This window comes from Leptolyngbya sp. AN10 (assembly GCF_050565645.1).
Taxonomy (GTDB): Bacteria; Cyanobacteriota; Cyanobacteriia; order Leptolyngbyales; family Leptolyngbyaceae; genus Leptolyngbya.
This window is the reverse complement of the sequence record NZ_JBNXVP010000013.1, coordinates 57,672-114,306: the sequence shown is the minus strand read 5'-3', so window position 1 is coordinate 114,306 and position 56,635 is coordinate 57,672. Positions and strand designations below refer to the sequence as shown.

Sequence of the window (56,635 nt, the reverse complement as noted above, 5' to 3'; positions counted from 1 at the left end):
TTGGAAAAGAGATGCTGAAAATTTAAGTTCATTGTCTTTTTTGAAGCACCCTATTTGGTCAACCTTAAAAGCGGTTCAAAACAATCGAATCTATGCAGTGCAATGGGCAGGCATCGGAGGAACGATCGGCGCTGATCGTGTTCTTAGTGATCTCTATAAATATCTTGTGAAAGACTTCTAAAGTTGATAGCTCTTGCAGGTGCAATCGATCGCGCTCTGATTGTCGATCACATTAGAATGAGCAGCGATCTCACAATCGTTCATCCTTGCTAATCCTGTTCTACGATCGCTCTTTCTTCCAACCAAGCCTCTAAATCTGCCAACGTGGTGAAATCGAGTAAGTCTTCGCTGAGGTCTTCTAGGACAGGTAAAGGTAGGGATGAAAGGCGCGGTCGAGGAGTGGGATCGCCAAACCTGAAAGTACGATCGCATAAACCAAGTGCGATCGCATAGAACCTAAGTCGCTTAGAAGCAATTGTTCAACGATTCAATCTTCTCAAGCCAATTGCTTTCTTTATTCTTCCTGCTCGATGATTGCTTTAATCTCATCTGCATCAATATCAGCCTGCTCGGACTTTGGATAAATCGTCAGGAGAATGATCCCAGTTGTGGTTTGCAAATAGTAAATGAGGCGATATCCACCGCTTTTGCCTTTCTGAATATCCGTGTTGCGAATTCTGACCTTAAAGACCGCATACCGATATTCGCAATCTGATCACCAACGACATTGCCGTTCTGGAGTTCTTCAATAATCGGTTGAACATCTTGGTAGATACTGCGATACTTTTTCGCCAGAGTGCGTAAATCACGAGTAAAGGTTTTAGCCGCTTCCACCTGTACGATCGACGGCTCAGTCATGCTCAATCCCTTCCCAAATTTGAGACACAGGAGCGGTTTGTCCAGTCATCGCTTCGTGCCAAGCCTGGCGAAAATTAGTCAAAATTTCCGCTTTCGACACCCCAAAATCAGGTTCAGCGTCCTCAATCAAAACAATGACCTCGACTCGACCATTCACATCTGCAAGGGGCTGATCTAGATGAATCTGTCCCTGCTCGTCAACGTGACCTGTAACTTTAACTGCTCTCATCGCGCTTAACTGTATTTGGGTTAGTACTAAATTATAGCGATTATTGCTCTACCAATCGATTTTGCAGGTGAGCTTTGCTAATGCGCTTCCAATCAAGCCTCTAACTCTGCCAGCGTGGTGAAATCAAGTCAGGCTTCGTTGAGGTCTTCTAGGACAGGTAAAGGTAGGGATGAAAGGCGCGATCGCCAAACCTGAAAGTGCGATCGCGGTTTAGAACCAGAGAGCGATCGTGCCTATTCGTGATCGTTTTCACTCATCGGGTGTCCCTCTAGCCAAGCTTCTAAATCAGCCAAACTCGTAAGGTCTAGCAAAGCTTCGCTGAGATCTTCTAACAGGGGTAAGGGTAAAACGGAGAGACGCGATCGCATTTCCTCGGAAAGGTCTTGTTTGAGTCGTCGGGTTAACAGGCGCGTGACGAGGGCGAGTGCTTCTTGTCCGCGTACTTCTTCTCTACCCTCTTCTCTACCCTCTTCTCTACCCTCTTCCTTCGCTTCTCGGATTGCCCGTGGTTCCTGTGTCAAATCTAGTCCTAGCATCCCTTTGATCTCCGTTCGACTTAAATTCGTCAGTTTATAAACCAGAATCGAGGTCACAATATCTATTATGTCTTGTTTCTGTTCAGGTGTTAACGGCTCCTGTTCCGTTCGTGCAATTAGCCTTCTCGCGGCTTCTGGGGCTTCCGCTTCATTCATAATAGTCAGTACAATTGCCCCAACCGTGACCGGAAGAGAACTTACGTCCCCAAATTCGTCCAAATACACCCGATGCACCTGCTCCCCATTCAAAAACGTTCGATGCGGGTGCAGATCGCTTTGCTCGACACTACGCGGTGGATAGATAATCACAGTTTGCCAATCACTAAAGCGATCGCGACTCCGATAGAAATACAACGTAGATTCAGCCAGAAGTCGTTCGTAGAGCCGTTCATCCTTCTGCATCTGAAGCTCACAGAAGTAGATTGTCCCGATCACAGTGTCAGGCGGTAGAAACACCCCATCAATTTCAAACTTCGGTTCCTTCACCGCGACTGAATCAAACCGATAATCAGCCGCATTGTCTGGTCTAGTTCCAATCAGATCAAACAAGAGTGTGGGGGATTGTTGAAAGAGCTTATAAAACAGTGGATCACGGCGCATAAAACGTAGAGAGAACAACACGATCAAGTGTACTCTAAGGCTCCCATCAATGCAGGCGGCGCGAGTTCCATTAATGTATTGACGATCGAGCAACTTGCTGCCATTCAAATCTGCGATCGATAGCGTTTCCCATAGTCCAACAGTCGAGATAGGGAGGTAGAGCGATTTGAGCTTGGCATCATCCGATCATAAAAGTGTTCCCTCGCTAGATTACCGAGTCTCGGCACTCTACAGAAGCCCATTTTGGCAGTTAGCGGAACTTTTTTTGAATGCTAGACGGACTTTTTTGGAATCATTGGAATTTTAGCAATCGCAACTTCCCGCAACTGCTCTGAAAACTGGTTGTGAGTAATATTGCTTGTCTTGCTCTGAGCATAGCGATCGCTAAATTCTAGTCAAGCATCAGCGCAAAAAGTGTGGACTGAGTCATAGTTTACAGTCCATTAAGGAGATAGTTCTCTAGATCATCTAGGACTGCATTAATTGCAAAAACATCGGAGTTATGCCAATGTGCGCCGACAAGATACACTTTATCGTTTTGAACTACTTCTAGTTTTGACCATAGAGGACTTTGCTTCAGCTTGTCTAATGTTTTTCGATCGTCGGCTCTTTCCCAAGAGACAAAAAAGAGAACGTCTCCATCAATACTTAAGAGCGTTTCTTTGGATAGGTTTTCGATGTAAAAGAAATCGCCCTTCTGTGATTGAGGACGCTGTAACCCAACGTCCTTGAGAACTGAGCCAGAAAAGTGCTTTTCTCCATAAGACCAAATCCCATACTCTGAAGATGTATTGGAAACCGAAATCTTCATCGTCGTTCGTCGATCGCCCAAAGCTTGCTTGAGCTTTTCAACTCTTTGCCCATACTTGTTGATCAATTGCTGACCCACCTCTTCTTTACCCAATGCCTGAGCAACTTCCTCAAATTGCTTCTTCCAGGAAGGAGGAGGAAAAGGAATATCTAACAATACTGTGGGTGCAATGTAAGATAGCTGCTTGTAAACTCCTTTCAATCCAGATCCAGCTAAAATTAAGTCTGGCTTAAGTCGTAAGATCTTTTCGATATCAGGATCATTTGCTCCTCCAACCGCCTCTATTTGATCGACCTGATCTTGAAGATATTTTGGCAGGGGATATCCCGTAATATATGCTGATGCGATCGGGCGGACACCTAACGCCAAGCTATTGGCTAAAGTATCCAATCTAAGAGTTACAACTCGTTGAGGGTTTTGAGGAATGCAAGTGCTACCCATTATATGCTGCACCATTCGGCACCCCTCAAGAGGCTGCTTATGGGTCGCGATACTAGCATCATCAGTTGTACTGCAAGCCGCAATCAGTATTATTGCCAAAAAACTGAAAAGCACGAGATAGTAAAAGCGGCGCAAAGAAATTCTCATGAACTTCTACCCATTCTTAAAATCGCCATGAAAGTGTTCCTTGCACAGCAAAAGGCTCACCGACAAAGACTCTATTTCTAGAAACTGCACTTGCAAAATAGTCTACATTGAAAAGATTACGAAAATTAATTGCGGCACGAAACCGCTCCCGTTCGTAGAAGATGGCGGCATCTGTGCGAAAGTAGCTCGGTAGCTCAAAGCTATTATCCAGATCTCCTGCTCTTTCTCCAACATAGTAGAAGCCTAGACCAATTCCTAGCCCCTGCAAATCACCTGTTTGGATTCTGTAAGTTGTCCATAGGTTGAATGTGTGTTCTGGTGCAGAATACAAACGATTGCCGACAGGAATATCATTATCTGCTGTAACTCTGGCATCGTTATAGGCATAGCCCCCGATGACATTCCATCCAGGTAGAATTTCGCCGCTGACATCTAGCTCAATCCCTCGGCTTCTCTGTTTTCCAGTTTGAATCGAAAAACCAACGTTATCTGGATCACTTGTCGTTACATTGGAACGAGTCAAGTCATAGAAGGCAAGGGTGGCGGAAAGGGTGCTGCTGATATCAGCCTTCACCCCAATTTCGTACTGAGTTCCACGCTCTGGTTTGAAAACTTCTCCGGTCGCAGCGGTGCCGATCGTAGGGGCAAAAGAGCGGGCGAAACTCGCATAGAGAGAAATCGGCGGGATGGGTTGATAAACAATCCCTACCCTTGGACTAAATGCTGTATCCGATTGGCTGGTTTCTGTATTCGTCAGTCTATTAGTTGTACGCTCACCAAATATATCGATCCTTCCACCCAACAGAAGTTTTAGGTTCTCCGCTAGCGTAATTTGGTCTTGGAGGTAAATGCCAAGTGTATCTCTGGTTGTGAATTGGTCAAAGTTGCTACGACCAGTAGGAGATACTCTCTGATCAAAGACTGGGTTAAAAATATCTACCGGAGCGGCAGGAATACCGAATTCAAAGTCAGAGTCATTTGTATTTCGATTTAGACTGAAACCGAGCAGAAGTTGATGGTCAATTGAGCCAGTGCGAAACTTGCCAAGTAAATCGGTATTCAGGTAGTAGCTATCACCATAGAAGCTACCGATAATAGCACTTCGACCCAGTGTACGATTATCGGAGGCTAGACGACCGATATTAAAGTAAGGCGCACCATCTCGATCGTCGTCATCGTAGAATGTGTACAAGAACGCATTACGCAGCTTCCAGTTTTCATTAAATCGATGCTCTAGTCGATATCCAACTCTGCCAACCACGGTTAAATTATCTGTTTGTGGTCCTGTTGCATTGAAATTACGGCTTATCTTCCCATTTGGGTTAGGTAAAACACTTCCGGCTGCTGGTGCTCCAAGCGGTTGTCGCCCATTCCGCTCCGCGATATTAACATCACCTTCAACAACAAGGTCAGTATTCTTGCCCAAGCTAAAGCTCAAACTGGGAGCAATGGATAATTGTCTAGCTTCGTTAAAGTCGAGGAAAGTGTCACTACTCCAATAAGCTGCATTAAACCGATAGAGAACTGTTTTAGCATCATTCAACGGACCAGAAAAATCAATTGCTCCTCGATAGGTGTTGAGGCTTCCAGCAGTTGCACTGACTTCATAGAATGGTTCGCGTAACGGTTGCTTAGTCACAAAGTTGATAGTGCCACCAAGCGCACTAAATCCAGTTTCGCCATACAAAACAGAAGCAGGACCTTTTAATACCTCTAACCGTTCCACGTTAGCGAAGCCACTATCACTTGTAATTTGTGGATCAGGAATTCCATTTACAAGCGCATTTGTATAGTTCTCAAAGCCTCGAATAACAAAGAAATCTCTACCCCCAGCAGTACTCCAAATTGAGGTAACACCGCTGACATTTTCTAATGCTTCCGTGATGCTCCTTGCTTGGCGATCTTGCAGCACTTGTTGCGGCACCACTTGAATCGATTGGGGAATATCCCGTAATGGTGTATCAGTTCTTGTTCCCACGGAGGTATTGGGGACGCGATAGCCGTCTTGTGCCCCTGTTACTGTAATCTCCTCTTCCTCACCTGTTTCTGGTGTTACGGCTAAAATTAAACCTTGTCCAGAAACAACTTTCGCTGTCGGTAGATCATTCAGTCCAGTAATGCTGATCCGAATGGTAGTCGCATCTGCTTGAGTGACAGAAACGCGATCGATACCCTCTACAGGCTTCTCAAACGATCGTCCATCACTCAGCACTGCATTCGGCACCGTCAGAATCAGCGTATTTCCATCGGATTGTTGAGTTGCCTGTAGCGGTTGCCCATTCTCCGTCTCCAGCGTAATTTCTAACCCTTGCGAAGTGGGATTTACCTTTACTCCCGTCACCCGCACCAGTTGCGCCTGCTGTGTTTCTGTTTGCGCTATCCATTCTTTCACCGTTGTTGCCGCTTTCGGCTGATCCTGAATTCGAGAAATGGTTGGTTCTGCTGCCGTTGCAGACACCGCCCCAAGCAGCACAAACACACCAGCCAGCGACGCTCTCATCATCTTCACACCATTAGTTAGGAACGATTATCAATAGACAATACGGGTATGATGGATGCGATCGCTAGTCCTTTTTGGCGGTTAGACGGACTTTTTTTGACCAGTAGACGGACTTTTTTCGGAAAGAACTACAATCCTCTAAACTAAGAACGACTTCCCAGAGCGATCGCGCATGAGCTTTGATACCACCTGTCGGCGGCTGGCTGAACAATTTCCCGAAGACTTTGCAAGCTAGCTGCTCGGCTACCGAGTTCCACTCACCGAACTGAGTCCGACGGAATTATCGATCGAACCAATTCGCGCCGATAGCGTCATTCTGCTGCAAGGACAAAACGAAATTGTTCACATCGAGTTCCAAACCAAGCCCAAAGACGATGTCCCAATGCGATTGGCGGATTATCGCCTTCGCCTGCATCGGAAGTTCCCAGAGAAAACGATCCACCAAGTCGTGATCTACCTCCGAGAAACCAACTCTGAGCGGGTGTATCAGAACTATTTCGAGATTGCCGGAATGTATGCGGAGTTCAGTGTTATCCGAATTTGGGAAGTGGCTGCCGAAGAATTATTGGCGTTTCCTGGATTGCTGCCGTTTGCTGGGTTAAGCCGAACCAATGACCCAATCCGCACCCTCCGACAAGCCGTTCGGGAGATCCTAAACATCGAAAATGAGTCACAGCAACATGAAGCAATGGCAGCCACCTACATCCTCGCTGGGCTAAAATTTGAAACATCAGTGATTGCACAGGTCATACGGAGGGATGTGATGCGCGAATCTGTCACCTACCAAGCAATTTTGCAGGAAGGAGTCGAACAGGGGATTGAACAGGGGATTGAACAGGGGATTGAACAGGGGATTGAACAGGGTCGAGAAGAGGAGCGGCGGGAAATTGCCCTGAAGCTCTTGCGTGAAGGAATTACGATCGACCTGGTTAGCCGCACGACTGGACTTTCGATCCAGGCAGTTGAGCAACTTCGGCAACAGATCGAACCATCAGACTAGCGAGATTGCCGCTGCTGTCGAACGCAGTCGCCTGGATTCACGCCAAACTTTTTCCGAAACGCCTCCGCAAAATAACTTCGATTGGAGAAACCAACCTGCTGCGAAACCTCCTCAACCCTCAAATCACCTGTTGCTAGTAGCTGTCGCGCCTGATCTAGCAGATAGTGATGCCGATAATTAAACGTCGTCGTACCAAAACAAGCCCAAAATCCTTGCTTTAATGCGCGATCGTTGAGCCCCACCCTTCGCGCCAACTCCATTGAAGAAGGCGGATTATCTAGGCGTTGCAGCAGAATTTTTCTGGCGGCATGGATGCGATCGACTTCTTCGGGTTTGAGCTTTTTGCAGGGCTGAGGTTTGGATTCTGTTAACAGCGGTTCAACCCCTAAAAGCAGCATGGTCATTGAACGAAACAGCAATATCGTCATGCTGTTGATAAGACTCGATCGATAGCCCTAATCCTTCTCGTAGTTTAATTCTTTGGATCTGTCCGTGTCCCAGTTCGCTGGGATAAGGCGCAACACTATCAGCGACATTCTCCGGGTTAAGACATCGAGACTGTTCCAGCGTCGCATCAAACAGCGCATCGTAATCCTCGCCAGAAATTGTAAGCGCCATAACACTCTGTAACTTGGTTAATCTGCGTTAACAAATTATCTTGACACAATTGATACTAATTTTCAATAACTATCATTGCGAATCTAAAATTCTGTATATTAATTTTGCTGTGCTGATGGAAGCCAATTTGTTAATCATCCAGGATTTAGGGCGGCAAGTTCAGGGAAAGTGGGTTTGGAAGCATCTTAACTTTGAGTTGCTTCCGGGTAACCGATGGGCGATCGCAGGTGAAGCCGGAACCGGAAAAACATTGCTGTTAAGAGCGATCGCAGCACTCGATCCAGTTCAATCTGGAAGCATCGCCTTTCAAGGCAAAAAGGTAACGGACTGGTTTGTTCCCCAGTACCGATCTCAAGTCTTATACCTGCACCAGCGTCCTGCCCTGCTCGAAGGAACGGTTGAGCAGAATCTACAAGCTATCTACAAAATGGCGGTTCATCGCGATCTTGCGCCTTACAGTGTTCAAAAATCGCGTATTTTGCAGTATCTATCCGTTTTAGAGCGATCGCCTGACTTTCTCGATCGTCCCATTCATGCTCTTTCTGGTGGAGAAGCACAAATCGCCGCATTCTTACGCGCCTTGCTCTGTTCTCCCACGGTATTGCTGTTCGATGAGCCGACTGCATCTCTCGATGCCAACACGGAGCAAAAATTTGAGTCTCTGGTGCATTTCTGGCAACAAGAAGACGCAGCGCGATCGTATTTCTGGACAAGCCACGATCCAGAACAATTAGCACGAATGACCGATCATCGTCTAATCCTCAAACGCCCATGACGAACTATGTTCTGATTAGTAATGGACAGCTTGCACTAGCAGCAATGCTGATTTTGATCAATCTTATCCTCTCGATCGTGCTACAGCTTCGCTTAGAAAAACAGTTGTGGATCGCCTCAGTTCGGATGACTGTTCAGCTTTTGCTAGTTGGCTATATTCTGAAGTGGATTTTTACGCTCCAGTCCCCGATGCTTGTTCTAGCAGTCACTTTAGTGATGGCACTTCTAGCAGGACAATCTGCGATCGCTCGAACAAAACGCGGCTATCGAGGAATGTTTTGGAATAGCTTTGTTTCGATTTTTGCTTCCTCTGCACTGATGATTGGAGCGATCGTTACAGGAATCATTCGAGTTGAGCCGTGGTACAACCCGCAATACATTATCCCGATGTTAGGCATGATTTTAGGAAATGCTTTAACGGGAACTTCTTTAGCACTCGATCGCTTTACTGAGGATTTAACAGTTCGACGAGATCAGATCGAATCTTTGTTGGCGATCGGTGCGACTCGTTGGGAAGCTGCTCAACAGACAATTCAGGAAGCGGTAAGAACGGGAATGATTCCGACGATTAATCAAATGATGGTTATGGGAACGGTCAGCTTGCCTGGAATGATGACGGGACAGATCATTGCAGGAGCCAATCCAACCGATGCAGTGCGCTATCAGATTGTGCTGATTTTCGCGATCGCGGCAGGAACCGGACTTGCCACGATCGGAATTGTGTTACTAGGATTCCGATCTCTGTTCAACACTCAACATCAATTAAGGCTCGATCGATTGCAACCGAAAGAAAAATCTTGACTGTTCAAGGCTTGAGCAATCCTGAGAGATTTCTATTACGGATTGTTGTTTGGTAGCAGTGGTAGAACTGCATGAATTTTTTGCTTGATCGTCTCTGGACGCTCTTTGTATGGAACTTTTCCATCTGTACAACTTGCATGTTGACGACCAAATTGCAGCAAATCTGAAACCGATTCTGTTGGAGATAAGTTACTCAGCACGAACGTTAGCTTGTTAGGAGCGGCAAAGGCAGCAACACAGGCAGACTGGCAGGCTCCCATACAGCGCACAGACTGTAAATTTATCGCATCAGAATGTTCGATCGCTTTACGAAGTTCGTCGAACAGAGTTTGACCAGGCTGCGGAACAGCTTTCGATTCGGATGCCGAGAAACGGCAGAGAACACAGACAAATAGAGTGGTTTGAGTCATTTTACTAAGCAGAATTCACGGCATCCAATTTCGCCAAAAAACAAGTGAAGCTTTAAGTTTTAATGTGAGTTGCAAGTCCTAGCTTTCCTAGTCCTCGGATCGTGATCCAAACGGGATCAATTTCCCACCAATGCCAGCCAAATCGTGCTGAAGCTTGACTGGCGTGGTGATTGTTATGCCAGCCTTCTCCGAACGTGAGCAACGCTACCCACCAACAGTTAGTAGAGCGATCGCTTGTTTCCACATTTCGGTAGCCGAAGGCATGACACGCACTATTCACAAAGCAAGTACTATGAAATCCTAGGAACAGTCGCGCAAAGATGCCCCACACGACAAAAGACATTCCGCCTAAACTATAAAGCAAAAGCGCAAGCACAAATTGCAGTGCAATATAGTGCTGATGACAAAACTGGTAGAACCGATCTTCAGCAATATCTTTTGTAAAGCGGCGCAATTCAGTTTTCATCGGAACTGTGTGCATTAGCCAACTAATATGACTCCACCAAAGTCCTTGAGTCGAATCATGCGGGTCGCCTGTACGATCGACATAGCGATGGTGCATTCGATGATAGCCAACCCATCCAATCACGGCTCCTTGACCTGCGAGAGTCCCACATAAAATCAGACAATACTCTATCCATTTGGGAGTCCGAAAGCTCCGATGAGATGCTAATCGATGAAAGCCGAGCGAGATGCCTAGCCCAATGGTCAACCCATGCAGCAATAGTGCAACACCAACCGCAGACCAGCTAAAATAGCTAGGAAGCAAGGCGGACAATGCACCGAGATGTAGGACTAGGGTGAATATGATTACGTTCAAACGCGGACGCGGACTGGAGCGGACATCAATCATGTAATTTTTCCTAAGTTAAACTCGGCTGAAACTCCGCCCACCGTCGCTGCACCTGCTGGTAACAGTGAGGCGGAGAAATCGCTAGATTCTGAAGTAGATTGATTTCTACTTCTTGGTTCCTGCGAATTAGCAGTACGATCGCTTCTGTTGGATTGTAAGTGACGATCGCGCTTGTCACTACATCAATTGCGCTTTGCTCTAGCTCCAGTTCTTGCAGATACTTTGCAACTCGCGCCTGAGCAACGAAGAACGGATTGAACGCAACTGAATTAAATTGCCAGTCGATCGAATAAAGAATTGGATTGATCACATCGCACGTTAACAATCCTCGTTGATGCCGAAGATATCCATTCCAAGCAAGATAGCCAAGCGTCAAACTATTGTGATGAATGAATCGGGACTGCCAGTGAGTACAGTTTTCCTGCCAGCGGTCATTGTGCATTTTCAACTCTCTTTTGGAGAACTGAAATGCCTCTATCAAATTGATTAATTCGGGTCATGCTTATAGCGTCCTAATGTTGAAACTGAGAAGCTGAATCCGCGCTGTTTTCAGTTCAAAGCAGCGGTATATCAGTTACACCCTGAGATTCTCATTAAAACGCTATAGTCTCAGCGCCAGAGAATGAGCGCAGACAAATCGCAAAAAAGCTAAATCAACCATCATCCGTACCTCGCAGATGAAAACAACAAGTGAGCGACATCGGTGGGCATCCTGACTTAGAGAAGTTTAGCTCTCAATACAGTTGCGGGACAGCGCTGGATTTTCACCAAACTTTCCCCCTTGCGTCTGATGGCTGATCCCCATCAGAACCGATAGCATCCCGTAGAATAACACAATTAAGCAGCGATCGCGAAGCAATTTCCAGGTTTGATAATGGCTCACTTCTGAACTGAGAAAATCAACGATGTCGGCAGAATATACCTTTACTTACAGACGATCGGCTTCAGGATGTGTTCCCGTTTCTCAAGCAGAACCGCGATCGACACTCATCCTCACTCCCTAGAAAATTGAGGCATTGCCAAAAGTAAAAGAGTGTGTGAAAGCGGAAATTACTGAGCAATCATCTTAGAAGAAGCAGGTTCTAAGCATTGGTCTAACTGTTGTCTCAGTTGCTCAATATTTAAATCTCGACCAATTAGGACAAGCTGATTTGAAGGGGGTTTTTGCCACTCCTCGGTTTGAATATCGTAGCGTTTGCCACTTAGCTGGAAGATATGCTTCAAATAGCTTTCTTTGAACCAAAGCAATCCCTTTGCGCGAAAAATCTCGATCGGCAATTCATCCAGAAAATGCTGAAACTTCTGAACCGAAAAAGGTCGATCGCTCTGGTACGACATCGACACAAAACCATCATTTGCTAGGTGATCAGAATGATGGTGATGATCATGTTCGTCGTGATGGTGATGATCATGATCGGCGTGATGGTGATGATCATGATCGTGAGGTTCTGCTTGAGTCTCGGTATAAGCTGCTGGCTCGAAATATTCAACATCTAGAATGAGCGGAAGTGGAACTTTACCATACTGACTTTGAATGATTCTTGCTCCAGTTTTGGTACTACGAATCCACTCTTCAAGTGCTATCACCTGATGATGTCCTGCCAAATCTGTTTTATTCAGTAAAATGATGTCCCCATACGTAATCTGGCTCATTGCCGCTTGGCTCTCAAAATGCCCAGGTGTAAAAGTTTCGGCATCTACCACGGTTAAAATAGAATCGATGTGCGTCAAGTCCCGCAGTTCAGAACCAACAAAGGTAAGCACGATCTGTAACGGATCAGCGATACCAGTTGTCTCAATCACCAAGTAATCAATCTTGTCCTCTCGCTCCAGAATTCGATAGATAGCATTCACAAGATCGTCATTAATCGTACAGCAGATACAGCCGTTACTCAGTTCCATCATGTCTTCATCAAGTGAAACAAGTAGCTGTGAGTCGATGTTGATGTCTCCAAACTCATTCACCAGCACTGCAACTTTCAGATCTTCGCGATTCTTCAAAATCTGGTTCAGAAGCGTTGTTTTACCGCTGCCTAAAAAACCTGTGATGATCGTGACAGGCATTCCGCGCTTCGGAATTTGGAGATCAGTTGCAGCGTCAGAAGTGGAGTTCATAATACATTAATCCTCAAATATGGAAGGTTCTTGAGAACGGTTATCATTCTATATTAGATTTCAAGAGATTTTAGCTACAGACGGATTTTTTTCAGTAAAACATCAGTTTTCATTCGGTGAGTCTTGGCACTGCCAGCATAGTCCAAATAGCTCTAACGTGTGATAGTACAACTGGAAGGTCTTTGCCTGTTGCCATTGTTTTTCTAACTCTTGGAATGGGCAGGTTTCTAGCGGCGTAGAAGTGCCACAGCGCAAACAGGTTAAAAAGTGCTGGTGATGATCTACATAGCTATAGAGCGCTTCGCCTTGTGGAGTCGATCGACTTTGAACTAAGCCTTCTCGCCTCAGTGCTTCTAATGCTCGATACACTGTTGCTAATCCTAAAGACTGCCCTGAGGAGCGAAGTTCAGTAAATAGAGCTTGAGCCGAAATCGGTTGCTTCGTTTGTTTTAGCAACTCTAGTACTCTCGCTTGTCCGCGTGTTGGTCGAGATTGCGTCACCATAAGCTTAAGCACTCTTAGCTAAAATTCTAGGTTTAACCAACGCTGGCACAATACGATCGCTTGCCATTCTCGCACCGGATAGATTTCGAGCCGTTGGACCCACTTGAAGTGCTGCTAATCCACCCATCACAAATAGCTCAGACTTTGACCACCGTAAACAAGGATTTAGCACAGGCAAGCCGTTTACAACCTCAATCGGATACGCCTTGAGCATCTCCGAAAATAAGGGGTCTTTAGTCACATCAAATCGGGTTCCAGTTGCTAACCAAATGCGATCGTAGTTCCGCACTGCACCATTATCACAAGTCACCTGCCAGCCTTGTTCTTGCCATTTTGCTTCGATGACCTGACATTCTGGGTGAAACATAAGACAATCGCTATGTTTCGCACGTCTAAGCTGAGTCATCATTGCCGGAGTCAGAGAACCCCCATTCCGAGCTTGTTGAATCATTCGCGATCGCGCAAACCAATCCGGTTCTGCATAAAAGCCTTTGAGATATTTCGGACCTAACCAACCTGGATCAGCATCAAATAATTTTTCACTTAGCGATCGACGAGACATCAGACTAACGTGCGCTCCTCGATTAATTGCCCCGATCGCTAAATGCCCGCTTGTTAATCCACCGCCAACAATCAGAATCCGTTCTCCAGCGAGTTTCAGCAATCGCAAATCAATCGATCGAGAATGAACCAGTCGATCATCAGGATACGGCTCTGAAATACTGCTCACCCAGTCGGGAATTTGCGTGATTGCGCTTCCTGTTGCAACGATGACTCTTCGCGCCGAGATAGTCTGTCCACCTTGTAACTTCAACTGGAATGAACAATGCAAAGGTTCTATTTGGCTTACAGTTGCCGCAAGAACATGATCTTGAAGTTGCCAACGCTGTATGACATCCCGACAGAACGACTCATACAATGCTGTTCCTGGTAGATCGTAGGGCGGAAACAGTTGATTGGGTTTCGATTCTGCAAATCGTCTCAGAGCAAAAGAATTGGGTTCAGGATGATGGACAACGGGCGATCGCAGATGTGGAATTTCCTGCGCTGCAAATTGGTGCTGCCATTGCTGTATCCATTTCCCACTTGGATCAACAGCAATAACGCGATCGCGCAGTTTTTCGCGCTTCTGAAGGAGATGTGTTACTAAAGTCAGAGCTTGCATTCCAGCACCGACGATCGCAATATCAATCCGCTGAGAGATAGAAGACATATCAATATTGTGAGAACGAGTGTGAGAACGGTTATCATTATGGCTCAATTTACATCATAATGATAACCGTTCTCACAATATTGATTCCTAAGTCCAGCAAGCTCTCTCGCTTTGTTGCTGATCCGCCCTGAACTGGAAGTTCGGGCTAACGGTGCGAAGTAGGTTGAAACCTACTGAAGAGTCTATCCTAACTGGCTCTTAGTCCCTTTCAGGGACTTCGCACTGTTAGCCCCGATTTCAATCCGGGGCGAGATAGAACGGAGCGAGTGATCCTTAAATTAATTCAGCCCGTCTACTTAGTCCAGATTAGTCCAGATTAGTCATGTATTCCAGATTGCTCATCCTGTTCAGATTTCTCGGATGCCGAAATATCAAAAGTCTCTTAACTTGAGAACTGTTATCTTTCTCAGGAGTGAACAACATGGCTCAACGTTCGATTCCGGTTACGATCTTGACGGGCTATCTGGGGGCTGGAAAAACGACACTGCTCAATTATCTTCTGACTCAAGATCATGGCAAGAAAATTGCTGTCATTGTTAATGAATTTGGGCAAGTTGGAATTGACAATCAACTCGTTGCTCAAGCAGACGAAGAAATTATTGCAATGAATAATGGCTCAATCTGCTGCACTGTTCGCAAAGACTTGATTCGCATCATCCAAGAGCTTCTGCACCACCCACATCAGATTGAACACATTCTGATCGAAACAACTGGACTTGCTGACCCTGCACCCGTTGTTCAAACCTTTTTTGTTGAGGATGGAGTGAAAACAAACACTCATTTAGAAGCAGTTGTGACCGTGATCGATGCAAAACATATTCAAGCGCATTGGGATGCAAAAGAAGTTCAGGAACAAGTCTTATTTGCAAATGTGATTTTGCTCAACAAAACAGATTTAGTGACTTCAGATCAGCTTGATCCGCTGGAATCTAAACTACGATCGATGAATCCACTCGCCAAGCTCTATCGCACTCAGCACTCGCAAATCGGGGTAGAGGCAGTTCTGGGATTGAATGCGTTTGATGTTGATCATGCTTTAGCGATCGACGAAAATTTTCTGAGTAAGCACGTACACGAACACGATAAATCCGTCTCTTCAGTGTCACTCACGGAATCTGGAACAATTGATCTAGAAGCATTAACTTCGTGGCTCCATCAGCGATTGAACCATCACGCTGCTGATACTTTTCGAGTCAAAGGAATTTTCAACGTCGCTGATCAGAAGCAGCGGTATGTGATGCAGGGCGTTCATAGTCTAGTCAGTGGACATTACGATCGCGATTGGCAGCCCCAAGAATCTCATCTAAATGAACTCGTATTCATTGGACGCAATCTCGAAGCAGAGCAACTGAGAGAAGAATTTCAAGCCTGTTTCGTTGAGATTCAATAACGCGACTTGCGCGATCTAAATCTCTCCCTATAATAGGATGATAACGATTATCGTTCTATATGAGGAGCGGTTGTGATGGTTGCTGAAGTAAAAGATGCTGTTCCTGTTACCGTTCTGACAGGCTATCTGGGTGCAGGTAAGACGACATTACTCAACCGAATTCTGACCCATGAACATGGGAAAAAGGTAGCGGTGATCGTCAATGAATTTGGTGAAGTCGGAATCGACAATCAGCTAGTCGTCGATACCGATGAAGAAATTTTCGAGATGAACAATGGGTGCATCTGCTGTACAGTTCGGGGTGATTTGATTCGGATGATCAATAACTTGATGAAACGGCGCGATCGCTTTGATCATATCGTGATTGAAACGACTGGGCTTGCTGATCCCGCGCCCGTGATTCAAACCTTTTTCATGGACGAAGATGTACAGACTTTGACGAGTCTTGATGCTGTTGTTACCGTAGTCGATGCCAAGCACATTGCTCAACATTGGGATGCAGATGAAGCACAAGAACAAATTGCCTTTGCGGATGTAATCTTGCTCAATAAGATTGATCTGATTGCTTCAACCGAGCTAGATGAGCTTGAGAAAAAGATCAAATCGATGAACACGATCGCGAAAATTTATCGTACTCAGGATGCTCAAGTTGAAATGGATGCTTTACTCGGTGTCGGAGCATTTGATCTCGATCGTGCTTTAGAAATCGACCCCAATTTTCTCGGTGAAGATGCTCACGAACATGATGAAACTGTCACTTCAGTTGCGATCGTCGAATCTGGTTCAGTCGATGGCACTCGATTGAATACCTGGATGAGTGAACTACTGCGCTTTCAGGGGCAAGACATCTTTCGGATGAAAGGCATTTTGAACATTGCAGGCGAGGATAATCGCTTTGTCTTTCAAGGGGTGCACATGTTGTTCGATGGTAAGCCCGATCGACGTTGGAAACCTAATGAAACGCGCAAAAATGAATTAGTATTCATTGGTCGAAACTTAGATGAAGCAGCATTGAGAGAGGATTTTCGCTCGTGTTTAGTGTAAAAGCAAAAATGCGCTCTCTGCTTGAACTGCGATGGCAAAGTGTTTTATCGGACTATGTTACAGCGATCGCATGGTCGCCTGATGGAAAAATGCTGGCGGTTTGTTCTGCTGCGGGAGAAGTTGTCCTCTATGCAACGAGGACATTTGATTCGATCGTATTGCAGACAGCGACAGGATCTTCGATCGACTGTCTTGCTTTCTCTCACGATGGACAGTTTCTTGCAGCAAGCGGACAAGCGGGAACTGTTCAAATTTGGCAGTTAACCAGAACAGGATTCGAGCTGATTAAAACTCTAACGAATGCTTCAGCATGGATTGATCAGCTTCAGTGGAGTCCGATCAAGAATCAGATTGCCTTTAGCTTAGGCAAAACGGTGCAAATTTGGGATGCTGAAACTCAGCAAAGTGTGACGACGCTGGATTTTAACGAATCGTCGATCGGTGATATTGCATGGCATCCAAGCGGTGAGAGCATTAGTCTTGGCGGCTATCAAGGCATCAAAATCTGGATGACAGCGAAATGGGAAGAAGATCCCTATCAATTCATTATTCCGTCTGCGAGTACGACGATCGCTTGGTCAGCAAGTGGGCGATATCTAGCATCGGGAAATCTCGATCGAACCCTTTCTGTTTTAGAGTGGGGCAATCCTGCACCGTGGATGATGAGCGGTTTTCCCGGCAAGGTTCGTCAAATTGCTTGGTCTGATCGACCTGTTCGCAATGATGCCCCACTGCTTGCCTCAGCTAGTGCAGAAGGCATTGTCGTTTGGGAAAAGCACGAAGATGAACAGTTTGGATGGGAAAGTCGCGTCTTGGGTCAGCACGATGGCTATGTTCAAGCTGTTCGCTTCCAGCCCAATACGACTTTGCTGGCTTCTGCCTCGGAAGATGGCTCGATCGTTTTGTGGTGGCAAGCAGCTTCGATGACTCAAATCTTAGAAGGCGCACCTGATGGGTTTTCTTACCTCGCGTGGCATCCCCAGGGAAGTCACCTTGCCGCAGGAGGGCAGCAAGGTGAACTGTTAGTCTGGTCACAACCTTCGCGAGGTCAAGGATTCAAACGGCGTTAGTTTTATTGCAGTTGAACGGCTGCACGTTGAATCGGCAGGACTTCTTCTAAAGTCAAAGGTCGATCGGTTGTGAGATGACTGGAGCAACAAATTGTATGGAAGAAAATCGGCTCACCCACAACTTTCGAGAAATGTTGCTCTAATAGCAAACGAGAGGTAATGTCTCCTAAAAGTTCAGCAATGTCCTGGGTGAGTTGTTCAGTATCATCGCGATGCGTAATCCGAAACTGAAACGAAGTTTTATCGACTAGCTTTTTAAGCTGTGAATCAAACTCGTCTGATTGATGCTGTACGAATGCAAAAGCCTGCTTTTCCAAAAATTCCCAAGCTTCGGGGAAGAGGCGACGAATGTTGTCGATCGCGTCTCCAGCTTTGTAGACGAGCGTTGCTGTTTTACAATCCATTAATCATTTCCTTCAAATGTTGATGCGCCCAGTATGAGCATCCATGATATTGAATCAATTCAACGCTGAGATCAAGCGTGTTTTGCATAAATTTGTAGTTCAATAAGAACGTCGAAGCAAATTAGAACGAGTTAGAATGCCTTGAGATGGACTGAACAGTAGTGATAGCAGAAAGAGCGTAGACGAAACTAATACGATCGCAGGTCCAGACGGAAGATTGTGATAGTAACTGATGTAAATTCCAGTCACACAAGAAAACATTCCGATTAATGCTCCGAGCAGCATCATCTGATTTAGCTCTTTGACCAAAAGATAAGCACTGAGAGCCGGACCGACTAACATAGAAATCACCAAAATTACGCCCACTGCTTTCATGCTCACAATGATCGTGAGCGTAATCGCTGACATAAACGCAAAATAAATTAGATTAATCGGCAGCCCGATCGCTTGAGCGCCCGTTTTGTCAAAGGTATAGAACAGCATTTCTTTGTAAAACAATCGCACAATGCAGAGAATGTTCAACGAAATTACTAAAGTCCGTTGAACATCTGCGATCGTGACTCCTAAGATATCCCCAAACAAAAAGCTATCCAAATCAAGCTTATTTCTAAGAACCGTAATTAGCGTGACACCGAGAGCAAAGAAAGTCGAGAAGATTAGCGCCATTGCTGCATCAGCTTTCACTCGACTTTGCGATCGTATCCAAGCGATTAAAGATGCACCTAAAATTCCTGCTCCAAATGCTCCAATCAAAATATCAATCCCCAGAAAAAACGAAATCGAGAGTCCCGGCAGGACACAATGAGCGACCACATCGCCAAAAAGCGCCATTCTCTGAACTATCAAATAGCTGCCGACAACCGGACAAAGCAATCCGACCAGTAACCCGATCGCGATCGCATTTCGCATAAATTCAAATCCAAGCGGCTCTGTAATGAATGGAATCATAGTTAGCAAATGAGTGTAGAGTCAAAATCTTGCTGAAAAGGTGCTTGCAAGTACGTGCCATAAGCTTGACGCAGATTTTCAGCCGTCATCACCTCTTTCGGAGTACCCTCAGCAATCAAGCGTTGATTGAGCAGTAATAAGCGATCGAGTTGTGATAGCGATTGTCCCCACTCATGTGTACTCAGGAGTAGAATTTTGCCTTGCGATCGCAGTTCTGCAAACACTTCGAGCATAATGCCCTCCGTTTTTTTATCTACTCCTGTAAATGGCTCATCAAAGAAGAATAAATCTGCCTGTTGTGCCAATGCACGAGCGAGAAAGACTCGTTGCTGCTGACCACCCGATAGCTCTCCAATCCGGCGAGATTTCAGGTCGAGCATTTCGACTCGCTCCAAAGCAGTTCTGACTAATTCTTTCGCGGGACGACCGGGACTGCGAAACCAGCCTAGAGAGCGAGTTCTTGCCATCAAGACCACATTCCAAACTGTAATCGGATAATCCCAGTCAATCTGCGATCGCTGTGGAATATAAGCAACCTTATCAAGTTGGCGATGTAGAGGACAGGTACAGTACTCGACTTTGCCGCTCTCAGTCGGAATCAAGCCTAACATCGCTTTCAGCATGGTACTTTTCCCGGCTCCATTGGGTCCGATTACGCCGACTAGCTCACCCGCTCGAATCGAGAAGCTAATGGCATCAAGTCCGAGAACTCCTCGATAACTAACGGCTAACTGCTGAACCTTTAACATTCATTTACATTTGCATTGCTTGAGAACGATTATCATTATATGAGTAACGCATCGATTCTAGATCTTAAAAAAGTACCACCTCTAAATAATCGGTTGATTTAGACGATCGCGGCATGAGGAAACCAATGTTCTTGCCACTTGCCATTGAGTTCAAGAATTTTCAGCAGACCGAGTGCATGACTGCCTTGCGGTCTCCAACTTCTACCCTTGCGTTTCTGGCGATAGCCAATCACTTGGTTAACTGCCCATAGGCTGACTCCGACTGATTTAAGGTTGACTTGTCGTGATTTTAACGATTTTTCATGTCATCAACCGATTATTTAGAGGTGGTACTTTTTTGTTTCGCGATCGCGCTTCTCTACATCAGCACAAGCAAATTCCGCAGCCAGCTAAATTAACGCCAAATACTTCGCTGGCACGTGATCCACCAACCAAACGCCATTGTCTGAACAATAGAAGATAAATCCTGCTTGGTGCATCGCTCTACTATCCACGGTAAAAATTGCAGGTCGCCCATGTCGCATTCCCACCTTACGAGCAGTTTCCGTCTCTCTTGATAAATGCACATGGTGGCGTGACATTTTCAACAGTCCAGATTCCAAAATTGCTGGCACAGATAGTTCTCCAGTTCCGTGATACAGCACATCTGGCGGCGTTTGCGGTTCAAGTTGTAGATCGACTTCGACACTATGACCTTGATTCGCCCGAATGCGCGTCTTTGTCCGATCGAATGAGAATCGCTGCTTGTTGCAGGTTGCGACAACTTCCTCCAACTCTGTACGAGTGACGGGAAACTGATAAGTTGCACAAGCGCTTAGTAGTTCATCGACACTCACCCAACCACCAGGAGCGAGAGACAGTCCAAGGCGTTCTGGATTATGGCGCAAATGCTTACTAAGATATCTGCTTATTTTTGTCGATCGGTCTTGCTCCATGTCGCCGTACCTAACTTATATAGAGCACACAGACCAGGATTTGAACCCGGACTAAAGGTTTTGGAGACCCTTGTGCTGCCGTTACACTATCTGTGCATTCAGATGAAAGTTGGTGGAGACGTGGGGAATTGAACCCCAGTCCTGCAACTGTCCGTTTGTTGGTTTCAGAGCAGTCGAACACCAATCGCGTCCCCATAACAGGTTGAGTTGAGCCGCTGTTTGTTGTCTCATCTCATACTACGAAGATAAGCCAGCGTACTACAAGCTGTCAAGAGGATACTACAATTTTGTTTGATTAATGTTCAACCAGTTGGCGGAACCGTCGATCGTTCATAATTTGCTCGAATTCCGGGTCGCTTTTGGCATCTTCCCGATAGCGTGGATTGATCCGAATCGCTTCTTCGAGATTCTCGATCGCGGCTTGTGTATGTCCCTGAACTGCATAACAGATCGCTTTGTTGTAGTACGCGGGTGCATACTTCGGCTGAATGTCGATCGCGAAATCAAAACTTTCTAAGGCATCTCGATCGCGCTCTAGTTGTACCAAGAGATAGCCGCGATAGTTCCAAACCTTGTATGCTTCCGAATCAAGTTTCAGTGCTTCATCGAAGGAAGCAAGCGCTTCTGAATATCGACCCAACATTTGCAGCGCTAATCCGCGATTCAGCCATGCGATCGGGTCATTGGGACGAATCTGAACGGCTTGATTAAAGGATCGGAACGCTTCCTCATGTCGCTGTAGTTTACCCAGTGCAACACCGCGATCGCACCAAGCTTCAGAGTAGTCGGGATCGAGTTGGATTGCCCGATCGTAAGATGCGATCGCTTCTTTGAATTGCTTCAATCGTCCGAGTGCTAATCCGCGTCTCAGCCAGAGTTCAGGATTGTTTGATTGGTGTTCGATTGCTCGATCGTAATGTGCGATCGCGGCTTCAAATTGTCCCGACTTAAACAACGTTTCAGCCTGCTCGAAATCTGAAGATTGCTCTGGTGCTGATGTTTCAACGGGTTCAGGGCGGCGATTTTGAGCTTGTTCCCGTAGTCCTGAAAGTTGGGACACAAACTCAAATTCTAACTGTTGAAGCTTGTTGAAAATCGCTTGCTTTTGTTGTCCTGCGTCAGATTCGAGTAGTCGCAACTTATCGAGGAAGTTCGTTCTGCCTTGAATTGCAGTGGTTTCTAATTCGGAGAACTGCGCGAGTACTTCGGATTGTCTCTGATTGAGATCGTCTTGTAGTTGTTTCTGATGTTGTTCAAGCTGCAATCGTGCTTCCGTTTCTTTCTGCTCTAAATTCGCTTGAACTCGCTGTTGATGTTGTTCAAGTTGCGATAGCGCTGCTGCACTTCGTGTTCGTACTTCGGTTTCTTTTTGCTCTAAATTCACTTGAACTCGCTGTTGATGCTGTTCAAGTTGCAATCCTACTTCCGTTTCTTTCTGATCAAGATCGGCTTCGACTCTTTTTTGATGCTGTTCTAAGTTGGAACGAAATTCGGTTGCGCTTCCTGCAAGCTCGATTTCTAATTGCTCGATTTGTTCACGAATGCGATCGCGTTGTTGTTGACTGTCTGTTTGGAATCCTGCAAGCTGTGTCGCAAATTCAGCTTTGAGATGCCGCAAATCTTCGAGTAATTGATTGCGTCGATCTTCTGTATCGGTCTGAACTTCTGAAACCTGCGTCACATAATCCTGCTCAAACTGCGCCAATCGTTGCAGCATTTGATCGCGTTGCAGTTGAACATCCGATTGCAGTTCGTCGAGATGCGTTGTAAAAGCAGTCTGTGAGCGGGTTAAATGTTCCTGCGTTAGATGTTGTTGCTCGGTTGCAAAGGTTTCGATTCCGTCTAGCTGTGCGATTAACTGATCGCGCACTTCAGTAAAGCGATCGGCAGCAGTCGTCGTTTGTTCTTGTGCATCCGTTTGCAACATCGACAAATGAGCAGCAAAATCCGAAGATAGCTTTTCTAATTCGCGCTTAGAGAGATTTACTTGAGTTTCGAGTCCAGCTAAGAGTTCGGACTGCGATCGCGATAATTGCGAAGTTAGACCTGTTAAGCTTTCTGCATCTTCTGAAATTCTTTGCTGTAGTGCTTGGACTTCTCGTTCAAGCTGATCAATCACTTCTCGTGATTGTTGAATTTTCCGTTCTGCTTCTTGTTGAACATCTTGCAACTGATGTTCGACTTCTGATAGATGCTGAAGTTGCTGTAATCCTCGATCGACGATTTCCCGAATAATAATGCGACGGAATTTCCACAGTGCAACCAGAAGCGCGATCGGGAACACCGTTAAAGTAATCAGCGCAATATTAAGCAACAGACTCGAACGAGATAAAGCGCGATCGATTTCGTCTTCGACCTGCGATCGTAATTGTTGCTGCCGTCTCAGTTCGGTCAATTCCTGCTGTGGAGTCTGTTGCGCCTGAACCACGCTAACCGAGCTAATCGGCGCAGAACAGACGAGAAAGCCGCCTAGCAGAAAAGCAAAAACTGATTGATTTTTTTTCAGCATAACAATTCCCGCTCGATCGAATGGAAGTTTTACTATTGTCCAATTTACCAAGTCAATTGAGAAATCGGCAGAAATTATCTTAACGATCGTGGCGTGATGGATCTACACACAGTCTTGTATCGGTAGGCAAAACGTCATTCCTGATGGCAACGATCGGGGGGCAACGATCGCTGTTTCGATCACGCGATTTTATTCAACTCGTCGGACTGACTCTTTTTACGTTTGGGGCGTTTGTGGTTTTCTAGCTTCTTGTAGCCAATGGATTCTGCCTGGTGACTGTTTTTGCCATACTGTGCCAGCACGGAGCTTTTCATCGCTTGTACGCCTTGATGAAATTTCCATTCGATTTCACGCACTTCGTCCAGGAGAGCGCGGTGCTTTGCTTTTGCCTGGATTTCTAGTTCGTACAAGTAGTGCAGTTTCCGTTCGATCTCGCCAAGCGTGATCAGATCGGCTTCTGGGCGACCAGGAGTATAACCGAGAATTCCCTTTGCACCTCGCAGGGCGTTAATGTCTTGGTCAATGATTCCATTGCGTAACCGTTGGCTAGTATCTGGAAGGGTCATAGGTTTCTAATGTGTTGAATGACATTCTTCCTAACGTTCCCGTTTGGCTGGGATCAATGACAAGTCAACTTCTTGGCGATCGCTGGAATAAAGGTGCAAGGTCTAGGAGATTGATTCCCGTCTTTGGAATAAAGATGCAACTTGTCGGATGCTTTCTCCGGAGTTGGAAATACGAGGAGCGAATCGCTGGAAATTTGCTCCCCGCTCTGGAATAAGGGTACGAGTTTTGGGAATCAAGCAGCGCGATCGCGGATGTAAGATTCGGAAGTGCGATCGCGCTTTTCTCTTAATCGGTCAACTCTTTGAGAAGACCATCTAATCGATCGTTGGCATCTTTTGCGATGCGATAGCAAAGAACACTCGAAGCCGTTCCGCCAGTTGTCGCTAATGCACCTTCAGGCGCTTTACCTGTGAACACCCAAAACCAACCGAGAAAACTCACCCCGATTGCAATCACGGCAGAGCTATGAGCAATATTGGAGGCATTTCTCGCTTGTCGGAGACGTTCTTGAGCGATCTTTTGTTCGATTTCAGGATGATAATGACGTTTGAAAGGGGGTGTAATCTTTTTCATGATTGATTTGGAGAGTGAAATTAGGGCTGGGGGAGCGCTCCCTACTCACTATCAAAATCGAGAATCGCTGAAATTTGGTCAGGGCAAGCGTTTGGCTTTGGTGTACAAGTTGTAAGAGTTGTAAGAGTATGGCAAGACGATCGCTGCAAGCTTCTCCAGACGGGATCGCTCTGATTCGGAAAATTCTGAAGCGCAAAAGAATGTCGCAGACGGTTTTGGCAGCGAAGGTGAATTGTTCTCGTCAAACGATTTGGAGCTTGTTAAACGGCAATGCGATCGACGTTGATTACTTCCTCGACATTTGCAAGGAGTTGGGGCTGAATTGGGAGGAGATCGCTGTCCCAGAGTTACCCGAACGAGAAACGAGTCCTGAAATTGAAGCGTTGGTTCAGCGGGCGCGACAGCAAGGATATGCCGATCTCGATCGGCGCTGTGGCTGGATGCGGGTGTTAGATATGCGGCAACCGATCGGAATTGCGGCAATCTACACCGATGTGAATATTTTGGAGAGAATCACTGGCAAGACTCGGCGTGACTTGGATGAATTGATGCGGGGCTGTACAGCCGAAACGTTCGATCGCTTCTTTTTAGGGCAAGTCCGAGAACAGCGCGTTGATGGGTTACAGGCGGTGCGCGAACAGAAGCAGTTGATGATTTTGGGGCGACCGGGTGCGGGGAAAACCACCTTTCTCAGACGGTTGGCAACAGTGTGCAATCAAGGTGAGTTTTTGCCGGAACGAGTGCCAATTTTTGTCACATTGAAAGAGTTTGCCGAAACAGACGGTCAGCCCAGATTAACGGATTTCATTGCCCGATCTTTTGCGCCTGCGCTTTCTGTCACCGATGTCGATCGATTGCTGCTTCACGGGCGAGGATTAGTCTTACTTGATGGCTTGGATGAAGTGCTAGAAGCGCAGCACGATCGTGTATTGCAAGAGATTCGGGAGTTTGCTCAACGATATGATCAGACTTCGATCATGATTACCTGTCGGATTGCTGCACGAGAGTACGTATTTGAGCAGTTTACAGAGGTTGAAGTCGCTGATTTCACAGATGAGCAGATTCAGGAGTTTGCGGATAAATGGTTCAAAACGAAAGAGCCTGAGCAAGTGGATAAAGAGGGACGGTCAACGATCGGGCTTCTCTTTTGGCAAACCTTGGAGGAACGCGAACCGATCAAAGAGTTAGGGACAAATCCTCTGCTACTGACGTTACTGTGTTTGGAGTTTGAGGAGTCTTCAGAGTTTCCCTCAAGCCGAGCGGAATTGTATGAACGGGCGCTAAACATTCTACTGACGAAGTGGGATGGACAGCGGCGGATTAAGCGGGAAGAGGTTTATAAGCGATTACCCACGCATCGCAAAGTCAGTTTGTTGGGTCAACTCGCAATGCAAACCTTTGAGCGCGGTGAGTATTTTTTCCGAGTGCATACTGCTGAAAAGCTAATTAGCCGATATATTCAGAATTTGCCAGATGCGAAAACTGATCCAGAGGCGTTGTTGGTTGATAGTCGTGCGGTTCTAAAGTCGATCGAGGCTCAACATGGATTATTGACAGAACGCGCTACCGATATTTATTCGTTTTCGCATCTAACATTCCATGAGCATTTCACAGCAAAGAATATTTTGGATATTACCGATCCAACGGCTCAGGAAACTGCATTGAAGCGGTTAGTGACTCATGTTGCAGAAAAGCGATGGCGGGAAGTGTTTCTGATAGTCGTGGAACGGATGGACAGTGCGGATTATCTGTTAACGCTGATGAAAGAGGAGATCGATCGTATTCTTGCCCAGGATGAGAAATTGCAACAATTCCTGAGTTGGGTTGAACAAAAATCCAGTTCAGTAGATGCCCCTTACAAATCCGCTGCCATCCGAGCCTTGTACTTTGCTCCCAATCGTCCTCTCCACTCTGCCCTTGATCGCAACCTTGTACGCGACATCGACCTGAACTCGGATGGTACTCTCGACCGCGCTTTCGATGATGCTCTCAATAATGCTCTCGCTCCTGATCGCCTTAACTTCATTCTTGACCTCCTCAGCAACCGTGTACCTTCCTATAACCTTGATTGCAATCTCGACCTCGATCGCTTCCTTAGCCGAGTTCTCGACATCGATCACTCCCTTGATCACCATCTCGATCTCGATCGTTTCACTGATCTCACCCGTGATTCCGCCCGCGATTTTGCCCGCACCTTTGCCCTTGCGTGCATCCTCGTTCTCGTCCGCGCTCTCGCTTCTGATGCCGAGTTGCAGCAAGAATTACAGCGACTCCAAAATGAACATCCCTTAACTAACGATTGGAAAGATTACAAACAATGGTGGAAACACAATGGACGCGCTTGGATTCAACAGCTTAGACAAGTCATGATTCAGCATCGTAATATTGGACACGATTGGCGGTTCACCAATGCTCAACAAGCGCTCCTTCAGCAGTACTACAATGCAAACAAGCTTCTCGTAGACTGCCTCAACAGCGAGTGTTACGTCAGCCGCGAAGTCCGCGAAGAGATTGAAGCCACCCTACTTCTGCCATTGCAAAGCAGTTCCCCCACAGAGTAGACGCATTCCTTCATCCGTAAAGGCAGGTTGCGTATCATAATGAATAACCCGTTTTAGAAATCAACGATGTTAGAAACAGAGATCTTAGAAAACCTAAAACAACTGCCCGATCCTCTCCAGCAAGAAGTTTTGCACTATATCGAATTTCTCAAAGCGCGATACACGGCACCCGCGCCTCAGCCAACTCAACCGAAGAAACGTCAAGCAGGACGATTAAAAGGCAAAATTGTTTTAGCGGAAGATTTTGATGCTCCGCTTGAAGATCTCAAAGAGTATATGTAAGGTCAAACCCCAAATGCTTCTGGATACGCACACATTTCTTTGGTTTCTCAATGAAGATGCAAATTTGCCCCCAGTTCTGAAACAACAAATCGAGAATGCTGATGCAGTTTTTGTCAGCATCGTCTCTATCTGGGAAATTGCCATCAAACTCAATGTCGGTAAACTAACGTTGCTCACGCCTTTCGAGACGTTGGATGCGGACATTGCTGCATCCAAAATCGAAATTCTTCCGCTTACCTTCGAGAGCGCAGTAGCGTATCGTTCCTTACCCCTACACCACCGTGACCCGTTCGATCGAATGCTCGTTGCCCAAGCCCTAACGCATTCTCTAGTCTTGGTCAGTCGAGATGCCATCTTAGATGCTTACAAGGTTCAACGATTATGGGAATAAATTGAGAAATCGATCGCCTTAGCAAAGCGCGATCTCGCTCATCAAACGCTTTCCGGTTTACTATCTCGCTGCATCAGTTCTCCAACTGCCGATCGAGGTGTAATCTCTCCGCGCAACAATCGATCGACTTGCACCGAAATTGGCATCGAAATTCCTTGTGCCTGCGCTAATTTCACCAAAACCTGAGTTGTATTAATTCCCTCAGCGGTTCCTTCCAAATTCGCCAACACTTCAGAGAGCGTTTTTCCTTGCGCCAGTCCATATCCTACTTGATAATTTCGACTCAGCGAACTACTACAAGTCGCGAGCAAATCTCCTAAACCGGACAATCCATAAAACGTCTCAGGCTTCGCGCCCCAATGCGTCCCCAACCGAATCATTTCCGCCAGTCCACGAGTGACTAAAGCGGATTTCGCATTTGTTCCAAGCTGCAATCCGTCGCAAGCTCCAACCGCGATCGCAATTACATTCTTCAACGTTCCACCCAGTTCAACGCCAAGTGGATCAGCATTCGTATACACCCGAAATCGAGCCGAGGAAAAAGCTTGCTGAATGCGATCGGCAATGGTTTGATCCGAATGCGCCACCACACTCGCAGCGGGTAAACCTTGCTGAATTTCTTTTGAGAGATTGGGACCGGATAAAACCGCGATCGAGCTTTCTGGAAATGCCGCTTGCCAAACTTGCGAAGGCAATAAGGGTAAAGCGGTTTCGTTTCCCGATTCTGGATCTAATCCTTTCGTAGCAGTGACGATTGTAGGAATCGCGATCGACATTTGTTCAATGACCGATCGCACTCCTTTCATCGAAACCGCTGAGATCAGAAGTTCAGATTCGGAAATCGTTTCGTTTAGCGATCGTTCACTCCGACGTGACCAGACTGCAATCTCATGCCCATTCTCCCGCGCCAATCCTGCCAGCGTCGATCCCCAAGCTCCCGCCCCAATCACTGCAATTCTCATCTCGGATACAGTTGCATCAAAGCTTGAACTTGTTCAGCATGATACGAACTGCGAGTCAACGGAGTCGAAACCACTTGTAAAAAGCCGATCGATTCGCCAAATTCCCGCCAAGCATCGAACTGTTCAGGCGTGACAAAATCCTGTACGCCCAAATGTTTCTGAGTCGGTTGGAGATATTGCCCGATCGTCAAAATGTCGCAGTCTGCCGCTCTCAAATCCTGCATCGTTTGGCGCACTTCCGCATCCGTTTCACCGAGTCCAACCATGATTCCAGACTTGGTATAAACCTTTGGATTGATTTGCCGAACTTGCTTGAGCAATTCTAGAGATCGAGCATAATCACCTTGAGGACGAACCCGCCGATACAACCGAGGAATCGTTTCAGTATTGTGATTCAGCACTTCCGGTGATGCACTTAAAATGATTTTCAGCGCGTCCCAATTGCCGCATAAATCGGGGATCAGAACTTCGATCGTAGTCTTAGGCGAAACCGCTCGAATCTCTTCAATACAGCGAACAAACTGCGATGCGCCTCCATCCGGCAAATCATCCCGATTCACCGAAGTTACCACCACATGATTTAATCCCATTCGTCTGACCGCTTCTGCCAATCGTGTCGGTTCAGTCGGGTCAAGCGGTTGTGGTTTCTTCTCGAAATCGATATCGCAATAAGGACACGCACGAGTACAAGCCGGACCCATAATCAGAAAAGTTGCCGTTCCGTTACTGAAGCACTCCCCAATATTGGGACAGGAAGCTTCTTCGCACACGGTATTGAGTGCGAGATCTCGTAAGACTTCTTTGACGTTGCCGACTCGCTCCCACTGAGGAGCTTTGACTCGTAGCCAGTCCGGTTTAACAACCACGGTTTTACCTATTGTGCGATCGCGTTTTGCATTGTTTATCTTAACAAGTTCGGGATTTTCAGCAAATTACTCGACGCAAGCGCAAACTTGATCTAATATGAAATACGCATTGCAAAAATGCTTTTCGGGATGTAGCGCAGCTTGGTAGCGCACCTCGTTCGGGACGAGGGGGTCGTAGGTTCAAATCCTATCATCCCGATTTTAATTCGATGGCATTCGATCGCTGCAATCGGATAATCAAGATTTCAACAGTTTAGGTTCAACGCTGCATTCGTTTAAGATTCAGGCGGCAATCGTCGTTCGAGCAGTTCTAGTGTGCGACGATTTTCGGTTTGCAGTCCACGAATTTCTGATTGCATTTCATCAATCCGATCGAGGACTTGATCGAGTCGTTCAAAGGTTTGTGTTTGAGCGATCGCTAAATTTTGTGTGACTTCTGTTAGGTTGAACAGCGCATCACTGACTTGAGCAAATCGATTGAATGTACGTTCTTCTAAATCGGCGGTACGATTCTCTAAGGTCTGTAATCGAACTTCAAAGTCCCGCTGACTACGACATACATAATCGATTAGTTGATTAATCGCTTGCGACAAACTTGAAACTGTTTCTGGTTCTTCTGCGGGAAATTGCTCTGACATTACGGTGACGAAGTTCGATATTTCCAGAAATTGTAATCTCTGTGGCAAACCTTCTAGAGATTTTGCCCTCGATTCGGTTTGCCGAAGATTTGCATCATCGGTCAATCAGCAAAACTCAACGCACGATCGAACTTTCCAAAGCAATGTCTCGAATCTGTCGAACTCGTTCTTGATATTCCGCTTCGGTGAATACCGGAATCGCGTTCTCGATCGACACTTCATCGATTTCAATCCACGATCGACATCCGCCATAAGCCTCTCGATACTGAATCGTTTGAGTTTCAGGTAAACGAAACACTTTTAATAACAGTAAATATAACGGCGATCGAGGTTTCCATTTCAGCCGCTCTTCGACAAAGCGATCGTTCCAAATGTGGAAAGGAATCAGCGATCGCACCACATCGGGTTCGCTGACTTGAAGGACATCGGTAATCTCAGCGTAAGAAGAAATGTCGATCGTTTCAGGATGCCAGCCCGATTCAACTCGCTCCACTAAATTCGGTTGCTTGAGCAGGTTTGGATCTTGATGCTCGAACGTGGGATAGAGCAACACTTGGCGAAACGGAACTTCAAAGCGTCCCTTTTCTTCTCGAATGCCACCTTTGCGAAGGAGCAAAATCGTTTCCCCTTGCTCCAAAGCTTGAACTGCGATCGACCATTCTTTTAAAGCTTGTTTCATCTTGGTAAATCTAGGGTTGAGAAGAACTCAATACACACCACCAAAAACGGAAACATAATTCCTGCGAGTCCAATCCAGCCGCCAAACTGACCAATAAACGAAGCCATCTTTCTCTGTCCTCGTTCACCTGCGGTCGCCACAAAGCGAGAACTCATACTCAACAAAGCAGCGCCACCCAATCCAAACGGCACACTCAGCAGAAACCATGTTCTCAGTCTAGCGCCTGGATTAATTAACCCGATCGTTGGGAACAGCACAAAGCTCACCGCTTCCACTACAAGCCACAAACCCAGTGCTGTGAGCAAATCTTTCTTTTGCAATTCGTCGAAGGAGAAGTTATTCATCGCCAAAATTTAAGGGTTTCTCAATCTCCAGATAGGAAAAGATCTCGATCGTGTTGCCTAGAATGAAGACAAGTTAGAACTTTCGGAGCGATCGCAAAATGAACACCCACGATTTATTCCTGCTGATTTTGATGCTAATCCCTGGGATCTTGCTGTCTGTGGCAATTATGGCAACGTTTGCAGCGGGTGGCTAACTTATTTCAGCCCGATTTCGATAAGTCGCTGATGTAAGTATTCTCCTGCGGTGATTTTGGGAAATCGAGTTACGCCGCCCGTTTTGTCAATGCAACTTTGGAGCGGCGTTAAATCGGTTTTACCAACGGGATGAACAAAGAATGGCATCGAGAATCGACGTGATCGATCGCCTGGATTGACGACTCGATGCGTGGTACTTTTCAGCAATCCATTGGTCAATTGCTGCAACATATCGCCACTATCAACAATAATTTGACCTTCGATATTCGGAATTGCTCTCCAGGTTCCATCGCGCTGCAAGAGTTCTAATCCGCTCTCAGTCGCTTCACAGAGTAGCGTGATCAGATTAATGTCTTCGTGTGGAGCCGATCGTAAACTGGCAGGATTCACATCTTCGGGAATCGGCGGATAGTGAATGATTCGCAAGATCGTATCGGCATCGATCGTGGTTTCGCTCAAGAACGATCGATCTTCTCCGAGATACAATGCACACGCTTCGAGCAGTCTCACGGCACAGTGTTCGAGTTGAGCGTATAGCTGATTCATCGTTGATCGAAACTCAGGAACCTCGATCGCATCAAGATTGGCTAAATGATTCTCCCGTCCGACGTGCCAAAATTCTTTTAAGTCGGGAACTGGATGATCTTTTGCGTGTTCTTTCCCGAATCGGGTGAATCCTCTCTGTCCATTCAGTTTCGGATCTTCGTAGCGCAACTTCGTTTCGTCGGGTAGCTTGAAAAATTCTTCTGCCAATTGATAAGCGCGTTGGATTAGGGCGCGATCGACTCCATGATTCACCAGCGCAAAGAAGCCGATTTCTTCTAGGGCTTTTCCGATCGTCAAAACGAAATCTTGCTGTTGAACTGGATCGTCTGAGAGAAAAGATTGGAGATCTGCGATCGGAATAGTTTGCTGCATAAGAGTAAATTTAATCAATCAAACTTTAATTGCGATGTCCGAAATCAACTTTGCGACAAAGAAAATCAATTTCAGGACTTCCATTATCTGATTCTGCACTTGCAAAATTAGATAATGGAGTTGCATTCTTAAGTTTTGCTTATGTCGAATCTGAATTGACATAAGCATTATCTGATTTCGCACATGCATTATCTGATTTGGCGATCGCGTTATTTGATTTCGTATGTCGATCTCCCATTGCTTAACCTGTCAGAGTAACTTTCGACCGATTTGCTGCTAGGGTTTTGAGCCAGAGTCTTGATCAATTCAGGAAATTAAGTGTGTATGTTAGCGTTGATAAACCTGATTCAAGTAGAAGATTTGCGATGCCAAACTATCCCGGAATTTCGAGTGAAGCCTTTCGCCATCCGCTCGATCGACAAGCTGAAGAAGCCTTAAGAAGTGTCCCCGGATTTGATCTGGTTGCCCGTAAATTCGTGGAATTTGTCTACGAACGTCCCCGCTACATTTATCTCATGGGCAATACGATTCAAGTTGGCGTTCGACAGTTCTCAAGTGTCTATCAAATCTTTCGCGAATGTTTGCAGTCTTTAGATGTTTCTCCAGAACCTGCATTATTTGTCTCTCAAGCACCCTCTGTGAATGCGTATGCGCTTGGACAAGAGAAACCTTGTGTGGTGCTGAACAGTGCATTACTGGATTTGCTGTCTGAATCAGAACTACGATCGGTAATTGCTCACGAACTCGGACATCTTAAGTGTGGGCATACGACGCTGACTCAAATGGCAATGTGGGCGAACTTTGCGATCGCAGGTTTAGCGGATCTAACATTCGGTCTGAGTAGCTTTATCAGCACTGGATTGATGTTGGCATTCTATGAATGGTTGAGAAAAGCAGAACTCTCTGCCGATCGCGCTTCATTGCTCGTGATGGATGAACTCAACCCAACCTTACAGGGAATGATGCGACTAGCAGGAGGTTCGCTCAAATATGCTCATGAAATGAGTTTAGACGAACTGATCAAACAAAGCGATCGCTATCAAGAACTCGATAATGATCAACTGAATCAGCTTTATAAATTCTCCCTGTACAACGATGTTTCTAATGGTGTGTTTCTTTCGCATCCATTTACGATCGAGCGAATTCGATTCTTGCAAGAATGGTCGGCTTCCTCAGAGTTCCAAAACATTCGTCAGGGAAACTATGTGAGAGTCGGAGCCGAAGGATCGATCAAGGTAGATCCGCAGAACGGAGAAGCGGATCAATTGAAGCGACAGATCGAAGAATTGCAGCGAGAGATTGAGAGAATGAAGCGATCTCAATAATTCGTCTAAGAAGCTACATCCGCTTAAGGGAATGTCTGATACGATACATCATTGATTGAATTCTCTATGGTGTGAGAAAAATGTTAAATCCTTCTCGTTACTGGAAGCTGTGGTTAGCGGCTCCAGCGACTTTGGTCTGGATGCAGTCTGCTCAAGCGTCGGAAAAACTGCAAACTTCAGAAGTTCAGACAACCTCGATCGCATCTCAGGTCAAAGACTTCGCCTCGGAAACGCTGCAAGTCTCAGCACCTTCGCTCAAAGTCAAATCGGATGTCAAAGAGGCATCTCCGAATTTTGATCAAGTTAACAGTGTCGCGACTCTGGAATCGACTGAGGCTGCCCCCGGAATGGAGCAAGTCACCTCCGTTTCGCAATTTAGCGATGTCCGCCCAACTGATTGGGCATTTCAAGCGCTGCAATCCTTGGTCGAGCGCTATGGCTGTATTGCAGGATATCCCGATCGAACTTATCGGGGAAATCGAGCCTTAACGCGGTTTGAATTTGCAGCGGGATTGAACGCTTGTCTCGATCGCATTAATGAACTAATCGCAGCCGCAACCGCAGACTTAGTTAAAAAAGAAGATCTCGCCACGCTGCAAAAACTTCAAGAACAATTCGCCGCAGAACTCGCAACGATTCGCGGTCGCGTTGATGCTCTAGAAGCTCGCACCACGACTTTAGAGCGACAACAATTCTCAACCACAACGAAGCTATTCGGGAACGCTTACTTCAATATCACGAATGCCAGTGCAGGTCGCGATGTCTTGTTTGAGGGTGTTCCAGGTTCGCCAGCAGATGCGAGATTTGCAGGAGTCAGAACCGCAGCGGGAACTCCGATCGCTTCAGTCGCACCTGATCCTGAAACGACACTCAGTTTCCTAACCTGGCTCACACTCAGTACTTCGTTCACGGGCAGAGATAACCTGGTGACTCAATTGGCGGCTGGAAATGGCATCTCGCCTTATAACCAGTACGCCTCAGCCGGATTCTTCAATGCCAGCGGTGCACCGTTTACCGACCAGACAGCCGGAACCGTGAACGGAGCGAGTGATATTGTCATTCGTGATTTGTTTTATAGCTTCCCGCTCGGTGAAGCAGTCAAGGTCACAGTTGGTCCTCGAATTAACTGGTATCGACACTTTGATGGCAATCGCTTTCTGAACATCTTTGCATCAGGAGCCAGCTTCGACACTTCAAATAGTACTCAATCGAATTCGATCGATCGAGGTTCAGGAGCCGTGGTCGAAGTTCAACTGAGCCGCCAGTTCCGTTTAGCATTGGGCTATCTGGGCGAGAACACCGAGTTTCTCCCGTCTCAGTTCGGCTTCAACACCTCTAGCAATCCAAGATTCGGATTATTTGGTGGAACCAACACTGCTTCAGCCGAATTGACTTTCTCACCGAGCGACAATTTCAATCTGCGTTTGCAGTACAACTACTCGCGGATTCAAGCTTACGGCGGACAAGTTGGCGGTGCGATCGGGGAACCCATCCCCTACGGTTACTTAGATGCAGGAGTCCCTGGAGCTTCGGTCTTTGATCCGATCACTGGAACGGTGAGCGATGGTGGACTGCGATATGCTTACGCCAATATGTTTGGTGTGAACTTCGACTGGTTGATCACGCCTGGAATTGGATTGTTTGGACGGTATAGCTTTGCAAACACTCGATTGAATCCAGTGAATGGTCGAGTCGATACGCAATCCTTCCAAATCGGAGCGGCTTTCCCTGATTTGGGTAAAAAAGGCGCACAAGCTACGATCGCATTCGTGATGCCGATGGATATTACTCGCGGTCGTCGCTTCTTTGCAGCGGGTGGCGGAGATGGCGGAACCCAGTATGAACTGGAAGCTTCGTACTTTTTCCCAATCTCGGACAAGATTGCGATCGTGCCAACGTTCTATGCAATCTTCAATCCGAATAACTTTGATGCAAATCCAACCGTGTATGTTGGCAACATTCGCACCCAGTTTAGTTTCTAAGCGTTGATTGCTAAATTGAAATCTCCGATCGCGAATCACCACGATCGGAGATTTTTCTTTTAGGCTTGCGGAACCCAAACCGAGACAGAACCACCATTACAGCGGAATTCACCCCAGCCGTGTTCATTGGTCGTAACGGGTTCTTTTACGTGCTCAGTCATATCGATGTAAGTGCGATCGCAGTGTCCCACTTCCATCCATTTACTTCCCCCGTCTCCGTTACTCAGCACGACTGCCATTCCACCCGGATGCTCTTCATTCCCTAAGCGCGTCCAGCCCACTAAATTCGGATGATCAAAATAGTTGTATTGATCCCCGTAAGCATATTCCCGTCGCGCATACAAGAACTTATCGATCAGCCAGCGATGACTATCGATCCAGACTTCATGTTCATTCCCATCGCCACCATAGTCACGGTAGCAAGCACCATAATAGGCAGGATAAAAAATGCAAGGATAACCTTCACACCGCAGCAGAATCAACGCATAAGCTAACGGTTTGAACCAGGATTCAACCGGAGATTCTAACGACTGCAACGGCTGAGAATCATGGTTATCGACCATTGTGACCGCGAGACACGGTTGCTGTTGCACAACCGTATTATCAAAAATCTGGCGCATATCATAGCTATTGCCCGATCGACTCGCGGCATGGAAATTGTAGTGCAACGGTGCATCAAACACCGCGACCTTTCCTTGCGTTGCTTCAATGAAATAGTGCAGTGCTTCCACTTCATACGACCAGTACTCTGCAACCGCAAACAGATCCCGCTGACCATAGTTCTGCATGTGTTCCAGCCACTCTCGGAAGAATGGAGCCGTCACGTGTTTCGCTGCATCAAACCGGAAACCATCCACTCCGGTTGTGTCGTAGTACCATTCCCCCCAGCGCTTCAGTTCCTCGCGGACTTCCGGATTGCTCATATCCAAATCACAGCCCATGAGAAAGTCGAAGTTGCCTTTCTCTAGATCTACGTTCTGATCAAATTCCTTACCTTTGAGCAGATAGACGGCTTGCTGTTGCTTCTCGTACTCGTTGTAGTCGATCGCATCAAAGTGCCACCAATGCCATTCCATCTTAGAATACTTGCCGCCCCGTCCGGGAAAGGTGAAATGCGTCCAAGCTTTCACAGGCTTGTATTCTCCGATCACTTCTCCTCGATTGTCCTGACTGAATGGAGTTGCTTCAACCACTTCTTCATGGTCTGCACCCATGCGGTGATTAAATACCACATCCGCATAGACCATCATTCCTGCTGCCTGAGCCGCTTTAACCGCTTTGATATATTCGTCTTTTGTGCCGTACTTGGTACGAACTGTTCCTTTCTGATCAAATTCCCCCAAGTCGTACATATCATAAACGCCGTATCCCACTTCATATCCACCACCAACCCCTTTATAAGCAGGGGGCAACCAAAGCGCTGTGATACCAGCTTGTGCGAGTTCTTCAGACTTTTCTGCAAGCTCATTCCAGAATGTTCCATCGCTCGGCAAGTACCAATGAAAGTACTGCATCATCACGCCATTCGGTTCAGACATATTCCGACTTTCCTTATCAACTTGAAGTAGTGTTTTGAATGCCAATTGTGCGATCGAACATCAGCCTGTCACTATCGGGCTTTCCTTTTCGATAGCTCAGATTCTAGGCAATGTCGATCGCGATTTCTATCCATCGCAAGAGAAATCTTGAACGCGATTCCTCTAGGCCTGAGTACAGATTTCAGCAACACATCTAGCTCAAGTTGAACTCGGAACTACTCCTCAGACAGATCCGTACCATTGCGATTCGCCACAATTCCTAGCACTGGAACTCGTGCGGTTTGTAGCGTATCTAACATTTGTCTGAGATCTCCTTGGTCTGTCCTACCCACACCCGTCACCACTAACATTCCATTGGTTTGAGGAGCCAGTAGACTACTATCGGCATAGCTCAAGGCAGGGGGCGCATCAAAAATCACCAGATCATACATGGCTTTGAAATAGTCATTCAAACGCTGCATCTTTTGAGACGACAACAATCGAGTCGGATCAAGTGGCATCTTTCCACCTGTAAGAATCGAGAAATTCGTGCGTCCCAGCGAAGGTTCGTCGCCCCCTCCAGCCGTGACCATTGCTTCCAGTCGTTGAATCACTTCTTGAGGATTCAAATTCTGTGCGACCAGTTCAGTTAGTCCTCGATCGTTTGGCACTTCTAATCGCTCTGCTAACTGTGGATTTCGCAAGTCAGCATCGACCAATAAAACTCGCTGACCCATCGCAGCAGCGGCTTGTGCTAAATTCACCGCAACCGTTGTTTTGCCATCTCCAGCGGTGGGAGAACTAACGACGATCGAGCGCAATGGATGTTCGGTGTTCAACAGCGAAAGATTGGTATAAAGCGATCGAAACGCTTCTGTAAATGCGCCATCTTGAGCAAAATCGGTCGAGGTGCGATCTTGCAGATTTTGCAGAACGGCTGGCATTGTTCTCTGACGGGGCGCAGCAGCTTCCGCCGGAATCATGCCCAACACAGGAAGCTTGGAGATCTTTTTGATATCCGAGATGCGGCGAATTCGTCGATCGAAGCGATCGGCTAAGATCGCCAGTCCAGTTCCGAGTAATAATCCTGCGATCGCGCCGAGAATAATATTGCGCTGCGGTGAATTGGTCGGCTCACCCGGACGGCTCGGCGGCGTGATTAACTGCCACGGAATATCGTTCTGCGCGGCTTGAATCTGAAGATTTTCGCGTGTACTCAGTAGCCGCGTCAAACTATCAGTGGCAACCGTGCGCTCCCGCTCCAAATCCGTGTAGATTCGTGCCAGTACAGGAACCCGCTGAACTTCCCCATTCCAATACGCATCCGCTCGATTCAGGACTTGACGGCGCGTTGCCAGCAGCGACATATCCGTTCCTAATTTTGCCAACTGATTCCCCAATACCCGCTGCGCTTCTTGCCGCAACACCGGAATGAGACTATCTCGCTGTTGGCGCATTGCCCGCATTTCAGCCGTGTCTGACTGGAATCGAGTCGATTCTGTGGCAAGTTTCGCTTCAAGCTCCCGAACCTTATTCAACACACCTTGATAAGATCCATCTGCCGCCAGTGCTGCCCGAACTCCATCACTATCCTGCAAACTGCCGATCTGCCTTTGAGTATTGGCAATCTCTTTGTCGTTTTGAAATTTCTCATTGTTGATTGATTGGACTTGATTTGTCACCTGTCCGGCTAAGGATTCAGGGGCAATAAAATTATTTTGCTGTCGAAAGGCTTGGAGCTGCCGCTGTAGTGTATCGACTCGTCCTCGCGTCTCTTTAATCTGTCGATCGACAAACGTAATGCCAAAACTGAGATTCGTCTCGCGTTCTTTCTGGCTATATTTCAAAAAGCCTTCCGCAAACTTATCCAGAACGAATTTAACGCGATCGGGATCAGAGTCTTGATAAGACACCGCAATCATCTTCGTGTCTTCAGGGCGGCTGATATCTAGCTTCGAGCCGAGATCCTCATTCACAATATCCGGATAGCGTTGCTTAATCTGCTCAACGATCGGCTGAAGTAATTTCGCACTCCGCAAGACTGCAATCTGAGTTTCATAACTCATGCCGTCTTCGGTCGGCTTCATCGTGGGATTAAGCGGCTCTCGATCCTGCTGCGTCTGAATGCTGACGGGTTCAACCAGCAGCAAAAACGAACTTTCGTAAATGGGGGGCTGATTCCAGGTGATTGCCCAGGTTGCAGCCGTGGATGCAGCGGTCACTCCAGCGATCAGTGCCACTCTTCGCCGCAGAGCTTGTACCAGCTTGCCAGAGTCTTCCTCACTGTCACCCGTATCAAGTGTCAACACATATTCTGGAGGATGCGGAACTTTGCCATTTTTACTGGCAGGGGAAAGGGTTGAATTGATCTGGTTTTCCATGAAATCACCTAAACAAAGGTCGAGAGCAAGAAGCGCCGAAAGCCGAAACAGCGGTTCACAGGTGACAGAACAGGGACCGTTAGAATCCAAAGATGCTACGGAACGGCAAGATTTGGAACACAGGACCTAACACACTACCAAGCGCATCCCCGGTTTTCGCCAATCCATTGCGCTCGACAACGAGAACATCGCCGTTTCGCAGCAGTGGGTTTCCTTTTTCATCCACTCCACGCGACAAGTCGATGGAAACATCGCGCCGCGACACGGTTCCGTTGGGGTTGAGTCGCACCAGTTCTACCCGCCGACGATTGGCTTGACGAGTAAATCCGCCTGCTTGTAACAGGGCTTGATTCAGCGGTGTATTCATCGCCACATCGATCGATCCGGGTCGGGTCACTTCGCCAACGACTGTCACCTTGACCGATGAAGGAGCAAAGCTGGCATCTCCGAGTTGTCTTGCTTCTTCAGGATTGAGCGCAAGCGCGGTCGGAATCTCGATCGTGTCGCCTTGCTGCAAGACGAGATCTTGATTGAGGTCGCCCGATCTCAGAAGTTGCCACAAATCGACGCTAATCGTTTGCGGGGTTCCGTTGCGGGTGCTACGACGGACTTTCACTTCTTTGAGGTTAGCAAGCTGTTTGATCCCGCCTGCTTCTCGAATCGCACTGGATAGCGTTGGAACGGGATCTTTAATTGTGTAGGGTCCGGGACGTGCCACTTCACCGACGATCGCGACATTCACAGGTTGAGCCGCGACACTAAAGTTGGCATCTTTTCGTTGTGTCACTTCTGCCAAGTTGACCGAAGTTGCTGCTGGAACGAGGATTGAATCTCCATCTCGCAGCGTCAGATCTTGACGGATATTTCCGGTCGTGAACAGTTCCCACATATTCAGCCGAATTTCTCGATCCGCGCCCGATCGCTGCGGACGACGCACAATCACCTGACGCGCATCCGCAGCCAAGTTCATCCCGCCTGCTTCCCGAATCAGTCGAGTAATCGTCGGGAATTTGCCTCCCTCCCCAAACGTCAGAGTATAGGTTCCAGGCTTACCAACTTCTCCCGCGATCGCGACATTCAACGGACGAGCGCTCACCAAGCTGACATCAATCACGGGATCTCTCAGCAAACGTCTGTATTTTGCTGAGATCGCGTCTTGAGCTTGTTGCGTAGTCATTCCTGCGACGAGCAGACTGCCGACCCGCTGTAAGTTCACTGTACCGTTGACGAGGACTTGATACTCTTTGCTGTACTCTGACACGTTGAGAATATCAACCCGAATTTTGTCGCCCGCACCCAAGGTATAAGAGTCACTATCGGCTGCATCCGCTTCTGCGCCGGAGAATGTAAACGTTTCTGGAATGGGTGCTGTTGTAGGCGGCAAGGGGCGACTCGGTGCAGCAGGATTGACTGCTGGTGCTGGATTGCTGGGCGCAACAGTAGGTAACGCCGCAGAGGCTACTTGGGTCGAAGTTTGAGTCGAATTTAGCGCATTGGTTCTAAGTAATTGCCGATGAATATAGGTCGCGGCATCGGCGCGGGTGACGATATCTTTTGGGCGTTGCAGGGTTGCAAGTGTACTCGATCGACTGGCTACTTTTTTCACCACTCCTTTAAATTGAGGATCGGTCAGCGGTGCATCCGGTCGAAAGGTTCCATCGCTAAATCCAGTCATAATGCCCTGCTGCATCAAAGCTTGAATGCTGGCTTGAGCACGATGACCTTGGATATCTTTAACAGCGGCAGGATCGGTCGTGGTGGGTTTCGGTGCAGTCGCCGCTTGGGGCGTTGGAGCGACTGCAACTTTAGGCGGTGGCGGTGGAAGTTTCAGCGTTTCTTGGATGATGCTATCGATCGGCAATTGATTCACATCCACCACAGGCAAACTGGGAGGCGCGACCGCTACTTTGGGTGGAGGGGGTGGAGTCACCAATTGACTGATGACTGGAGGTTGTGACACTCCAGAGGGATTCGGAACTGTAGGGAGGGAGGCAGCCGAAAACAGACTTTCAGGTTGAGACATCGCGATCGAGTTTGGAAGCGGTGCGGCTGTCGGCAGGGCGCGATTCGCTTTGGGAGTATTGGACGGGGGAGGAGTAGCGCTGGGCGTTTTTGCGTCCGATCGGGCTAACTCTTGAGCCACGACTGCCGCAAAAGCACCCAAAGCGAGAAGGGAAACACGGCTTGGTGATAACTTCAACTTCATAAGCTCACAAGGGGATTGAACTCTGCTACATAAATGGGTCAAGGAGAAGCGCAGGGATTCTCTGGACTGTTTAGCTGCCTACGACTACTGATACGGTAATCCTCCGGAGGAATCAGGACAAAATCTGGTTGGTTCCAGAAACAACATCAAATTTTTGGATTTAGTTCGGTAAGAGTACGGCAATTGAAGAATTTTGCTGCTCAGTAGAAATCCTTCCGTGTCTTAGAATATCCCTGTTGATGTTGAATTCATTGAGATGAAACGTCCTGATTTTGCAAATAAATCGATAAAAACACGGATAGAATTACGGAATATCCGTACTGAGATCGCGCGATTCTCCAATTCTTCCCCGTAAAATCACGCCCATATTTTCACTTTGTTTCCAGGCTTTCACTTTTTTCATCCGTCTGCTGGAATTCACGCTCTAATGAAGAAACGATGAAGCATTCGACCTTCGTTTTAAGTCGAATGACTTGTAGGGTTATGAAGTTGTTGTAAAGCTGTGCCATCATCAGGAGTTCGATCGTGAGAGGATTGTGGGTCGCAAGTTTGGCTCTATTTGCGTCTGGCAGTTTGGGACTGTGGTTTGTCTATTCGCTGATTCCGTCCGCGTCTGTTTCTTCAAAATCGACTCCGACTCCCGTTGCGTCTCCCGCCTCGGATTTACCGAAGTATCAGAAATATTCATTGCCAAATAGCGATATTCACACGGTGACGATTTCGCCCAAAAGTCGATTTACAGTGTCGATCGCGCTTTCCCCGACCTTGGAAACGATCGATCAATTTGCGAAATCTCAAAAGGCAATTGCAGTTTTGAACGGCGGATTTTTTGATCCAAAAAACGAGAAAACGACCTCGTATGTGACTCAAAAAGGCAAAGTCGTAAGCGATCCGAGCAAGAACGATCGCTTAATGACCAATCCGGATCTCGCTCCTTATTTGCCGCAGATTTTAGAGCGATCAGAATTTCGCAGTTACCAATGCGCGGCTAAAGTGCAATATGCGATCGCAACTCGATCCGCCCCAGTTCCATCCGGTTGTAAATTAATCGATGCGGTCGGGGGTGGACCTCAACTCTTGCCACAGTTCACCGCCACTGAGGAAGGCTTTGTCGATCCGAATGTGGGACGCGACTCGATCGGTGTGACTCAGCGCAATTCAAGAAGTGCGATCGGCATCAAACCTGATGGTTCAGTCGTGTTAGTGATGGCAGCCCAAAAATCGGATGCCCCAACAAATTCTGGAATGTCAGTGCAAGCAATGGTGAGCTTCATGCAGCGACTCGGTGTGAATCAAGCTCTAAATCTGGATGGGGGTTCTTCTTCGGCGTTGATTTTCCAGGATCAAACGTTCTATGGCAAAGTGGATAAAGCGGGTCAACCCGTTCCCAGAGCCATTAAATCCGCCATTGTGGTACATGAATAAGCTGGATTATGCCATTGCGATCGAATCTCTAAAAACTGCTGATCCGAAACTCGGTGCAATCATTGATCAAGTGGGTGATTGTACACTCGATCAATCTCAACATCCGGGTACTTTGCTGGATTCATTAGCTCGATCGATTATCTATCAACAGCTTTCTACTAAATCTGCAACAGCTATCTATCACCGTTTTCTTAAACTATATGAGAATGGGATAACCGCAGAAGCAATTCTAGAGACACCCGATGAAATGCTACGTGAAGCAGGTCTTTCACGTCAGAAGATCATTTATATGAAAGACTTAGCGCAAAACGTACTAATAGGTTTACCAACACTAGAAGAATTAAATTTGTTAGACGATGAAACAATTATTCAAACGCTAACGAAAATTAAAGGAATTGGACGTTGGACAGTTCAGATGTTGTTAATTTTTCGGCTGCATCGTTGGGACGTTCTACCTGTGGATGATTTAGGAATTCGATCGGGAATTCGTCGAGTGTATGAATTGGAAGAAATGCCCGATCGTGAAACAGTGCTAGAAATTGGCAAAGCTTGGAAACCGTATTGTACGATCGCAAGCTGGTACTTATGGCGAAGCTTAGAACTTCCTAAAACGTGAACTATGTCAAAATTGACTAAATAGCTTTTACATAGCCATGACTAAACGACTTGAACAAGCGATCGCACGATTGAAAACCTTGTCAACCGATAAGCAAGATGCGATCGCGACTCTGATTCTGAATCAGCTTCAGGAAGACGACTTTGAAGCGATCGCAGATCAACTTGCAGATGAGTTTCAGCAGTATGTTGGCTCAGGTGTCTCGCCTTTATCGAATGATGCTGTCAGTCGATCGGGCATCTACGAGGAGCATCCCTAAACGTGCTGTATTTGCTAGATACGAACATTCTACTAAGGTTTACCGATCGGACTGATCCGCTTCATTCTCTAGTTAGAAGTGCCATTCGCAAGCTACGGCAAGACGGACATACTCTACGGGTATGCTCCCAGAATTGTGTTGAATTTTGGAATGTTGCAACTCGTCCTGCTGCGCGAAATGGATTTGGAGTAACGCCTGCTGAAGCTGCGAGGCTATTACAGTTAATCGAGCGACTTTTTCCTGTGCTGTCTGATAGTTCTGATGTTTATCATGAATGGTGTAGGTTAGCTATAGCCTTTGGCGTTTCAGGAGTCCAAGTACACGATGCCCGACTTGTAGCAGCAATGAAGGTTCATTCGATTTCGCAGATTCTCACATTAAATGCAAGAGATTTTAGGCGGTACAGCACTGAGGGAATTGTGGCGGTTGCACCAGACACTGTTTGAGTGCTTTCGATTCTTCTCAGCCGATCGCATCCTTACCCCTCGATTCGCTGCCATCTTGCTTACAATGAAAAACAATCATTGTGTCAAGACGGTAAATCGGGCGTATGGCTTGGAATCTGGGGCAACAAATTAAACAAGGTAAGTATCAGATCGTGCGGAAGCTGGGCGAAGGTGGCTTCGGAATCACGTATCTGGCGCGGGACACATCAGGTCGATCGATAGTGATCAAAACCCCCAATGAGAAGGTTCTCACCCATCCACAGTCTGATAAGCTATTAGAAGATTTTCTTAATGAAGCCCTGAAACTGGCTCGATGTCAGCATCCGCATATTGTTCAAGTGACTGAACTCATTCGCGAAGGTCGGCTTGATGCGATCGTCATGGAATACGTCGAAGGGCAAAGTCTACGAGATCTTCTCAATTACTACGGGGTACTTCCTGAAGTGCAAGCATTGAAGTATATTCAGCAGATTGGACAAGCTCTGACTGTTGTTCATGCTCAGGGATTGTTGCATCGGGATATCAAGCCAGACAATATTTTGGTCCGATCGCAGACTGATGAAGCAGTGCTGATTGATTTCGGAATTGCCCGTGAATTTGTGCGCGATTCAACGCAGATGCACACTCAGATTCTGACTCCTTTTTATGCCCCGATCGAGCAATATGATCAACGGGCGCAGCGGGGAGCTTATACCGATATATATGCTTTAGCAGCAACCTTATATGAGTTGGTCACAGGACAGCTACCGCCTGATTCACGAACACGAGAACTAGAAATGCTGCGGTATCAGTCTGATCCGTTGCAAGCGCCAAAATCAATTCATCCGAAAGTAAGCAATTGCACGAATAATGCGATTTTGAAAGGGTTAGAGATCGAAGGGAAACACCGACCGCAAAGAATGCAGCAGTGGTTAGATTTACTAAAACCGCCTGCAATCCTCTCTCCGAAACCGATTGTTATCCCACAATCTATTTCGCCTTCATTAATAATAGTTGTATCCCCAACCCTGCACCCGTCCTCACTACCGACTTTGGCTGTATCACCCGCCTTGCATCCATCCTCACTTCCAGCGTTTAGGTTTGAGGTTGTTACAGTAAACGATCGAGGACAGAAAATCGATCAACGTTCAGCGCAAGCAAAGTATTTCGGGGAACAACTTGCAAAAAGCAGTTTGTTCTCAGGTTTGTTCTCAATTGATGTGTTTCTCGACATGGTTTTCATTCCGGGTGGAACCTTTTGGATGGGCGCGGCAAAAGGGGAACTAAAAGCGCAGGAGAGTGAGAAGCCTCGGCATCAAGTAACGATTAAGCCTTTTTTCATGGGTCAGTATGCAGTGACTCAGGCACAATGGAAAGCGATCGCGAAATTGCCAAAAATCAATCGAGATCTTGCGCTTCATCCTTCTTGCTTCAAAGGGATTCACCGACCTGTTGAGAATATATCTTGGGATGACGCGATCGAGTTTTGCGATCGACTAAATCAGAAAACTGGAAAGCAATACCGACTACCGAGCGAGGCTGAATGGGAATATGCTTGTCGAGCTGGAACAACAACCCCGTTTCACTTCGGAGAAACGGTTACACGGGACTTAGGGAACTTTAACAGCGAGTATCCTTATTCAAATGCACCGCAAAGACCGTATCGAGGGCAGACGACTGAGGTCGGAATTTTTCCACCAAACGCATTTGGACTACATGATATGCACGGTAATGTTTGGGAATGGTGTGAGGATGTCTATCACTCCAATTACCAAGGTGCGCCTACAGATGGAAGTGCCTGGACATCTTTTGATAAAAAAGATGCAGACCGTCTGCTGCGCGGCGGCTCGTGGTTTCATTCCCTACGCCGTTGCCGTTCTGCGTATCGCTTCTATCTTCCGCCCGATTTCCGCCGCCATACTACTGGTTTTAGGGTTGCCTGTGCTATAGAGGATTCTATCTCTTTCCCCTCTTGCGAGTGGAATTCGTCTGCATGGATTAGTGCGTGATGTCGATCGTTCATCATGAATCAGGGATTTTGAGATGGGCGAATGCGATCGACCTATTCCCCAATCCAACCATAAAATAGAGAGGAAGCGCGATCGCTCTCTAAAATCAAACCCTCACTAATAAACTTCGTCATGCGTTCCTGCGTCAATTAGCACGATTGATTCTTCCTCCGCCTCATTCAACAGTTCAAACCGAAAGACAATCCGAAAATCGTATTCCACTGAACAAGCCCATAATCCTTTCAATTCACCCTGAAGCTTATGCGTTTTAAGTGAGGGTGTGAATGGGTCAGTTTCCAGCAAAGATAGAACTTCAGTCACTTTAGCTTGAAGCTCAGGGCGATTCTTGCAACGTTTCTTTAGAGCGCGGCGGAAACTCTCATCAAAGAGTAACGTTCTCATTCCTCGTCCCCAAAGATGTCCGTCACAATCTCGGCAGCCGTTCCTCGTCTAGCCGTTCCATTTCGTACCGCTTCCATTGTCTTTTCTGCATTCTGGGCAATTTCTTGCCGCCGTTTACTAATTCGTCGCTTCTGAATCAAATCGAATAATACATCCTGCTCTTCTTCCGAAAGTGCTTCAACAAATTCAATCACTGTTTGGAAGGAAACCGCTTGGCTCATAAATCATCCAATGCTGAAATGCTTCTTCAAATTATAGAGGTGTAGATCCGTTAGAGGTGTTTGAAGCACGATCGCACAAACAAAAAACGAAGCCCCTCAAATCGTGGACTTCGTGCGACTCCCTAAATTTTCAAACCAGAGCTACGAAACTTTCGTCAAACTCTTTGCTGGCATCGTATTCACTCTCGAATAAGCCACTTTTCTCGGAGCCAAAACAACTCCATCGCCCATAATCGATTCCGCCAGCGATCGTCGATACAAATCACTCAACTGCGCGGAAACTCCAATCCAGCTAAAATTCTGCTGTACCCGTTCCGATGCCCGTTTGCGTAACTTTCTCGCCCACAGTTCATCATCCAGAATTCGCCCGATCGCCATTGCAAACGCGGCTGTATCTTGAGGCGGAACCAGCAACCCAGTCTCACCCGGAACTACAGTAAATTTCAAGCCGCCCACATCCGAAGCAACTACAGGCGTACCACACGCCATTGCTTCGATCGCAACCAGTCCAAACGGCTCATAATGACTGGGAATCGCACACACATCCGCTGCGGTGTAATACAGCGGTAAGCGATCGTGTCCAACTCTTCCCGCAAAAATCACATTCTCTGCAATTCCTAATTCATTCACCAATTGTTCGATCCGTTGGCGTTCTTGTCCGTCGGATTTATCAGAAGCACTACCACCGACGATCATTAATCGTAAATGCGATGGATCAGCCGCATTTCGTTTAATTAATTCAAACGATCGCACCAGTGTTTCAATTCCCTTACGCGGATCGAATCGTCCAACGTACAAGACAACTTCATCGGTTGGCTTCAATCCCAATTCCTGACGAGCTTCCAGCTTAGGAATCGTATGGAACTTGCTTAAGTCTGTTCCGCAAGGAATGACTTCGATTCGTCCCTTGTCTGAAACCAGCGATCGCAGCATCATTTCTTCTTGAGGACTCGTTGCCACAATACAACGCGCTTGTTCTAGAATTTGCTTCTCAACCGCTAAACGAGTTTCTGCGATCGCAGGACGATTTGGAACCGCTTGATACTTCACTGCACCCAGCGAATGATAAGTGTGAATCAATTCCACATTGTGCGTTTTCTGCACTTCTAAGCCAGCCCAAGCCGACATCCAATAGTTCGTGTGGATTAAAGGATAGTGATGCTTGGATTGATAAGCGAGAAACGACTCAACGAATTCCGGCATCAACTCAAACAACTGATCGCGTGGGACAAACTTCTCTTCACCTGCTTTTAGGCGAATGGTTCGGCAGTGTGGATTATGCTGAACGATCGTGTCATCATCCGGATTCGCTTTCCGCGTGAACATATCCACTTGCCAACCCAAGCGAGACAGCGCTTCTCCGACTTGGCGAACATAGACGTTTTGACCGCCTGCCTCTTCCCGACCAATGTCAGCCGCTGGATCGCCATGTTCAGAAATTAGCGCGATCGCTTGTCTCGGATTGTTCGATCGACTTTGCACATTGGCTAATTTTTCGTTGATTAAAACCATACTTCCATCTCCAATAATTTGAGCAAGAGAGAACGAAGAATAAATCTGTTTACCCTTCCTTGCACAGTGTTCTCCGTTGCTTAATTGAGTTGAATCACCAATCGCCCATTTCCGTTAAACACCTTCTCACCAAGCAATTGGCGGTATACGGCTTCGTAACCGTCTGTCATTCGCTGAACGCTGAAATACTCGATTACATGCTGACGACACAGAGCACGATCGAGATCTTTCACCTGTTCTAGAGCAGCAACGCACTCCTCAACAGTGTCACACAAGAATCCGGTCTTGCCATGACTAATCACTTCCGGTGCAGATCCCAGCCGCATTGCAATCACGGGTGTTCCTGCTGCCATCGACTCGACCATCACCAAGCCAAACGGCTCTTTCCAGGTGATTGGAAACAACGTCGCAACCGCTCCTCCCATGAGCATATTCTTCTGCACGTGGTTCGCTTCACCGAGATATTGAATCTGCTCTCCATCAATTTGAGGAGCCAGAATTTCGTCGTAAAACTCTTGATCGACGATATCGATCTTACCTGCCATTTTCAGCCGCATTCCTGTTCGCTTCGCAATCTCGATCGCGTGATGAGGTCCTTTTTCTGGCGACAACCGACCTAGAAACGCCAGATACGGCTCAGTTGGCTCAGCATAAAACTTGTAGCTGTCCACATCAATACCGTTGTACACAGTGTCTACATAGTTCAAACCCAATTCTGGTTTGCGCTGTGCGTTCGAGATACTCACATAATTCTGAGATCGAGCATACGACGAGTACAGCTTCTCGTTATCTGAGCTAAATACGCCATGTAGCGTATGAACTGTGGGTGTTTTCACAAATTGCGCGTAGGGCAGCACCGAGAATCCCATGTGAGAATGAATGATATCAAACTCATGCGATCGCTGATATACGTGCCCAAGCTGCATACTTTCGTAGACTTGGTACTCCTTCACGGTTGGATCAGTCCGAATGGCGCGAGGATGCACCGACTCCAAATTTGCCAATGTGATCGAGTCACCCGTCGCGAATAGCGTGACTTCGTGACCTCGACGCACTAACTCATCAGTCAACAGGCTCACCACTAATTCAATGCCACCGTAGGCTGGGGGCGGGACACGCTCCCATAACGGGGTCACTTGAGCGATTTTCATAAAAACCTCCTACAAGGTCAAACAGTTTGGTCGCCTCACACATGACAGAGACTCTCGTTCATTTGCTTCCTAGGAGAGCTAAGTCAGATTTAATAGAAATTTCAAAATCTGCCAAGACGGGCATTGCGACTTGACAGCGTGAAAAACACCACTCTAATCAAATGAGTGCTACGTAAATACTACGAAACGATTTCGGCAAAAGTACCTATCTCGGAATGGATTGTCGAAGTGCCCAAAATATCCTCTAGTATTGCCTCTGCCTTCTGTAGCGATCTATCTTTACATGACGCTGTAACAGGCTTTGGGCAGTCTTGCTTAGGCTTCACCGTTTCCGTGTTCGGTTATTACGAAATCTCCCAAAAGTACGATCGCGTTTTCAGAAATGGGCAGAGATTCAATCTTGTCTCTTTTTCTACCAAAATCCAAAATAAATAAATTTTGATTTTGACATCTTTCTTTAAAGAAACAGTTACTAGATTTGCAGATTGTCTTTAAATTCGTAGATTATCGCAAAAAAGGCTCTACCGATCGGTAGATTTACAGATTTTTTCTGAACTTCATAAAGAAGGTGGAACAGCCGCGTCCCACCCTTTAAGTATTAGAGGAAAATTTGCCCTAACTGTTCCCAGAACTATTGGAAGAAATCAGAATTTCGCCTTTCAGCATCCGTTGAGCCGCATCCAGCAGCGCTTCTTCTAAATACGGCTTCGTGAAGTACCCACTCGCACCGAGAGAAGCCGCCATTTGTCGATGTCGATCGGCACCCCGTGAGGTTAACATCGCGATCGGTAAGTTGGACAGATTCGGATCTTTCTGAATCCGCGACAGCAGTTCCAATCCATCCATTCTCGGCATTTCAATATCGCAGAACACAATATCGCAAGGTAGACCCGATCGCAGTTTCTCCCAAGCCTCCTGACCGTCGCGAGCTTGCTCGACGCGATATCCTACTTTGTTGAACGTCATCGACAACAATTCGCGTACTGTAATCGAGTCGTCCACGATGAGTACCATTGGCTCGGTCTTCGCTGCCACAACTTCGACCACAGGTTGAGCCGTTCCCGTCTCCCACATCGAACCCACATCGCGTCGAATCCGACCGACCGAGAGATCAATCAATTCCAGCACATCTGCGATCGGCATAATCCGCCCATCCCCTAGCACCGTCGCACCCGCAACCCCAATTGGTTTTGGTACTGGACCCTCAAGCTGTTTGATTACAATTTCCTGTTCTCCCAGCACTTGATCGACTTGCAGTGCCAGATAATTCCCTGCACTTCGCAGAATCACGATCGACACCATATCGTCTTCCTGATTTCCACCGTAAACGGTTCCGCGACTTAGATGACGATTGTAATTCAGCAGTTCTCTCAATGGTCGAACAGGCAACACCGCATCGCGCCAAGTAATACAAGGCTTTCCTTCCGCATCAGTTTGAAGCCGCTCTTTCGGGATGTCGAGCATATCTTCCACCCCATCCATCGGGAAGGCAATTCGAGCACGATCGCTAATACAACACAACGCTTTAGAAATACTCAGCGTCAACGGTAATCGAATCGTGAACATTGTTCCTTTGTTCTGAGTCGAATCGGTGCTAATCGTGCCTCGAATCTCGCTTAGACTGGTACGAACCACGTCCATTCCAACCCCACGACCCGAAAAATCATCTGCCTGATCTTTCGTACTAAATCCAGGATGAAACAGCAAATCATAGATATCTAAACGAGAGGCACTTTTCGCTTCAGCAGCCGTGATTAAACCTTTCTCGATCGCTTTCGATCGCACCCGTTCAACATCCACACCCGCTCCATCATCCGAAACCGAAATTACGGTTTGGTTTCCTTGATGGAATGCCCGAATCGTAATCTTACCCGTGGGTGGTTTTCCTGCGGCACGACGCACTTCTGGATCTTCGATTCCGTGTGTGATGGCGTTATTTACTAAGTGCGTCATCGGATCATAAAGATGTTCCAGAATCATCTTGTCGATTAGCGTGTCCCGTCCTTCGATCACGAGTTCTGCCTGTTTCCCGCACTTCATCGCGATATCACGAACGGCACGAGGTAAGCGATCGGCAGTCTGAGCAAACGGAACCATTCGCGATCGGGTTAATCCCTCTTGCAGTTGCGTTGTGACTTGTCGGAACATCCGCGTTACCTGATCCGTTTCATCGACAATAAACTCGATGTCAGAAGATGACTCCCGCACTCGCACAATCAACTCAATCATTTCTTGCGACAGCGAGTGGAATCCGGTAAAGCGATCCATCTCCAGCGGGTCATATTCAACCCCGATCGAGTTACCATTGCCCGAATTTCGTTCTGAGCCACCAAACGGAACGCTTCGGTTTTGCCGACTTGCCAAAAGCGAACTTTCTAACAGCGATCGCTCATACAAATCTTGCATCCGCTGTCCCACATCGCTTAATTGCTGTACTTGATACAACAAGTTATCGAGCGACTGTCTTAACCGTTCTTGATCTTGCTCCAGACTATTCCGGTTGACAACCAATTCCCCGACTAAGTTGCTCAAGTTATCAAGATGCTTAATCGGAACCCGCATTGTTTGTTCGCTGAATCCTTTAGCAGCACGAGTTGATCGCCGACCTTGTGGAGCCGCCGCCCGACTTTTTGCAGCACTACCCATCGTCATGTCGGATTCTTCCAGCATCTTCTCTAGATCGCCGAATTCCGCATCCGCCTCATTGGTCGCAGCAATATTATTTTGAGGCGTTGCTTCTGGAGCATCTGCAAGTAAGGATTCTAAATCGTCGAAATTGTCAATGACTGCTTCATGGCTTGGTGCTTCATTGAGTAGCGAGTCAAGATCATCTAAATTTGTTGTCTCATGATCATTAGATGGTTCACTCGCATTCAAGAAGTCATCCAAATTATCTAATTCATCATTGGATTGCACTGCTGCGAATCCTGCACCCAAAGTCGCGATCGCTGCTGCTCCCATTCCAAGATTGAGCAGAGAATCATCGTTAGACGGTTCACTTGCTACATCTTGCTGATCTCCAAGCAATGAATCAAGGTCATCCAGACTTGTATCATCAGAAGCATCGCCAGTAATGCCATCTAAATTGAACTCATCTTGATAGCTTATACTGTTCTCCTGAGTTGGGGTGTCTGCTCCAAACAACTCTAAGCTAAGGTCTGAAAAATCATCTTCAGATGAAGTTGAACTTTCTACAAATCCTAAATCAAATTCTCCGTCAGCTTTGACCTCTGTTGCTGGCTCGACCAAGCTCAAATCGAACTCGTCCTGCAAATCATCCAAGCCTTGATTAAGCGATAGTGCTTGAGCTGAAACTTCATCCCCGATTAAGCTGTCTAGATCAAGTAATTCGTTCTCAGTTTGGAGGCTAACGTCTTCCAAGCCGGAGGATTCGGTAGATGAGAAGTCGAGCGAATCTGCTAACGAATCTTCTGTATCAAACGATAGCTCTTCGCTCGAAATGTTATTTGTTTCCAAATCAATTGCTGGTTCAGAAGATAAACCAAGCAGATCATCTTCGTAAGATTCGGTGGATGAGAAGTTAAGTAGATCCGCTAACGAATCTTCTGTATCAAACGATAGCTCTTCACTCGAAATGTTATTTGTTTCCAAATCAATTGCTGGTTCAGAAGATAAACCAAGCAGATCATCTTCGTAAGATTCGGTGGATGAGAAATCGAGTAGATCTGCTAACGAGTCTTCTGTGTCAAACGATAGCTCTTCACTCAAAGTACTGTCTTTTTCTAAGCCGATCGCTGATTCAGAAGATAAACCAAGCAAAGCATCTTCTAAATCGATCGAGGATTCGGACGGTGAGAACTCAAGCAAATCTGCCAATGAATCTTCTGTGTCAAACGATAGCCCTTCAGTTGAAGTGTTGTCTAGCTCTATGTTGATCGTTGCTTCATCTGAAAAATCGAGCAAATCTGCTAGCGAATCTTCTGTACTGGAAGATGAACCGTTAACAGAATGTACTTGATCTTCTACAGATTCAGATGTTGAGAAATTGAGCAAGTCACCAAAAGGATCGGCTGTCTCATGGAGCGATTCTTCACTCGCAGTCCCTTCAAAATCTAATACTTCTTGCTCATCTGCATTGAGTGTGCTGAACCCATTCAAACTAAAATCAGCTTCTTCGTCTAAATTCAAGCTATTCAGGTCAGAAGTTGCTGTAACTTCTAACAACGGCTCACTGAGTAACTGATCAAGCTCTAAATTGTCTGATTCGGACTCATCTGTATCGAAGAATAAATCCCCGATCGATGCTTCATCAGTCAGATCTCCAGAAAACAGTGCATCCAAAACATCATCTTCTGAGGAATCTAATCCCAGTGATGATAGTTCCAAGTCCTCGCTTGCAATATCATCTAGCTTCAACTCGTCTGCATTCTTGGCAGCACCATTCTGCACTTCAGATTGGTCAAACAGTGCAGAATCGATCGACTCAGCTTCAAGCTCCAAGCTATCCCAAGGATCAGCCGCAATTTCATTCGTAGAACTAGGCTGAGATGATTCAATAGGATCATCCAAAACATCATTTAATTCAAGCGCATCCAGACCCAGATCTTCAGACGCACCTATCTCAAACATTCCATCCAACTCAGTTGGGTCAAAGCTATCTACCTGATCTAACTCATCAGCCTGACCGGATGCAGACAATCCTAAATCTGTGTCATCCAGTCCAGCAAAAAGTTCACCAAGATTATCGAGAGAACTTTCATCTTCCTCGAAGTCACTCACGCCCTCTGTCATCAAATCTAGGTCATCAAAGCCTAAATCTAGTGCTGCACCATTCCCTTCAACTGGTGATGTACTCTCAGCAGGAACGCCAGGAACGGTTCCGAACTCTGTTACATCCTCAGAGAAATCTGGTAACTCAAAGTCATCGACAGTTTCTAACGATGCTGAATCAGTTGTATTCAGTTCTTCTAGCAGATCATTTCCAAATAAATCTGCCAAGTCGCCTGTCTGAGTTACATTGCTTTCAGAGGGAGCCGACAAGAAATTCGCGAAATCTTCAGCTTCTTGTGCATCTTCAAGCGAACTAGAGAGCATCGAAGAATCCAAAATCTCTTCCTGTTCCCAAGTGTCTCCCAGTTCGGGTACATCGCTCTCAAACAAATCAGCAAGGCTATTCAACTCGTCCATGCCCATGTCAGGACCTTTCCGATTCTCGATCGCGGCTGGTACTTCTTCCATTTCCAGCGAATCGAACATCCCATCCAGGCTCATTTCTCCTGAGTCTAGCGAGAGCGCATCCGACTCTGGCAACTCAAACAGACTATCTAAGCTCGAATCTTCTACCGAATCGGTTGCTGCGAAATCTAATCCTGAAAAATCAAGTTCATCTGAAGAATCACTGTTTGCGATCGCAAAGAAGTCCGCCAATTCCAGATCCATCTCCTCTGTTGCAAACTGCACTGGAGCCATCGCTTTTAGCTGTTCACTCGGTGCAATCTCTTTGGCGCGTCCTGCTAGAACTAATCCCTGAGCTTGCTTAATCTCAGTAATAACCAGCGGCGCAAGCTCTCGATAAGCATTTTCAGGATTTGCGATCGCCCGATTTGCAGTTTCAATCAACTGACTCCACTGCACCAACCCAAACGCATCTCCCAATCCTTGCAGCCCTAAGCAAATCTCTTGTAACCGCTCACGAGCATTCAAGGTAGTTTCTGCCTGCCGGAACGTTTGCAGCATCTCGCGCAACTGCGCCGGGACATCATTTTGGAAAATCAGCAGAAGAGCATTATCTTGAACAGCAGCTTCAGCTTGTATTACAGTTCGATCGTCTGATGGAACGCTCGTTGCTTGCCGTTCTAATTGAGTGAGGTGCTGTTCGACTTCCGAGAATACAGGTTCTAGCTCTTTTAACGATGCTTGTGCTGTTTCTTCATCCAATCCAGCAGGCATTTGTAGCTGTTCTAAGTGCTCCTTCAACACATCAAACACTTTGAGCAACAGCGTTTCCAATTTGCGATCGGGTTTAATCGCTGGAGCTTCTTTCAAAATCTTGAAATAGTCCTCTAGACGATGAGCCGTTTTCTGGATGCTGTGCAAGCTCAACATCGCCGCGCCACCTTTGACCGAGTGCGCCGCTCGGAAGACTTCGTTAACCAGTTCTGGATCTGCCATCATGCCTTGCAGATTCAGCAAACCTTGCTCGATCGTATTGAGATGGTCTTTTGCCTCCTCAATGAAGTAGCCCATGATTCGCTGCTGTTGTTCCGGCTGCATCGCAATGTCCCTTTCTGTAAATGAGTAATCTCCGTTGAGCCTGGTTCAAGTTGAACGCGGAAGCCTCTGGGATGAAGATGACCAAAAATCGGTCGTCGCGGGTAGTGGGTCAACCCCTAGATAAAACGGTTTCAGTTTGTTGGCTTTACTGTAACCGAAGTCCTCAAAATGGCGCACAAAATTCAGTACGATCGCTTACTTGCGCTCGACTGTTTCAACGCGGAATCGTTCTACCGAGGTGAGCAAGTCTCGCGCAACGCCTACCAGATTTTGCAGTGAACCTGATACGCGCTGTGCTTCTTGCGAAGTTTCTTGCGCGGTCAATTCCACAGATTGCATTACCTGAGCAACGTTTCGAGAGGTTTCGGTCTGCTCAACCGTATCGGCAGTAATCGATCGCACTAAGGTATCGATCACACTCGAAACTTGAATAATGTCTTCGAGCGATCGCTTCGCCTGTTCTGCGAGTCGAGTTCCTTCGATCACCTGCTGAGTGCCTTCTTCCATCGCGGTCATCACTGACCCAGTTTCACCC

At 46.8% G+C, this 56,635-nt stretch carries 56 protein-coding genes, 2 tRNA genes, 1 other RNA gene and 1 riboswitch (2 of these 60 only partly in view); of the genes, 19 read left to right on the top strand and 40 right to left on the bottom strand.

Going from position 1 to position 56,635, the window contains the following annotated elements:
* Positions 1–181, top strand: the end of a protein-coding gene (locus ACQ4M5_RS19310; RefSeq protein WP_430677296.1) for an ABC transporter substrate-binding protein. It extends 764 nt beyond the left edge of the window; 181 of the gene's 945 nt are visible here — the last part of the coding sequence; its start codon lies off the left edge, out of view; it ends in the stop codon at positions 179–181.
* Positions 182–269: 88 nt separating this feature from the next.
* On the opposite strand, the gene ACQ4M5_RS19305 is transcribed toward ACQ4M5_RS19310, so the two are convergent.
* The 7 genes from ACQ4M5_RS19305 to ACQ4M5_RS19275 all read right to left on the bottom strand — a co-directional run bounded on the left by ACQ4M5_RS19305 (position 270) and on the right by ACQ4M5_RS19275 (position 6,125).
* Positions 270–446 carry a DUF4351 domain-containing protein gene (locus ACQ4M5_RS19305; RefSeq protein ID WP_430677382.1) on the bottom strand — a complete coding sequence of 59 codons (177 nt, stop codon included), beginning with the start codon at positions 444–446 and terminating at the stop codon, positions 270–272.
* A gap of 68 nt (positions 447–514) precedes the next feature.
* On the bottom strand, positions 515–661 hold the full coding sequence (locus tag ACQ4M5_RS19300) for a hypothetical protein (protein WP_430677381.1): 147 nt from the start codon (positions 659–661) through the stop codon (positions 515–517).
* The gene (locus tag ACQ4M5_RS19295; RefSeq protein ID WP_430677295.1) at positions 589–858 is read right to left on the bottom strand and encodes a hypothetical protein; all 270 of its coding nucleotides are present in this window, start codon (positions 856–858) and stop codon (positions 589–591) included. Before ACQ4M5_RS19295 ends, ACQ4M5_RS19300 begins: the two co-directional genes overlap by 73 nt.
* The gene (locus ACQ4M5_RS19290) at positions 851–1,087 is read right to left on the bottom strand and encodes a type II toxin-antitoxin system RelN family antitoxin (RefSeq protein ID WP_430677294.1); all 237 of its coding nucleotides are present in this window, start codon (positions 1,085–1,087) and stop codon (positions 851–853) included. Before ACQ4M5_RS19290 ends, ACQ4M5_RS19295 begins: the two co-directional genes overlap by 8 nt.
* Before the next feature lie 233 nt (positions 1,088–1,320).
* Positions 1,321–2,223, bottom strand: a complete 903-nt coding sequence (locus ACQ4M5_RS19285) for an Rpn family recombination-promoting nuclease/putative transposase (protein WP_430677293.1) — start codon at positions 2,221–2,223, stop codon at positions 1,321–1,323.
* A 433-nt stretch (positions 2,224–2,656) separates the two neighbouring features.
* Entirely contained in the window at positions 2,657–3,490 is an 834-nt protein-coding gene (locus ACQ4M5_RS19280; protein WP_430677292.1) for an iron-siderophore ABC transporter substrate-binding protein, read from the bottom strand.
* A gap of 148 nt (positions 3,491–3,638) precedes the next feature.
* Positions 3,639–6,125 (bottom strand): TonB-dependent siderophore receptor, encoded by a 2,487-nt coding sequence (locus ACQ4M5_RS19275; protein WP_430677291.1) that lies wholly within the window; start codon positions 6,123–6,125, stop codon positions 3,639–3,641.
* 232 nt (positions 6,126–6,357) lie between these two features.
* On the opposite strand from ACQ4M5_RS19275, the gene ACQ4M5_RS19270 reads away from it, so the two are divergent.
* On the top strand, positions 6,358–7,122 hold the full coding sequence (locus ACQ4M5_RS19270; RefSeq protein ID WP_430677380.1) for an Rpn family recombination-promoting nuclease/putative transposase: 765 nt from the start codon (positions 6,358–6,360) through the stop codon (positions 7,120–7,122).
* On the opposite strand, the gene ACQ4M5_RS19265 is transcribed toward ACQ4M5_RS19270, so the two are convergent.
* Together ACQ4M5_RS19265 and ACQ4M5_RS19260 are read right to left on the bottom strand one after the other, a co-directional pair.
* Positions 7,119–7,526 (bottom strand): helix-turn-helix domain-containing protein, encoded by a 408-nt coding sequence (locus tag ACQ4M5_RS19265; protein ID WP_430677290.1) that lies wholly within the window; start codon positions 7,524–7,526, stop codon positions 7,119–7,121. The genes ACQ4M5_RS19270 and ACQ4M5_RS19265 overlap by 4 nt on opposite strands.
* A complete protein-coding gene (locus ACQ4M5_RS19260; RefSeq protein WP_430677289.1) occupies positions 7,501–7,740 on the bottom strand; it encodes a hypothetical protein in 240 nt (79 codons plus the stop codon). The genes ACQ4M5_RS19265 and ACQ4M5_RS19260 overlap by 26 nt, the downstream gene beginning before the upstream one ends.
* A 115-nt stretch (positions 7,741–7,855) precedes the next feature.
* On the opposite strand from ACQ4M5_RS19260, the gene ACQ4M5_RS19255 reads away from it, so the two are divergent.
* Both ACQ4M5_RS19255 and ACQ4M5_RS19250 read left to right on the top strand, forming a co-directional pair.
* On the top strand, positions 7,856–8,515 hold the full coding sequence (locus ACQ4M5_RS19255) for an ABC transporter ATP-binding protein (RefSeq protein ID WP_430677287.1): 660 nt from the start codon (positions 7,856–7,858) through the stop codon (positions 8,513–8,515).
* Positions 8,512–9,315 (top strand): ABC transporter permease, encoded by an 804-nt coding sequence (locus ACQ4M5_RS19250; protein ID WP_430677286.1) that lies wholly within the window; start codon positions 8,512–8,514, stop codon positions 9,313–9,315. The genes ACQ4M5_RS19255 and ACQ4M5_RS19250 overlap by 4 nt, the downstream gene beginning before the upstream one ends.
* A gap of 35 nt (positions 9,316–9,350) precedes the next feature.
* On the opposite strand, the gene ACQ4M5_RS19245 is transcribed toward ACQ4M5_RS19250, so the two are convergent.
* The 6 genes from ACQ4M5_RS19245 to ACQ4M5_RS19220 form a co-directional block, all read right to left on the bottom strand.
* On the bottom strand, positions 9,351–9,725 hold the full coding sequence (locus ACQ4M5_RS19245) for a DUF1636 domain-containing protein (RefSeq protein WP_430677285.1): 375 nt from the start codon (positions 9,723–9,725) through the stop codon (positions 9,351–9,353).
* A 52-nt stretch (positions 9,726–9,777) separates the two neighbouring features.
* Positions 9,778–10,578: an acyl-CoA desaturase gene (locus ACQ4M5_RS19240; protein ID WP_430677284.1), complete on the bottom strand. Its 801-nt coding sequence runs from the start codon at positions 10,576–10,578 to the stop codon at positions 9,778–9,780.
* Between the two features lie 10 nt (positions 10,579–10,588).
* On the bottom strand, positions 10,589–11,020 hold the full coding sequence (locus ACQ4M5_RS19235; RefSeq protein WP_430677283.1) for a hypothetical protein: 432 nt from the start codon (positions 11,018–11,020) through the stop codon (positions 10,589–10,591).
* A gap of 243 nt (positions 11,021–11,263) precedes the next feature.
* Positions 11,264–11,408, bottom strand: a riboswitch (cobalamin riboswitch).
* Between the two features lie 220 nt (positions 11,409–11,628).
* Complete coding sequence (locus ACQ4M5_RS19230; RefSeq protein ID WP_430677282.1) at positions 11,629–12,693, bottom strand: CobW family GTP-binding protein; 1,065 nt, start codon at positions 12,691–12,693, stop codon at positions 11,629–11,631.
* A 102-nt stretch (positions 12,694–12,795) separates the two neighbouring features.
* A complete protein-coding gene (locus ACQ4M5_RS19225; RefSeq protein WP_430677281.1) occupies positions 12,796–13,197 on the bottom strand; it encodes a Fur family transcriptional regulator in 402 nt (133 codons plus the stop codon).
* A gap of 4 nt (positions 13,198–13,201) precedes the next feature.
* Positions 13,202–14,410, bottom strand: coding sequence for an FAD/NAD(P)-binding protein (locus ACQ4M5_RS19220; protein WP_430677280.1), 1,209 nt, complete (start codon positions 14,408–14,410; stop codon positions 13,202–13,204).
* A 421-nt stretch (positions 14,411–14,831) separates the two neighbouring features.
* Here ACQ4M5_RS19220 and ACQ4M5_RS19215 point away from each other — a divergent pair, with 421 nt between their 5' ends.
* The 3 genes from ACQ4M5_RS19215 to ACQ4M5_RS19205 all read left to right on the top strand — a co-directional run bounded on the left by ACQ4M5_RS19215 (position 14,832) and on the right by ACQ4M5_RS19205 (position 17,914).
* Entirely contained in the window at positions 14,832–15,800 is a 969-nt protein-coding gene (locus ACQ4M5_RS19215) for a CobW family GTP-binding protein (protein WP_430677279.1), read from the top strand.
* 75 nt (positions 15,801–15,875) lie between these two features.
* The gene (locus tag ACQ4M5_RS19210; protein ID WP_430677278.1) at positions 15,876–16,844 is read left to right on the top strand and encodes a CobW family GTP-binding protein; all 969 of its coding nucleotides are present in this window, start codon (positions 15,876–15,878) and stop codon (positions 16,842–16,844) included.
* Positions 16,845–16,852: 8 nt separating this feature from the next.
* Positions 16,853–17,914 (top strand): WD40 repeat domain-containing protein, encoded by a 1,062-nt coding sequence (locus ACQ4M5_RS19205; protein ID WP_430677277.1) that lies wholly within the window; start codon positions 16,853–16,855, stop codon positions 17,912–17,914.
* A 2-nt stretch (positions 17,915–17,916) separates the two neighbouring features.
* On the opposite strand, the gene ACQ4M5_RS19200 is transcribed toward ACQ4M5_RS19205, so the two are convergent.
* The 9 genes from ACQ4M5_RS19200 to ACQ4M5_RS19160 form a co-directional block, all read right to left on the bottom strand.
* Positions 17,917–18,318 (bottom strand): hypothetical protein, encoded by a 402-nt coding sequence (locus tag ACQ4M5_RS19200; protein WP_430677276.1) that lies wholly within the window; start codon positions 18,316–18,318, stop codon positions 17,917–17,919.
* A 99-nt stretch (positions 18,319–18,417) separates the two neighbouring features.
* Positions 18,418–19,266: a metal ABC transporter permease gene (locus ACQ4M5_RS19195; protein ID WP_430677275.1), complete on the bottom strand. Its 849-nt coding sequence runs from the start codon at positions 19,264–19,266 to the stop codon at positions 18,418–18,420.
* A gap of 2 nt (positions 19,267–19,268) precedes the next feature.
* On the bottom strand, positions 19,269–20,015 hold the full coding sequence (locus ACQ4M5_RS19190; RefSeq protein WP_430677274.1) for a metal ABC transporter ATP-binding protein: 747 nt from the start codon (positions 20,013–20,015) through the stop codon (positions 19,269–19,271).
* A 98-nt stretch (positions 20,016–20,113) separates the two neighbouring features.
* Entirely contained in the window at positions 20,114–20,248 is a 135-nt protein-coding gene (locus tag ACQ4M5_RS19185; RefSeq protein ID WP_430677273.1) for a hypothetical protein, read from the bottom strand.
* A gap of 156 nt (positions 20,249–20,404) precedes the next feature.
* Positions 20,405–20,950 carry an RNA 2'-phosphotransferase gene (locus ACQ4M5_RS19180; protein ID WP_430677271.1) on the bottom strand — a complete coding sequence of 182 codons (546 nt, stop codon included), beginning with the start codon at positions 20,948–20,950 and terminating at the stop codon, positions 20,405–20,407.
* 25 nt (positions 20,951–20,975) lie between these two features.
* Positions 20,976–21,046, bottom strand: a tRNA-Trp gene (locus tag ACQ4M5_RS19175).
* A 14-nt stretch (positions 21,047–21,060) separates the two neighbouring features.
* Positions 21,061–21,144: a transfer-messenger RNA gene (gene ssrA, locus ACQ4M5_RS19170) on the bottom strand.
* Between the two features lie 101 nt (positions 21,145–21,245).
* Positions 21,246–23,459, bottom strand: coding sequence for a tetratricopeptide repeat protein (locus ACQ4M5_RS19165; protein WP_430677270.1), 2,214 nt, complete (start codon positions 23,457–23,459; stop codon positions 21,246–21,248).
* A gap of 179 nt (positions 23,460–23,638) precedes the next feature.
* Complete coding sequence (locus ACQ4M5_RS19160; RefSeq protein ID WP_430677269.1) at positions 23,639–24,025, bottom strand: hypothetical protein; 387 nt, start codon at positions 24,023–24,025, stop codon at positions 23,639–23,641.
* Between the two features lie 56 nt (positions 24,026–24,081).
* Here ACQ4M5_RS19160 and ACQ4M5_RS19155 point away from each other — a divergent pair, with 56 nt between their 5' ends.
* Positions 24,082–24,240 carry a hypothetical protein gene (locus ACQ4M5_RS19155; RefSeq protein ID WP_430677268.1) on the top strand — a complete coding sequence of 53 codons (159 nt, stop codon included), beginning with the start codon at positions 24,082–24,084 and terminating at the stop codon, positions 24,238–24,240.
* A 71-nt stretch (positions 24,241–24,311) separates the two neighbouring features.
* On the opposite strand, the gene ACQ4M5_RS19150 is transcribed toward ACQ4M5_RS19155, so the two are convergent.
* Positions 24,312–24,599, bottom strand: a complete 288-nt coding sequence (locus ACQ4M5_RS19150) for a TRADD-N-associated membrane domain-containing protein (protein WP_430677267.1) — start codon at positions 24,597–24,599, stop codon at positions 24,312–24,314.
* Between the two features lie 128 nt (positions 24,600–24,727).
* On the opposite strand from ACQ4M5_RS19150, the gene ACQ4M5_RS19145 reads away from it, so the two are divergent.
* The 3 genes from ACQ4M5_RS19145 to ACQ4M5_RS19135 all read left to right on the top strand — a co-directional run bounded on the left by ACQ4M5_RS19145 (position 24,728) and on the right by ACQ4M5_RS19135 (position 27,833).
* Positions 24,728–27,160: an NACHT C-terminal helical domain 2-containing protein gene (locus tag ACQ4M5_RS19145; protein ID WP_430677266.1), complete on the top strand. Its 2,433-nt coding sequence runs from the start codon at positions 24,728–24,730 to the stop codon at positions 27,158–27,160.
* Between the two features lie 66 nt (positions 27,161–27,226).
* Positions 27,227–27,442: a type II toxin-antitoxin system VapB family antitoxin gene (gene vapB, locus ACQ4M5_RS19140; RefSeq protein WP_430677265.1), complete on the top strand. Its 216-nt coding sequence runs from the start codon at positions 27,227–27,229 to the stop codon at positions 27,440–27,442.
* 13 nt (positions 27,443–27,455) lie between these two features.
* Complete coding sequence (locus ACQ4M5_RS19135) at positions 27,456–27,833, top strand: type II toxin-antitoxin system VapC family toxin (RefSeq protein ID WP_430677264.1); 378 nt, start codon at positions 27,456–27,458, stop codon at positions 27,831–27,833.
* A 41-nt stretch (positions 27,834–27,874) separates the two neighbouring features.
* On the opposite strand, the gene ACQ4M5_RS19130 is transcribed toward ACQ4M5_RS19135, so the two are convergent.
* Positions 27,875–28,795, bottom strand: a complete 921-nt coding sequence (locus ACQ4M5_RS19130; protein WP_430677263.1) for an NAD(P)H-dependent glycerol-3-phosphate dehydrogenase — start codon at positions 28,793–28,795, stop codon at positions 27,875–27,877.
* On the bottom strand, positions 28,792–29,661 hold the full coding sequence (lipA, locus tag ACQ4M5_RS19125; protein ID WP_430677262.1) for a lipoyl synthase: 870 nt from the start codon (positions 29,659–29,661) through the stop codon (positions 28,792–28,794). Before lipA ends, ACQ4M5_RS19130 begins: the two co-directional genes overlap by 4 nt.
* Before the next feature lie 125 nt (positions 29,662–29,786).
* Between lipA and ACQ4M5_RS19120 the strand changes: the two genes are divergently transcribed.
* Positions 29,787–29,860: transfer RNA gene (locus ACQ4M5_RS19120), tRNA-Pro, on the top strand.
* 76 nt (positions 29,861–29,936) lie between these two features.
* Here ACQ4M5_RS19120 and ACQ4M5_RS19115 read toward each other — a convergent pair.
* The 4 genes from ACQ4M5_RS19115 to ACQ4M5_RS19100 all read right to left on the bottom strand — a co-directional run bounded on the left by ACQ4M5_RS19115 (position 29,937) and on the right by ACQ4M5_RS19100 (position 32,435).
* Entirely contained in the window at positions 29,937–30,404 is a 468-nt protein-coding gene (locus ACQ4M5_RS19115) for a hypothetical protein (protein WP_430677261.1), read from the bottom strand.
* A gap of 10 nt (positions 30,405–30,414) precedes the next feature.
* A complete protein-coding gene (locus ACQ4M5_RS19110; protein ID WP_430677260.1) occupies positions 30,415–30,978 on the bottom strand; it encodes a DUF1802 family protein in 564 nt (187 codons plus the stop codon).
* Complete coding sequence (locus ACQ4M5_RS19105) at positions 30,975–31,322, bottom strand: hypothetical protein (RefSeq protein ID WP_430677259.1); 348 nt, start codon at positions 31,320–31,322, stop codon at positions 30,975–30,977. Before ACQ4M5_RS19105 ends, ACQ4M5_RS19110 begins: the two co-directional genes overlap by 4 nt.
* A 195-nt stretch (positions 31,323–31,517) precedes the next feature.
* Positions 31,518–32,435 carry an isopenicillin N synthase family dioxygenase gene (locus ACQ4M5_RS19100; protein WP_430677258.1) on the bottom strand — a complete coding sequence of 306 codons (918 nt, stop codon included), beginning with the start codon at positions 32,433–32,435 and terminating at the stop codon, positions 31,518–31,520.
* A gap of 365 nt (positions 32,436–32,800) precedes the next feature.
* Between ACQ4M5_RS19100 and ACQ4M5_RS19095 the strand changes: the two genes are divergently transcribed.
* Together ACQ4M5_RS19095 and ACQ4M5_RS19090 are read left to right on the top strand one after the other, a co-directional pair.
* On the top strand, positions 32,801–33,760 hold the full coding sequence (locus ACQ4M5_RS19095; RefSeq protein WP_430677257.1) for a M48 family metallopeptidase: 960 nt from the start codon (positions 32,801–32,803) through the stop codon (positions 33,758–33,760).
* Positions 33,761–33,840: 80 nt separating this feature from the next.
* On the top strand, positions 33,841–35,742 hold the full coding sequence (locus ACQ4M5_RS19090; RefSeq protein WP_430677256.1) for an iron uptake porin: 1,902 nt from the start codon (positions 33,841–33,843) through the stop codon (positions 35,740–35,742).
* A 59-nt stretch (positions 35,743–35,801) separates the two neighbouring features.
* Here ACQ4M5_RS19090 and ACQ4M5_RS19085 read toward each other — a convergent pair whose 3' ends face one another.
* The 3 genes from ACQ4M5_RS19085 to ACQ4M5_RS19075 all read right to left on the bottom strand — a co-directional run bounded on the left by ACQ4M5_RS19085 (position 35,802) and on the right by ACQ4M5_RS19075 (position 41,846).
* Positions 35,802–37,280: an alpha-amylase gene (locus ACQ4M5_RS19085; RefSeq protein WP_430677255.1), complete on the bottom strand. Its 1,479-nt coding sequence runs from the start codon at positions 37,278–37,280 to the stop codon at positions 35,802–35,804.
* A 215-nt stretch (positions 37,281–37,495) separates the two neighbouring features.
* A complete protein-coding gene (locus ACQ4M5_RS19080; RefSeq protein WP_430677254.1) occupies positions 37,496–39,640 on the bottom strand; it encodes a GumC family protein in 2,145 nt (714 codons plus the stop codon).
* Between the two features lie 79 nt (positions 39,641–39,719).
* The gene (locus ACQ4M5_RS19075; protein WP_430677253.1) at positions 39,720–41,846 is read right to left on the bottom strand and encodes an SLBB domain-containing protein; all 2,127 of its coding nucleotides are present in this window, start codon (positions 41,844–41,846) and stop codon (positions 39,720–39,722) included.
* Between the two features lie 525 nt (positions 41,847–42,371).
* On the opposite strand from ACQ4M5_RS19075, the gene ACQ4M5_RS19070 reads away from it, so the two are divergent.
* The 5 genes from ACQ4M5_RS19070 (at position 42,372) to ACQ4M5_RS19050 (ending at position 46,580) form a co-directional block, all read left to right on the top strand.
* The gene (locus tag ACQ4M5_RS19070; protein ID WP_430677252.1) at positions 42,372–43,271 is read left to right on the top strand and encodes a phosphodiester glycosidase family protein; all 900 of its coding nucleotides are present in this window, start codon (positions 42,372–42,374) and stop codon (positions 43,269–43,271) included.
* Positions 43,264–43,887, top strand: a complete 624-nt coding sequence (locus ACQ4M5_RS19065) for a DNA-3-methyladenine glycosylase family protein (RefSeq protein WP_430677251.1) — start codon at positions 43,264–43,266, stop codon at positions 43,885–43,887. The genes ACQ4M5_RS19070 and ACQ4M5_RS19065 overlap by 8 nt, the downstream gene beginning before the upstream one ends.
* 37 nt (positions 43,888–43,924) lie before the next feature.
* Positions 43,925–44,146 (top strand): hypothetical protein, encoded by a 222-nt coding sequence (locus ACQ4M5_RS19060; RefSeq protein WP_430677250.1) that lies wholly within the window; start codon positions 43,925–43,927, stop codon positions 44,144–44,146.
* A 2-nt stretch (positions 44,147–44,148) separates the two neighbouring features.
* Entirely contained in the window at positions 44,149–44,592 is a 444-nt protein-coding gene (locus tag ACQ4M5_RS19055) for a type II toxin-antitoxin system VapC family toxin (RefSeq protein ID WP_430677249.1), read from the top strand.
* A 104-nt stretch (positions 44,593–44,696) separates the two neighbouring features.
* Positions 44,697–46,580, top strand: coding sequence for an SUMF1/EgtB/PvdO family nonheme iron enzyme (locus ACQ4M5_RS19050; RefSeq protein ID WP_430677248.1), 1,884 nt, complete (start codon positions 44,697–44,699; stop codon positions 46,578–46,580).
* A gap of 117 nt (positions 46,581–46,697) precedes the next feature.
* Here the strand turns inward: ACQ4M5_RS19050 and ACQ4M5_RS19045 are convergent, their stop codons facing one another.
* From ACQ4M5_RS19045 to ACQ4M5_RS19020, 6 genes are all read right to left on the bottom strand, one after another.
* Positions 46,698–46,982 carry a type II toxin-antitoxin system RelE/ParE family toxin gene (locus ACQ4M5_RS19045; RefSeq protein WP_430677247.1) on the bottom strand — a complete coding sequence of 95 codons (285 nt, stop codon included), beginning with the start codon at positions 46,980–46,982 and terminating at the stop codon, positions 46,698–46,700.
* Positions 46,979–47,203: a hypothetical protein gene (locus ACQ4M5_RS19040; RefSeq protein WP_430677246.1), complete on the bottom strand. Its 225-nt coding sequence runs from the start codon at positions 47,201–47,203 to the stop codon at positions 46,979–46,981. The genes ACQ4M5_RS19045 and ACQ4M5_RS19040 overlap by 4 nt, the downstream gene beginning before the upstream one ends.
* Positions 47,204–47,344: 141 nt before the next feature.
* Positions 47,345–48,715: a glycosyltransferase family 4 protein gene (locus tag ACQ4M5_RS19035; RefSeq protein WP_430677245.1), complete on the bottom strand. Its 1,371-nt coding sequence runs from the start codon at positions 48,713–48,715 to the stop codon at positions 47,345–47,347.
* Positions 48,716–48,795: 80 nt separating this feature from the next.
* Positions 48,796–49,866 carry a glycosyltransferase family 4 protein gene (locus ACQ4M5_RS19030; protein ID WP_430677244.1) on the bottom strand — a complete coding sequence of 357 codons (1,071 nt, stop codon included), beginning with the start codon at positions 49,864–49,866 and terminating at the stop codon, positions 48,796–48,798.
* 615 nt (positions 49,867–50,481) lie between these two features.
* A complete protein-coding gene (locus ACQ4M5_RS19025) occupies positions 50,482–56,100 on the bottom strand; it encodes a response regulator (RefSeq protein ID WP_430677243.1) in 5,619 nt (1,872 codons plus the stop codon).
* 195 nt (positions 56,101–56,295) lie between these two features.
* Positions 56,296–56,635 carry the 3' end of a methyl-accepting chemotaxis protein gene (locus ACQ4M5_RS19020; protein ID WP_430677242.1) on the bottom strand. The gene runs 2,270 nt beyond the window's last position, so the window shows 340 of its 2,610 coding nt (coding positions 2,271–2,610); its start codon lies beyond the right edge, outside the window — the gene reads right to left on this strand; the stop codon is at positions 56,296–56,298.

Bases quoted from the DNA above. Each gene is read 5' to 3' on its own strand.
- ACQ4M5_RS19295 (WP_430677295.1), bottom strand. From the start codon at position 858: ATGACTGAGCCGTCGATCGTACAGGTGGAAGCGGCTAAAACCTTTACT.
- ACQ4M5_RS19290 (WP_430677294.1), bottom strand. From the start codon at position 1,087: ATGAGAGCAGTTAAAGTTACAGGTCACGTTGACGAGCAGGGACAGATT.
- ACQ4M5_RS19285 (WP_430677293.1), bottom strand. From the start codon at position 2,223: ATGCGCCGTGATCCACTGTTTTATAAGCTCTTTCAACAATCCCCCACA.
- ACQ4M5_RS19280 (WP_430677292.1), bottom strand. From the start codon at position 3,490: ATGGTGCAGCATATAATGGGTAGCACTTGCATTCCTCAAAACCCTCAA.
- ACQ4M5_RS19275 (WP_430677291.1), bottom strand. From the start codon at position 6,125: ATGATGAGAGCGTCGCTGGCTGGTGTGTTTGTGCTGCTTGGGGCGGTG.
- ACQ4M5_RS19265 (WP_430677290.1), bottom strand. From the start codon at position 7,526: ATGACCATGCTGCTTTTAGGGGTTGAACCGCTGTTAACAGAATCCAAA.
- ACQ4M5_RS19260 (WP_430677289.1), bottom strand. From the start codon at position 7,740: ATGGCGCTTACAATTTCTGGCGAGGATTACGATGCGCTGTTTGATGCG.
- ACQ4M5_RS19255 (WP_430677287.1), top strand. From the start codon at position 7,856: ATGGAAGCCAATTTGTTAATCATCCAGGATTTAGGGCGGCAAGTTCAG.
- ACQ4M5_RS19250 (WP_430677286.1), top strand. From the start codon at position 8,512: ATGACGAACTATGTTCTGATTAGTAATGGACAGCTTGCACTAGCAGCA.
- ACQ4M5_RS19245 (WP_430677285.1), bottom strand. From the start codon at position 9,725: ATGACTCAAACCACTCTATTTGTCTGTGTTCTCTGCCGTTTCTCGGCA.
- ACQ4M5_RS19240 (WP_430677284.1), bottom strand. From the start codon at position 10,578: ATGATTGATGTCCGCTCCAGTCCGCGTCCGCGTTTGAACGTAATCATA.
- ACQ4M5_RS19235 (WP_430677283.1), bottom strand. From the start codon at position 11,020: ATGCACAATGACCGCTGGCAGGAAAACTGTACTCACTGGCAGTCCCGA.
- ACQ4M5_RS19230 (WP_430677282.1), bottom strand. From the start codon at position 12,693: ATGAACTCCACTTCTGACGCTGCAACTGATCTCCAAATTCCGAAGCGC.
- ACQ4M5_RS19225 (WP_430677281.1), bottom strand. From the start codon at position 13,197: ATGGTGACGCAATCTCGACCAACACGCGGACAAGCGAGAGTACTAGAG.
- ACQ4M5_RS19220 (WP_430677280.1), bottom strand. From the start codon at position 14,410: ATGTCTTCTATCTCTCAGCGGATTGATATTGCGATCGTCGGTGCTGGA.
- ACQ4M5_RS19215 (WP_430677279.1), top strand. From the start codon at position 14,832: ATGGCTCAACGTTCGATTCCGGTTACGATCTTGACGGGCTATCTGGGG.
- ACQ4M5_RS19210 (WP_430677278.1), top strand. From the start codon at position 15,876: ATGGTTGCTGAAGTAAAAGATGCTGTTCCTGTTACCGTTCTGACAGGC.
- ACQ4M5_RS19205 (WP_430677277.1), top strand. From the start codon at position 16,853: ATGCGCTCTCTGCTTGAACTGCGATGGCAAAGTGTTTTATCGGACTAT.
- ACQ4M5_RS19200 (WP_430677276.1), bottom strand. From the start codon at position 18,318: ATGGATTGTAAAACAGCAACGCTCGTCTACAAAGCTGGAGACGCGATC.
- ACQ4M5_RS19195 (WP_430677275.1), bottom strand. From the start codon at position 19,266: ATGATTCCATTCATTACAGAGCCGCTTGGATTTGAATTTATGCGAAAT.
- ACQ4M5_RS19190 (WP_430677274.1), bottom strand. From the start codon at position 20,015: ATGTTAAAGGTTCAGCAGTTAGCCGTTAGTTATCGAGGAGTTCTCGGA.
- ACQ4M5_RS19180 (WP_430677271.1), bottom strand. From the start codon at position 20,950: ATGGAGCAAGACCGATCGACAAAAATAAGCAGATATCTTAGTAAGCAT.
- ACQ4M5_RS19165 (WP_430677270.1), bottom strand. From the start codon at position 23,459: ATGCTGAAAAAAAATCAATCAGTTTTTGCTTTTCTGCTAGGCGGCTTT.
- ACQ4M5_RS19160 (WP_430677269.1), bottom strand. From the start codon at position 24,025: ATGACCCTTCCAGATACTAGCCAACGGTTACGCAATGGAATCATTGAC.
- ACQ4M5_RS19155 (WP_430677268.1), top strand. From the start codon at position 24,082: ATGACAAGTCAACTTCTTGGCGATCGCTGGAATAAAGGTGCAAGGTCT.
- ACQ4M5_RS19150 (WP_430677267.1), bottom strand. From the start codon at position 24,599: ATGAAAAAGATTACACCCCCTTTCAAACGTCATTATCATCCTGAAATC.
- ACQ4M5_RS19145 (WP_430677266.1), top strand. From the start codon at position 24,728: ATGGCAAGACGATCGCTGCAAGCTTCTCCAGACGGGATCGCTCTGATT.
- vapB (WP_430677265.1), top strand. From the start codon at position 27,227: ATGTTAGAAACAGAGATCTTAGAAAACCTAAAACAACTGCCCGATCCT.
- ACQ4M5_RS19135 (WP_430677264.1), top strand. From the start codon at position 27,456: ATGCTTCTGGATACGCACACATTTCTTTGGTTTCTCAATGAAGATGCA.
- ACQ4M5_RS19130 (WP_430677263.1), bottom strand. From the start codon at position 28,795: ATGAGAATTGCAGTGATTGGGGCGGGAGCTTGGGGATCGACGCTGGCA.
- ACQ4M5_RS19110 (WP_430677260.1), bottom strand. From the start codon at position 30,978: ATGAAACAAGCTTTAAAAGAATGGTCGATCGCAGTTCAAGCTTTGGAG.
- ACQ4M5_RS19105 (WP_430677259.1), bottom strand. From the start codon at position 31,322: ATGAATAACTTCTCCTTCGACGAATTGCAAAAGAAAGATTTGCTCACA.
- ACQ4M5_RS19100 (WP_430677258.1), bottom strand. From the start codon at position 32,435: ATGCAGCAAACTATTCCGATCGCAGATCTCCAATCTTTTCTCTCAGAC.
- ACQ4M5_RS19095 (WP_430677257.1), top strand. From the start codon at position 32,801: ATGCCAAACTATCCCGGAATTTCGAGTGAAGCCTTTCGCCATCCGCTC.
- ACQ4M5_RS19090 (WP_430677256.1), top strand. From the start codon at position 33,841: ATGTTAAATCCTTCTCGTTACTGGAAGCTGTGGTTAGCGGCTCCAGCG.
- ACQ4M5_RS19085 (WP_430677255.1), bottom strand. From the start codon at position 37,280: ATGTCTGAACCGAATGGCGTGATGATGCAGTACTTTCATTGGTACTTG.
- ACQ4M5_RS19080 (WP_430677254.1), bottom strand. From the start codon at position 39,640: ATGGAAAACCAGATCAATTCAACCCTTTCCCCTGCCAGTAAAAATGGC.
- ACQ4M5_RS19075 (WP_430677253.1), bottom strand. From the start codon at position 41,846: ATGAAGTTGAAGTTATCACCAAGCCGTGTTTCCCTTCTCGCTTTGGGT.
- ACQ4M5_RS19065 (WP_430677251.1), top strand. From the start codon at position 43,264: ATGAATAAGCTGGATTATGCCATTGCGATCGAATCTCTAAAAACTGCT.
- ACQ4M5_RS19060 (WP_430677250.1), top strand. From the start codon at position 43,925: ATGACTAAACGACTTGAACAAGCGATCGCACGATTGAAAACCTTGTCA.
- ACQ4M5_RS19050 (WP_430677248.1), top strand. From the start codon at position 44,697: ATGGCTTGGAATCTGGGGCAACAAATTAAACAAGGTAAGTATCAGATC.
- ACQ4M5_RS19045 (WP_430677247.1), bottom strand. From the start codon at position 46,982: ATGAGAACGTTACTCTTTGATGAGAGTTTCCGCCGCGCTCTAAAGAAA.
- ACQ4M5_RS19040 (WP_430677246.1), bottom strand. From the start codon at position 47,203: ATGAGCCAAGCGGTTTCCTTCCAAACAGTGATTGAATTTGTTGAAGCA.
- ACQ4M5_RS19035 (WP_430677245.1), bottom strand. From the start codon at position 48,715: ATGGTTTTAATCAACGAAAAATTAGCCAATGTGCAAAGTCGATCGAAC.
- ACQ4M5_RS19030 (WP_430677244.1), bottom strand. From the start codon at position 49,866: ATGAAAATCGCTCAAGTGACCCCGTTATGGGAGCGTGTCCCGCCCCCA.
- ACQ4M5_RS19025 (WP_430677243.1), bottom strand. From the start codon at position 56,100: ATGCAGCCGGAACAACAGCAGCGAATCATGGGCTACTTCATTGAGGAG.